Origin of the sequence: Neisseria zalophi (genome assembly GCF_008807015.1) — a bacterium.
Taxonomy (GTDB): domain Bacteria; phylum Pseudomonadota; class Gammaproteobacteria; order Burkholderiales; family Neisseriaceae; genus Neisseria; species Neisseria zalophi.
Window position 1 is genome coordinate 115344 of sequence record NZ_CP031700.1, and the last position, 57671, is coordinate 173014.

At 48.5% G+C, this 57671-nt stretch carries 50 protein-coding genes and 1 pseudogene (2 of these 51 cut by a window edge); 13 read left to right on the forward strand and 38 right to left on the reverse strand.

The genetic code is table 11. The features are described from left to right. Window positions 1–1226 carry the 3' portion of an ammonium transporter gene (locus tag D0T92_RS00465; RefSeq protein ID WP_225315151.1) on the forward strand. It extends 76 nt beyond the left edge of the window, so only the last 1226 of its 1302 coding nucleotides appear in the window; the start codon falls outside the window, past its left edge; the stop codon is at window positions 1224–1226. A 118-nt stretch (window positions 1227–1344) separates the two neighbouring features. Here the strand turns inward: D0T92_RS00465 and D0T92_RS00470 are convergent, their stop codons facing one another. Beyond that, a complete protein-coding gene (locus tag D0T92_RS00470) occupies window positions 1345–2616 on the reverse strand; it encodes a BaiN/RdsA family NAD(P)/FAD-dependent oxidoreductase (protein WP_151049196.1) in 1272 nt (423 codons plus the stop codon). 228 nt (window positions 2617–2844) lie between these two features. On the opposite strand from D0T92_RS00470, the gene D0T92_RS00475 reads away from it, so the two are divergent. Further along, entirely contained in the window at window positions 2845–3282 is a 438-nt protein-coding gene (locus D0T92_RS00475; protein ID WP_151049198.1) for a c-type cytochrome, read from the forward strand. Window positions 3283–3428: 146 nt separating this feature from the next. Further along, window positions 3429–3809 (forward strand): MAPEG family protein, encoded by a 381-nt coding sequence (locus tag D0T92_RS00480; protein WP_151049200.1) that lies wholly within the window; start codon window positions 3429–3431, stop codon window positions 3807–3809. Window positions 3810–3890: 81 nt separating this feature from the next. On the opposite strand, the gene metE is transcribed toward D0T92_RS00480, so the two are convergent. Continuing rightward, a complete protein-coding gene (gene metE, locus D0T92_RS00485; RefSeq protein ID WP_151049201.1) occupies window positions 3891–6167 on the reverse strand; it encodes a 5-methyltetrahydropteroyltriglutamate--homocysteine S-methyltransferase in 2277 nt (758 codons plus the stop codon). Between the two features lie 378 nt (window positions 6168–6545). Here metE and D0T92_RS00490 point away from each other — a divergent pair, with 378 nt between their 5' ends. From D0T92_RS00490 to D0T92_RS00510, 6 genes and pseudogenes are all read left to right on the forward strand, one after another. After that, the gene (locus tag D0T92_RS00490) at window positions 6546–7457 is read left to right on the forward strand and encodes an AAA family ATPase (protein WP_151052920.1); all 912 of its coding nucleotides are present in this window, start codon (window positions 6546–6548) and stop codon (window positions 7455–7457) included. Beyond that, window positions 7441–8388, forward strand: coding sequence for a DUF58 domain-containing protein (locus tag D0T92_RS00495; RefSeq protein WP_151049203.1), 948 nt, complete (start codon window positions 7441–7443; stop codon window positions 8386–8388). Before D0T92_RS00490 ends, D0T92_RS00495 begins: the two co-directional genes overlap by 17 nt. Next, complete coding sequence (locus D0T92_RS11665) at window positions 8382–8504, forward strand: hypothetical protein (protein ID WP_263641688.1); 123 nt, start codon at window positions 8382–8384, stop codon at window positions 8502–8504. The genes D0T92_RS00495 and D0T92_RS11665 overlap by 7 nt, the downstream gene beginning before the upstream one ends. Then, window positions 8498–10474, forward strand: coding sequence for a transglutaminase family protein (locus D0T92_RS00500; RefSeq protein WP_151049205.1), 1977 nt, complete (start codon window positions 8498–8500; stop codon window positions 10472–10474). Before D0T92_RS11665 ends, D0T92_RS00500 begins: the two co-directional genes overlap by 7 nt. A gap of 144 nt (window positions 10475–10618) precedes the next feature. Next, window positions 10619–10750 (forward strand): annotated as a pseudogene (locus tag D0T92_RS00505) (CRISPR-associated endonuclease Cas3''); the annotation flags it as partial. Between the two features lie 5 nt (window positions 10751–10755). Further along, window positions 10756–12981, forward strand: coding sequence for an SEC-C metal-binding domain-containing protein (locus D0T92_RS00510; RefSeq protein ID WP_225315118.1), 2226 nt, complete (start codon window positions 10756–10758; stop codon window positions 12979–12981). Window positions 12982–13162: 181 nt separating this feature from the next. Here the strand turns inward: D0T92_RS00510 and D0T92_RS00515 are convergent, their stop codons facing one another. The 7 genes from D0T92_RS00515 to parC all read right to left on the reverse strand — a co-directional run bounded on the left by D0T92_RS00515 (window position 13163) and on the right by parC (window position 23785). Beyond that, entirely contained in the window at window positions 13163–14113 is a 951-nt protein-coding gene (locus D0T92_RS00515; RefSeq protein ID WP_151049207.1) for a TIGR01777 family oxidoreductase, read from the reverse strand. Window positions 14114–14533: 420 nt separating this feature from the next. Then, complete coding sequence (locus tag D0T92_RS00520; protein ID WP_151049208.1) at window positions 14534–15595, reverse strand: metal-dependent hydrolase; 1062 nt, start codon at window positions 15593–15595, stop codon at window positions 14534–14536. A gap of 661 nt (window positions 15596–16256) precedes the next feature. After that, the gene (locus D0T92_RS00525; RefSeq protein WP_151049210.1) at window positions 16257–16982 is read right to left on the reverse strand and encodes an ankyrin repeat domain-containing protein; all 726 of its coding nucleotides are present in this window, start codon (window positions 16980–16982) and stop codon (window positions 16257–16259) included. Window positions 16983–17103: 121 nt separating this feature from the next. Continuing rightward, window positions 17104–17874, reverse strand: a complete 771-nt coding sequence (locus D0T92_RS00530) for a class I SAM-dependent methyltransferase (RefSeq protein WP_151049212.1) — start codon at window positions 17872–17874, stop codon at window positions 17104–17106. Between the two features lie 214 nt (window positions 17875–18088). Further along, on the reverse strand, window positions 18089–19750 hold the full coding sequence (locus tag D0T92_RS00535; RefSeq protein WP_151049214.1) for a sigma-54-dependent transcriptional regulator: 1662 nt from the start codon (window positions 19748–19750) through the stop codon (window positions 18089–18091). Beyond that, window positions 19740–21332 (reverse strand): two-component system sensor histidine kinase NtrB, encoded by a 1593-nt coding sequence (locus D0T92_RS00540; protein WP_151049216.1) that lies wholly within the window; start codon window positions 21330–21332, stop codon window positions 19740–19742. The genes D0T92_RS00535 and D0T92_RS00540 overlap by 11 nt, the downstream gene beginning before the upstream one ends. A gap of 149 nt (window positions 21333–21481) precedes the next feature. Beyond that, window positions 21482–23785 carry a DNA topoisomerase IV subunit A gene (gene parC / locus D0T92_RS00545; RefSeq protein ID WP_151049218.1) on the reverse strand — a complete coding sequence of 768 codons (2304 nt, stop codon included), beginning with the start codon at window positions 23783–23785 and terminating at the stop codon, window positions 21482–21484. Window positions 23786–24061: 276 nt separating this feature from the next. Between parC and D0T92_RS00550 the strand changes: the two genes are divergently transcribed. Beyond that, window positions 24062–24991 carry an NUDIX hydrolase gene (locus D0T92_RS00550; protein WP_151049220.1) on the forward strand — a complete coding sequence of 310 codons (930 nt, stop codon included), beginning with the start codon at window positions 24062–24064 and terminating at the stop codon, window positions 24989–24991. 42 nt (window positions 24992–25033) lie between these two features. After that, a complete protein-coding gene (gene gluQRS / locus D0T92_RS00555) occupies window positions 25034–25930 on the forward strand; it encodes a tRNA glutamyl-Q(34) synthetase GluQRS (RefSeq protein WP_151049222.1) in 897 nt (298 codons plus the stop codon). Between the two features lie 64 nt (window positions 25931–25994). On the opposite strand, the gene D0T92_RS11670 is transcribed toward gluQRS, so the two are convergent. The 4 genes from D0T92_RS11670 to D0T92_RS00565 form a co-directional block, all read right to left on the reverse strand. After that, entirely contained in the window at window positions 25995–26117 is a 123-nt protein-coding gene (locus D0T92_RS11670) for a hypothetical protein (protein WP_263641689.1), read from the reverse strand. A 56-nt stretch (window positions 26118–26173) separates the two neighbouring features. Continuing rightward, on the reverse strand, window positions 26174–27457 hold the full coding sequence (locus tag D0T92_RS00560; protein WP_151049224.1) for a PHB depolymerase family esterase: 1284 nt from the start codon (window positions 27455–27457) through the stop codon (window positions 26174–26176). A gap of 108 nt (window positions 27458–27565) precedes the next feature. After that, window positions 27566–27718, reverse strand: a complete 153-nt coding sequence (locus D0T92_RS11320; protein ID WP_191963649.1) for a hypothetical protein — start codon at window positions 27716–27718, stop codon at window positions 27566–27568. Between the two features lie 72 nt (window positions 27719–27790). Continuing rightward, window positions 27791–28030 carry a TM2 domain-containing protein gene (locus D0T92_RS00565; RefSeq protein ID WP_151049227.1) on the reverse strand — a complete coding sequence of 80 codons (240 nt, stop codon included), beginning with the start codon at window positions 28028–28030 and terminating at the stop codon, window positions 27791–27793. A 220-nt stretch (window positions 28031–28250) separates the two neighbouring features. Between D0T92_RS00565 and apbC the strand changes: the two genes are divergently transcribed. Further along, a complete protein-coding gene (apbC, locus tag D0T92_RS00570; RefSeq protein ID WP_151049229.1) occupies window positions 28251–29330 on the forward strand; it encodes an iron-sulfur cluster carrier protein ApbC in 1080 nt (359 codons plus the stop codon). A gap of 66 nt (window positions 29331–29396) precedes the next feature. On the opposite strand, the gene D0T92_RS00575 is transcribed toward apbC, so the two are convergent. Further along, window positions 29397–29987: an RDD family protein gene (locus D0T92_RS00575; RefSeq protein WP_151049231.1), complete on the reverse strand. Its 591-nt coding sequence runs from the start codon at window positions 29985–29987 to the stop codon at window positions 29397–29399. A 406-nt stretch (window positions 29988–30393) separates the two neighbouring features. On the opposite strand from D0T92_RS00575, the gene pyk reads away from it, so the two are divergent. Further along, on the forward strand, window positions 30394–31866 hold the full coding sequence (pyk, locus tag D0T92_RS00580; protein ID WP_151049232.1) for a pyruvate kinase: 1473 nt from the start codon (window positions 30394–30396) through the stop codon (window positions 31864–31866). 76 nt (window positions 31867–31942) lie between these two features. On the opposite strand, the gene carB is transcribed toward pyk, so the two are convergent. The 24 genes from carB to mraZ form a co-directional block, all read right to left on the reverse strand. Next, entirely contained in the window at window positions 31943–35152 is a 3210-nt protein-coding gene (gene carB, locus D0T92_RS00585; protein ID WP_151049234.1) for a carbamoyl-phosphate synthase large subunit, read from the reverse strand. Between the two features lie 42 nt (window positions 35153–35194). Next, window positions 35195–35884, reverse strand: a complete 690-nt coding sequence (locus D0T92_RS00590) for a DUF4145 domain-containing protein (protein ID WP_151049236.1) — start codon at window positions 35882–35884, stop codon at window positions 35195–35197. A 181-nt stretch (window positions 35885–36065) separates the two neighbouring features. Beyond that, window positions 36066–36428: a hypothetical protein gene (locus D0T92_RS00595; RefSeq protein ID WP_151049238.1), complete on the reverse strand. Its 363-nt coding sequence runs from the start codon at window positions 36426–36428 to the stop codon at window positions 36066–36068. Between the two features lie 520 nt (window positions 36429–36948). Beyond that, window positions 36949–37458, reverse strand: coding sequence for an isoprenylcysteine carboxyl methyltransferase family protein (locus tag D0T92_RS00600; protein WP_151049240.1), 510 nt, complete (start codon window positions 37456–37458; stop codon window positions 36949–36951). A 548-nt stretch (window positions 37459–38006) separates the two neighbouring features. Continuing rightward, window positions 38007–39179, reverse strand: coding sequence for a cell division protein FtsZ (gene ftsZ, locus D0T92_RS00605; protein ID WP_151049243.1), 1173 nt, complete (start codon window positions 39177–39179; stop codon window positions 38007–38009). A 127-nt stretch (window positions 39180–39306) separates the two neighbouring features. Then, window positions 39307–40542 carry a cell division protein FtsA gene (gene ftsA, locus D0T92_RS00610; protein WP_151049245.1) on the reverse strand — a complete coding sequence of 412 codons (1236 nt, stop codon included), beginning with the start codon at window positions 40540–40542 and terminating at the stop codon, window positions 39307–39309. A gap of 23 nt (window positions 40543–40565) precedes the next feature. Beyond that, window positions 40566–41327: a cell division protein FtsQ/DivIB gene (locus D0T92_RS00615; protein ID WP_151049247.1), complete on the reverse strand. Its 762-nt coding sequence runs from the start codon at window positions 41325–41327 to the stop codon at window positions 40566–40568. Continuing rightward, window positions 41317–42228: a D-alanine--D-alanine ligase gene (locus tag D0T92_RS00620; RefSeq protein ID WP_151049249.1), complete on the reverse strand. Its 912-nt coding sequence runs from the start codon at window positions 42226–42228 to the stop codon at window positions 41317–41319. The genes D0T92_RS00615 and D0T92_RS00620 overlap by 11 nt, the downstream gene beginning before the upstream one ends. 30 nt (window positions 42229–42258) lie before the next feature. Next, on the reverse strand, window positions 42259–43656 hold the full coding sequence (gene murC / locus D0T92_RS00625; protein ID WP_191963650.1) for a UDP-N-acetylmuramate--L-alanine ligase: 1398 nt from the start codon (window positions 43654–43656) through the stop codon (window positions 42259–42261). Between the two features lie 214 nt (window positions 43657–43870). Next, the gene (gene murG / locus D0T92_RS00630; RefSeq protein ID WP_151049251.1) at window positions 43871–44938 is read right to left on the reverse strand and encodes an undecaprenyldiphospho-muramoylpentapeptide beta-N-acetylglucosaminyltransferase; all 1068 of its coding nucleotides are present in this window, start codon (window positions 44936–44938) and stop codon (window positions 43871–43873) included. 7 nt (window positions 44939–44945) lie between these two features. Continuing rightward, window positions 44946–46106: a putative lipid II flippase FtsW gene (gene ftsW, locus D0T92_RS00635; RefSeq protein ID WP_151049253.1), complete on the reverse strand. Its 1161-nt coding sequence runs from the start codon at window positions 46104–46106 to the stop codon at window positions 44946–44948. Between the two features lie 75 nt (window positions 46107–46181). Continuing rightward, on the reverse strand, window positions 46182–47519 hold the full coding sequence (gene murD, locus D0T92_RS00640; protein ID WP_151049255.1) for a UDP-N-acetylmuramoyl-L-alanine--D-glutamate ligase: 1338 nt from the start codon (window positions 47517–47519) through the stop codon (window positions 46182–46184). Between the two features lie 36 nt (window positions 47520–47555). Continuing rightward, window positions 47556–47960, reverse strand: a complete 405-nt coding sequence (locus D0T92_RS00645) for a hypothetical protein (RefSeq protein WP_151049257.1) — start codon at window positions 47958–47960, stop codon at window positions 47556–47558. Between the two features lie 33 nt (window positions 47961–47993). After that, the gene (locus D0T92_RS00650) at window positions 47994–48512 is read right to left on the reverse strand and encodes a hypothetical protein (RefSeq protein WP_151049259.1); all 519 of its coding nucleotides are present in this window, start codon (window positions 48510–48512) and stop codon (window positions 47994–47996) included. 119 nt (window positions 48513–48631) lie between these two features. Continuing rightward, window positions 48632–49714: a phospho-N-acetylmuramoyl-pentapeptide-transferase gene (gene mraY, locus D0T92_RS00655; RefSeq protein ID WP_151049261.1), complete on the reverse strand. Its 1083-nt coding sequence runs from the start codon at window positions 49712–49714 to the stop codon at window positions 48632–48634. Window positions 49715–49790: 76 nt separating this feature from the next. Beyond that, a complete protein-coding gene (locus D0T92_RS00660; protein ID WP_225315119.1) occupies window positions 49791–50189 on the reverse strand; it encodes a hypothetical protein in 399 nt (132 codons plus the stop codon). Further along, window positions 50189–51544 (reverse strand): UDP-N-acetylmuramoyl-tripeptide--D-alanyl-D-alanine ligase, encoded by a 1356-nt coding sequence (locus D0T92_RS00665; RefSeq protein ID WP_151049263.1) that lies wholly within the window; start codon window positions 51542–51544, stop codon window positions 50189–50191. Before D0T92_RS00665 ends, D0T92_RS00660 begins: the two co-directional genes overlap by 1 nt. Window positions 51545–51578: 34 nt before the next feature. After that, window positions 51579–52103, reverse strand: a complete 525-nt coding sequence (locus D0T92_RS00670; protein ID WP_151049265.1) for a M23 family metallopeptidase — start codon at window positions 52101–52103, stop codon at window positions 51579–51581. Between the two features lie 63 nt (window positions 52104–52166). Then, window positions 52167–52979 carry an NYN domain-containing protein gene (locus D0T92_RS00675; protein WP_151049267.1) on the reverse strand — a complete coding sequence of 271 codons (813 nt, stop codon included), beginning with the start codon at window positions 52977–52979 and terminating at the stop codon, window positions 52167–52169. Between the two features lie 95 nt (window positions 52980–53074). Beyond that, window positions 53075–54550, reverse strand: a complete 1476-nt coding sequence (locus tag D0T92_RS00680) for a UDP-N-acetylmuramoyl-L-alanyl-D-glutamate--2,6-diaminopimelate ligase (protein WP_151049269.1) — start codon at window positions 54548–54550, stop codon at window positions 53075–53077. 14 nt (window positions 54551–54564) lie between these two features. Next, complete coding sequence (locus D0T92_RS00685; protein WP_151049271.1) at window positions 54565–56316, reverse strand: peptidoglycan D,D-transpeptidase FtsI family protein; 1752 nt, start codon at window positions 56314–56316, stop codon at window positions 54565–54567. Window positions 56317–56395: 79 nt separating this feature from the next. Next, complete coding sequence (gene ftsL, locus D0T92_RS00690) at window positions 56396–56656, reverse strand: cell division protein FtsL (RefSeq protein ID WP_151049273.1); 261 nt, start codon at window positions 56654–56656, stop codon at window positions 56396–56398. A 50-nt stretch (window positions 56657–56706) separates the two neighbouring features. Beyond that, window positions 56707–57669, reverse strand: a complete 963-nt coding sequence (gene rsmH / locus D0T92_RS00695; protein ID WP_151049275.1) for a 16S rRNA (cytosine(1402)-N(4))-methyltransferase RsmH — start codon at window positions 57667–57669, stop codon at window positions 56707–56709. Beyond that, on the reverse strand, window positions 57666–57671 hold the final stretch of the coding sequence (gene mraZ / locus D0T92_RS00700) for a division/cell wall cluster transcriptional repressor MraZ (protein WP_151052924.1). It continues 450 nt past the right edge of the window; only the last 6 of its 456 coding nucleotides appear in the window; its start codon lies off the right edge, out of view; the stop codon is at window positions 57666–57668. The genes rsmH and mraZ overlap by 4 nt, the downstream gene beginning before the upstream one ends.

Genomic DNA, 57671 nt, shown 5'->3' on the forward strand with positions numbered 1-57671 from the left:
CGGCACTCAATACAGGGGACACCGCATGGGTAATGATATCTGCCGTATTAGTACTATTTATGGCCATTCCCGGCCTGGCCTTGTTTTACGGCGGCATGGTTCGCAAAAAAAACCTGCTTTCCACTATGATGCATAGCTTTTCAGCCGCCGCACTGGTGAGCGTTTTATGGGTCGTGGCCGGCTATTCCCTTGCCTTTACACCGGGCAATATGCTGATTGGCGGCTTTGACCGCCTATTTTTAAACGGTATGAGTATGGATTTGGCTCGGGAAACGGTGACAGTTGCACCCAACGCAGCCAGCATTCCTGAAACCGTATTTATGCTTTTCCAAATGACCTTCGCCATTATTTCAACCTGTATTATTACCGGCGCCTTTGCCGAGAGGATCAAATATTCGGCCATGATGTTATTTTCCGGCTTGTGGGTGATGTTGGTTTATGTGCCGGCCGCCCATTGGGTTTGGGGTGGCGGTTTTATGAGCGAAGGCGGGGTGTTCGACTATGCCGGCGGTACGGTTGTTCATATTACCGCAGGCGTATCGGGCTTGGTGAGCGCCATTGTTTTAGGCCGCCGCGTGGGCTATGGCAAAGAAGCCATGCCGCCGCATAATATGGCCTTCACCCTAACCGGCGCAGCGATGCTGTGGGTGGGTTGGTTCGGTTTTAATGCCGGTTCGGCCGTTGGAGCCAATGCTTCGGCGGGTATGGCCATGGCCGTTACTCAAATATCGGCAGCAGCCGGTGCACTGACTTGGCTGGTGTGTGAAAAACTCGCCAAATACCGCCCTTCCGCGCTCGGTATTGCTTCCGGTGCAGTCGCCGGTTTGGTCGGCATCACCCCTGCCGCCGGCTTTACCGACCCTAAAGGCGCACTGATTATCGGTATTCTCACCACTGTTTGCTGTTATATTTCATCGGTCATTATCAAACACAGAATCGGTTATGATGATTCACTGGATGCTTTCGGCATTCACGGCTTCGGCGGCTTAGTCGGTGCCATTCTGACCGGTATTGTATTCAATAATCAAATATTCGGCGGCAATGCAACCATCGGCAGCCAACTGCTGATTCAACTGAAAGATGCTTTAATCATTGTGGTTTACAGCGGCATTGCCAGCTTCCTCATTTTAAAACTGGTTGCCCTTATCTGCGGCGGCTTGCGTGTCGAGCATGATGTCGAACGCGAAGGCTTGGATTTAAATATCCACGGCGAGCGGGTGGAATAACCTTTCTTCAATCAAGCCAAAGCCCGAAGTTATTCGGGCTTTTTTAATGTTGCGACCAATACGCTATCTTGATAAAGAGGCCGTCTGAAACACACTTATCTTTTCAGACGGCCTTGTCCTATATATGCTCATCCGCCCTTAACGCCTCAGCCGCACATACAGCCGAAGCCCACGCCCATTGGAAGTTATAGCCGCCGAGCCAGCCGGTAACATCCATCACTTCCCCAATAAAATATAGGCCTTCGCATTGTTTACTCTGCATGGTTTTCGGGTTGATTTCTTTCACATCCACACCGCCGCGTGTCACTTCCGCTTTCTTATGGCCGTCTGAACCGGTGGGCAAAACCGTCCAGTGATTCAGGCTTTGGCCGAGCTGCTGCAATAACGCATTGGGAATATCCGCCCACTTTTGCCCCGCTACTGCCTGAAACGGCTCCCTGCCCAACCAAAAATCAATCAGGCGTTCGGGCAATACCGGGCAAAGCTGTTTCAAAGCGGTTTTGAGTTGGATTTTTTTGCCGACTTTATCGCGGCACAATACTTCTGCCAAATCGGTATCGGGCACCAAGTTCACCATAATATGCCTGCCGGGCTGCCAATAGCTTGAAATCTGCAATACCGCCGGGCCGCTTAATCCTTTATGTCTGAACAATAAATCTTCATCAAACACAACCGCCTGCTTACCACTGCCGGTACTAATCCGCACCGGCAGCGCGATACCCGAAAGCGTATCAAAGCCCTGCTCCGCCCATTTTTCAAAGCGCAACGGCACCAAAGCGGCTTCGGGCGGAATAATATGATGGCCGAACTGTTTGGCCACTTCATAGCCAAACGGTGATGCACCCACAGCAGGCACGGCCAAGCCGCCGGTGGCGATGACCAGATTACGGCAATAAAACAGACCCTGATCGGTATTGATACCAAATCGTGCCTGCTCATAGCCTGCCGGCGCGATTGGCAATGCGGTTAGCGATTCGACCGTACACCCCGTATACCATGTTACCGAACCCAAACGGCATTCGTTTTGCAACATCTCGACAACCGCTTGGGCGCTGTCGTCACAAAACATCTGCCCTTTATGCTTTTCATGATAGGCAATGCCGTATTTGTCTAACAAGTGCATAAAATCTTGGGCGGTATAGCGCGATAAGGCATAGCGCACAAAGCGCGGCTGCTGCGAGACATAATAAGGCGAGCCGTCGTGCCCGTTTAAATTGCGATTGGTGAAATTACAGCGCCCACCGCCTGAAATACGGATTTTTTCACCGATTTTCACGGCATGATCCAGCAAAGCCACGCTTTTGCCGCCTTGTCCGGTGCGGGCGGCGCACATCATACCGGCCGCACCGGCGCCGATAATCACGGTATGAAAATATGAAGTCTGGCGCATCGGATTACCTAAACAGAAAAAAATGATGATATACGCTGAACATAAAATAATATAATATTGATTTTTATAAAAATTCAACTTTTAAAAAAGCCTGCCATCATAGCATATGCTACGATTGGCGCAATGGTACCCTATAAGCACCAAACCCTATCAGGCCGTCTGAAACCGTTTTTTCAGACGGCCCCAACCACATAATAATCAATACCCGATAACCACAAGGAACACGCTATGAAAAAATACCTTTGGGCATTGCTATGCCTGCTACCCGCCGCCCTGCCCGCGCACGCCGAAGACAACGACGTCAAAGCCCGCCAGCAATATATGAAAGAATGGCGCGGGCTAACAAAGCAAATGAACAATATGTTGCAAAAACATAATATTTTATCGTTTCCATCCGGCGAGTTTGCCGAATTAACCAAACAGTTAAACGATACGGCAGCCGAACCGTGGCCGCTTTTTCAGACCGACAGCAACGACGGCAATTCCGAAGCCAAAGCCGATATCTGGCAGCAACCGCAGGCATTTCAAGCGGCTATCCGGCGTTTCAACCAAGCGGCCGCCGCATTGAATCAGGCCGCCCGCAGCGGCAATTATGACGCCGTGCAAAAGCCGATGGAAGCATTAAACCAAAGCTGCAAAAGCTGCCATAGCCGCTTTCGGGAATAAGCCCAAAGTTTCAGACGGCCTCATTCTCATGCCTGTGCAGTATAAGCAGAAACTTAATTGATTTATCGGATTCCAAACATTACCCGCTGCGATAGGGCAGTTTGTATTCGGAATGGTTGATGGTTTGGTTTATTTAGGAGAAGACAATGAACTTTATCCACATAATCGGCCTCTGCGCCCTTTTGCAATATCTATTCTTCGGCATCCAAGTCGGACGGGCAAGGGCAAAATACGGCATACAGGCGCCTGCAATGGCAGGAAACGAGCAATTCGAGCGTGCCGTCCGTGTTCATGCCAACACCTTGGAACAATTGGTTGTTTTTCTGCCTGCCTTGGTGATTGCTTCTTCTTATTGGCAAAACGGAATAACCGTTATTATCGGCTTGGTATACCTAATCGGCCGTTTTATCTACTGGCGCGCCTATATGGCTGACCCGTCAACCCGTGCAATCGGCTTTCTGCTCACGGTGATTCCCAGCGGCATATTGATTATTATGGGACTTATCGGTGCCGTTTTTAAAGCATAAGCCTTTTTGATATTTCAATATACAAGGCCGTCTGAAATCATTTCAGACGGCCTTGGTTACATCTTAATCAAACCGACTCAATTATTTATTGGCCAGTTCGGCACGCAGTTTTTTGGTAACATCCATCATCACTTGCAGCTGCTCGATGGTTTCTTTCCAACCGCGGGTTTTCAAACCGCAGTCCGGGTTCACCCACAAACGCTCTACCGGTACCACTTCCATGGCTTTGCGCAACAGATGCTCGATTTCGTCGGCAGTCGGAACGCGCGGGCTGTGAATATCGTACACGCCAGGGCCGATATCGTTGGGGTATTTGAAATCGCCGAAGGCGGTCAGCAATTCCATATCGGAACGTGATGTTTCAATGGTAATCACATCGGCATCCATAGAGGCAATCGCCGGCAGAATATCGTTAAATTCCGAATAACACATATGGGTGTGGATTTGGGTGCTGTCTTCCGCGCCGACAGACGACAGGCGGAACGCTTCGCATGCCCATGCCAGATATTCGTCCCATTGCGCTTTTTTCAGCGGCATGGCTTCGCGGATGGCCGGTTCATCGATTTGAATCACTTTAATACCGGCTTTTTCCAAATCCAATACTTCGTCGTTCAACGCCAGCGCAATTTGTTTGGCCACTTCGCTCAACGGAATATCATCACGCACAAACGACCATTTAAACATGGTAACCGGGCCGGTCAGCATACCTTTCATCGGGCGCTTGGTCAGGCTTTGGGCGTAAGAAGACCAGTAAACCGTCATCGGATTCGGGCGGGAAACGTCGCCGAAAATAATCGGCGGTTTCACGCAGCGGCTGCCGTAGCTTTGCACCCAACCGAATTGGGTAAAGCAATAGCCGGCCAATTGCTCGCCGAAGTATTCGACCATATCGTTACGCTCGGCTTCGCCGTGTACCGGTACGTCCAATTCCAATTTCTCTTGCTCTTCCACGCAGTAGGCGATTTCTTTTTTCATGGCCGCGTCGTAATCGGCTTCGCTCAATTCGCCTTTTTTGAAAGCGGCACGAGCCTGACGGATTTCCGTAGTTTGCGGGAAAGAGCCGATGGTTGTGGTCGGCAATACCGGCAGATTCATCCAAGCCTGTTGGGCTTTAATGCGCTCTGCAAACGGTGAATTGCGCTTGTCGGCACCTTTCACCAATGCGGCCACGCGGGCTTTCACAGCATCGTTGTGAATCAGTTTGTTGGTCGCGCGGTCGGCGGCGGCGGCATCCGAAGCGGCAATTTCTTCTTTTACACTGTCTTTACCATGTGCCAAAGCTTGTTTCACGACACCCAGCTCAACCAATTTTTGGGCGGCAAAGGCCATCCATGATTTGATTTCGCCATCCAATTTTTCTTCGACAGCCAAATCTTGCGGGCTGTGCAACAACGAGCAGCTCGGCGCAATCCATAAGTTGTTGCCCAGTTTGGCTTTAACCGGCTCTAAAGTATCAATCACTTTAGATAAGTTGGCGCGCCATACGTTACGGCCGTCAATCAGGCCGACTGACAATACTTTGTTTTGCGGCCATGCATCGGTAAAGACGCTCAATTGCTCGGGAGCACGCACGCAGTCGATATGCACGCCGTGTACCGGCAATGATTTGAGCAGGTTCAGATGCTCGGCAACCGAAGCGAAATAAGTACCGATAATAATGCGCACACCGGTATGGGCAAATTCTTTATACGCGGTTTCAACGGCTTTAATCCAATTTTCATCGGCATCGGCGGCCAAAATCGGCTCGTCGATCTGAATCCAATCCACGCCTTCGGCAGCCAGTTCGCGCAATAATTGGGCATAAGCTTGCAATAGTTTGGGCAACAGGCTGATGCGTTTGAAATTATCGTCTTTGGCTTTACCCAACCACAACAAGGTAACCGGGCCGACCAAAGTAGGCTTGATATCATGGCCTTGCGCTTTGGCTTCTTTGATTTGGGCAATCAGGTTTTTAGCGTTGACTTTAAATTCGGTATCGGCATGCCATTCCGGAACGATATAGTGATAGTTGGTATCGAACCATTTGGTCATTTCCATTGCAAACTGAGTGGCATTACCGCGCGCCAGTTGGAAATATTCCGGCAGGCTCAGATTGGCGGCATCGAAGCCGAAACGTTTCGGAATCGCACCCAAAGTGCAAAGTAAATCAAGCACATGGTCATAGAAAGAAAAATCGCCGACCGGCAATAAATCGGCACCGGCGGCTTTTTGGGTCGCCCAGTTTAAACGGCGGATTTCCGCAGCGGTTTCCTGTACTTCGGCTTCGGTTTTCGCGCCTTTCCAAAATGCTTCGACGGCGAATTTCAATTCACGCTTCGCGCCGATGCGCGGATAGCCTGACAGATGAAAAGTGTTCATGTATAACTCCTTTATTGTGATCATTAAACCAATGGTAATGGCTGGATTTTGATAAGCTTATCTTGAATGTTTTCCGAACGGATTGCAAACGAGTTATTTGCATAGGAATATGAATATTTTTAATAGTGCTATCGCTTCAGCAAAGCAAAAGAATATCACTTTCCACAATAAGCCGTCTGAAAATTTTCAGACGGCCTGTTATTTGATTATGTAAAAAATAATACACTAAGTTAACAAAATAGCCGCCGTTTAGCGAATATGCAAACCGTTTATGATAAAATCTTAACCAATAGTCGGCGGCATGCCGTCTATGCCGCACCCAACCATTCCATCAACAGGAAAACTGCCGATAAGGCTTTTTTTATTTATATAACAACGATGAACAAAAACATACAAAACGCATTACAACAGCTCAATACGCTGATTTTGGGAAAAGAAAACGTGATGCGGCAATTAATGGCCGCCATTTTAGCCGGCGGGCACATTCTGCTCGAAGACGTACCCGGCGTCGGCAAAACCACGCTGGCGCACGGTGTAGCCGCCGTGCTCGGCTTAGACTACCGCCGCGTACAATTCACCAACGATATGCTGCCCTCCGACCTAATCGGCGTAAACGTTTACCGCCCCAACGAAGGCACTTTCGAATTCCATTCCGGCCCCGTTTTCCATTCCTTTCTATTGGCCGACGAAATCAACCGCGCTTCGCCCAAGCTTCAGTCCGCCCTATTGGAAGCAATGGAAGAGCACCAAGTATCGGTAGAAGGCAAAACCTATACGCTGCCCGAACCGTTTATTGTGGTCGCCACCCAAAACCCGACCGAACAACTCGGCACCTTTCCGCTGCCCGAATCGCAACTCGACCGCTTTATGATGCGCCTCAGCATGGGCTATCCCACCGAAGCGGCCGAAAAACAGCTTTATCAGCAAGGCAGCAGCCGTGCCGCTCTTCCGGCTTTACAAGCCGTTTGCGATGCCGCCACTTTGCGCCAATGGCAGCAACAGGCCGCCCAAGTCAAATGCGCTCCCGCTGCCGCCGATTATATTTACCGCTTGGTTAACGCCACCCGCCAGCCGGGTCGGTTTATATTGGGCTTAAGCCCGCGCGCCGGTTTGGCCGTTTTGGCTGCGGCCAAAGCATGGGCGTTTATGCAGGGCAGAAACCATATTTTGCCCGAAGACATCAAAGCCGTTTGGGTGCCGGTTGCCAACCACCGCCTACAACCGGTGCAGCAAGACCGCCCCAGTGCCCACCTTCTGGCGGATTTACTCAACCATGTCCCCGTCGCCTAAACGCCGCCTGCCGGCGGTAACCGGCCGCTCGCCCGACCTATCGGCTTTATATTGCCGGCCGACCCGCTTAGGGTTGGGGCTGCTGGTAACTATTGCGCTGCTATGGTTGGTCGGGCTGAATTATCAGGTAAACCTTGCCTATGCCGCCGCTTTCTGGCTGGCAGGGTTTGCAGTGGTGGCGGTATTAACCAATCTGCGCCAACTGCTGGCCTTGCAAATCGATATTAAAACGCCGTCGGAAATCTTTGCCGGAAATACCGCCGCGCTAACCCTCAACACCCCGAACAACACCCGCCGCCGCTGGCTGTGGCTCTGCAATGAAGACGACTTTATCAACGCCGAAACCGCCGCCCCGCAGTTGTGGCAGCCGTGGCCCGTCGCCTCGGACGGCCAATCCGTTTATATATGGCAGGTGCCCACTTTAAGGCGCGGCTATTTACGGGTGCCGCCGCTCAGAACGGCTTCCGTCGCCCCATTCGGCATAAGCATGGTGCAATGTGTTTGGCAATGGCCGAGCAACACCATCGTTTACCCCGCACCAATACCGCACGAACACCCCATAAGCCAAAAACAAAGCGACGGCACCGACAAACAATACCGTTCCGTTCAAGGCGGCGATGACCCCGCCTATTTACAACCGCACCAAAACGGCATGCCCTTGCAGCATGTGGCATGGAAAGCTTTTGCCAAAACAGGCGAGATGCTCGACAAACGCTTTGAAGAACAACAACACACCGCAAACCGCAGCATGATTTCCTATTTGGACTACCCCGTCGGCACCCCGACAGACCGCTTGGCCGGATTACTCTGTTTTCGGGTACTCGAAGCCGAACGGCGCGGCCAGCCCTATATATTGGAACTGCCGCAAAAAATAATTGCACCGCAAAAAGGCCAGCGCGAAATCTGCCTGACGGCACTGGCTTTGTGGTAACCCTTTCAGACGGCCTCACCTTAAAGCGGGTATCCAACCCTATCCGCCAAACATCAAAACAGACAGGCCGTCTGAAACCCGATAGCCACCATACACACAACGAACCGCTATGCTGATTGCCAACCCTTCATTCCTCAAGCAAACCCCGCCGCCCGCAGCAGCGGCCACCGTATTGCTTACCTTATTATTAACCGCCCTGCCGCTGGTTACAGCCCTGCCCGTGCCGGTGATGATCACATTCGCCGTTTTATGGCTGTCGCGGCTGGCGATTTTAAAACTGAATACCGCCCGCATCCCCAAAGCCGCCCTGATTGTGGTGATGTTCGCCGCCGGCGCACTGGTGTGGCAGCAACTCGGCACCGTATTCGGCCGTGAGGGCGGCATATCGTTTCTGCTGCTGATGATTATGCTCAAAGCATTCGAAGGCGGTTCGCGCCGCGATTGGCAGGTATTGCTGTTGGCGATGCTGTTTTTAATCGGCTCTTCGGTTTTATTGAATCAAAACCTATTAATCGGCGCATGGCTGCTCACCGCCCTACCCGCCGTGGGCATCTGTTTTGCCGTATTGTGCGGGCTGGGTATTAAAGAATCCGCCAAACACACCTTCCAAGCCCTATTGCTCACCCTGCCGCTGATGGCATTATTGTTCGTAGCCGTGCCGCGCCTGAGCGAACCGCTATGGAGTATTCCTCAAGAAAAAGGCCAAGCTAAAACAGGTTTATCCGACACTATGGAACCCGGCAGCATCAGCAATTTGGTACAAAGCGACGAATGGGTTGCCAATATCACCTTTGCCGACGGCTTTATCCCCCGCCAAAGCGACTTATACTGGCGCGCCGTGATTATGGCCGACTTCGACAGCATCCGCTGGCAGGCTTTAGACGACACCAACATCGACGAAGCCCGCCCCATCGCCGAAGCCGCCGACACCATTTCCTATCAAATAGTCATACAAGATCAAAACCGCGTCCTCCCCGCCTTAGACTACCCTACCGGCGACATGCCCAGAAGATTAACCCGCCGCGCAGGGCAAACCATCCGTGCCTACCGCAGCCGCGAAGGTCTACGCCGCCTCAACCTACAGGCAACCGCAAAAAATACCTTAAACCACAAACTCTACCGCAGCGAATATGCCCGCTATACCCATCTGCCCGAAAACGGCAACCTACAAACGCGGCAACTTGCGCAAACCCTTGCCGAACAATCCGGCAATCCCAGGCAGTTTATCGACAAAGTTTTACACTATTACCGCAGCCGGCCGTTCCGCTACACCCTCCAACCGCCGCGCACCCCGGGGCGAAACGGCATAGACGAATTTATGTTTCGCACGCTGGAAGGCTTTTGCGAACATTACGCCCAAAGTTTTGTGGTGATGATGCGCGCCGCCGGCCTGCCCGCCCGCATCGTAACCGGCTATCTCGGCGCCGAATACAATTCACAAGCCGGCTTCTGGCAGATACGCTCCAAAGACGCACACGCATGGGCGGAAGTCTGGCTGCCCGACGAACAAGTATGGTTGCGCGTCGACCCCACCGCCGCCGTATCCTCAGCCCGCACCGAAAGCGGCATCCGCGAAGCCCTGCCCGAAACCGAACGCAATATGGTTTCAGACGGCCAAAGCACCTTTGCCCGCTGGCAAGACACCAGCCGCTTCTATTGGCAGCAATGGGTTGTCAACTACGACCAAAGCAGACAAAACAACCTGTTTTCCCTACTCGGCTTAGGCGGCTTCAACGCCCAAACCCTATTGCTGGTGTTGCCCGTCGGCTTATTGATTGCCCTATTACCGCTGCTGCGCTGGTGGCATAAAAACCGCCAAAGCGAACGCGACTACCTCAACGAAGGCTTTTCATTGCTCAAAACCGCCCTTATGGGGCCGAACGACGAAACCGCAGCCGCCACAAGCGCAGGCGAACTGCAAACACTATTACGCGAAAACCGCCTCGAAGACAAAAACCTCACCCGCCTGCTGCGGCAATACGAGCAATGGCTATACGCCACCGAACGCCCCGCCAAAAGCACGCAAAAAAGCTGGTATAAAGCCGCCGCCAAAATTGCGCGGCATTATGCCCGAAACCATCATTAAGCTTTAAATCAAGGCCGTCTGAAAAAAGTTTCAGACGGCCTTATTAGTGTATATGTACATAAGAAATCAATATAACTATAATGTGATAAATTTATATAAAAATAATGAATAGAGAAATAATAAGAATCAGTTAGAGAAACTGTTTTGGATACACAAGCCCCGCGTATCTATTACGCCCATTCCGCCGAAAACCGGCCGGAACAAGATTGGCAAACCCTGCAAAGCCACGCCCAGAATGTCGGCGAGATGGCGGCAGCGTTTGCCTCTTTTTTAGGAAAATTATGATGTTATCAGAACAAGAAATTTTTAATCAATTATCAACATTATGTAGTCAAAAAGGATTTATTCATGCTTTAGTGAAGTTGAATTTTGATAATAATTATTATAGGGCAAATAAAAATGGAAATTTTACATCTAATCAAATTGTCAAATCTCATATAAATAAAGAAAAAGTTATTAGGGCTGAGTTGCTAACTCTTTTAGCTTTAGTGATTAAAAATAATCCTTATTTTTTTCAAGATGAAAAACCTATACCGGAGATTTTAGAAAAAAATATTCAAACAATAAAAGAATTACTTAATAATTTACATAATATTTTTACCCAACCTATAGTTAAAAATATGCGGGAAAAAGCAAATGTTATGCACACGCAACAAAATTTTGAGTTATTCAATGAATCAGATGTATTTTTAACAGAAGAATCTATTAGAGAAGCAATTTTTTATGGAGGAGATGGTGTATATTCTTTCCAATATCAAGATTTAGGTTGTTTAAAATATTTAAAAGATAATGACTGGTTTGTTAAAAATAAAGGGTTCTCAATACGTGTAGCATTTTATGTTCTTGAAATTATATTTGATCTACATCATATTAAAATTGATTATGCATTAACGAACAAGAATGAAATTTCTTTAGAAGACTTTATTCTTTCCAAAACAGAAATAATTAATTTTCTAGAAAAAAAGTCAGTTAATAACTTTCCTATAGATGAATTACAATCATTTATTGATGCATTTTGCTTGAAAAATATTGACGATATAAATAATTTCCGACAAATTGATGATTTTAATCCTCTAAGTGCATATCCCTTTATTAATCTATCTGATGATAAGTTTTTAATATTTGATTTATTTACAATATCACAGGCACTTTATGAAACACCATTTTTTTGGATGTTAAATGATAAGCAATATAAAAATATAGCGTTAAAAAATAGAGGGGATTTTACTGAAGATTTCACTTATAAAATTTTATGTAACGTATTTGGTGAAAAAAATGTATGGAAAAATGTAGATTTATATTCTGAACATGATGGAATAAAATCTAAAAACAAATCAGGCGAAATTGATATTCTAGTGAACGTAAGTGGCCATGCTTTAGTCTTTCAAGCAAAAGCAAAAAAACTAACATTAGAATCTCGTAAAGGCAATATTGCGCAAATTTCCAATGATTTCTCAAAAGCTATTCAAGATGCTTATGATCAAGCAGTTAATTGCTCAGAAATATTATTAACTAATCAATATACAGCAAAAGTAAATAATGAAATTATTAGACTACCTAAGATAGAGTTTTGCTATCCTATTTGTATATTGTCGGAATATTTTCCTGCTTTAGTTATGCAAGTTAGGCTTTTATTAGAAGAACATAATATTAATAATATTGCTCATGCATTGGTTCTCGATGTTTTTTTGTTAGATTTAATGTCTAAAACATTACTGACTCCATTAGATTTTTTACACTTTATTTCTTCATTTTCAAAATCAAGATCTATTTTCTTAGCCAATACTCAAATTGAAATTTTATCCTCCCATTTAAAAGCAAATTGGCTATGCTTAGAAGAAGATGTCAATCTAGTTTATTTAGACGATAGTCTCTCATTCAATTTAGATATATATATTTCTAAAATAAGGGGAAAAATGTTAGATGAGCACGATATAAATATTCCCTCTGGCTGGTTAAAATTTAAAGATACCTATTGGTGGGAATTGTTTAATTTTTTATCACCTTTAGATTCTCAAAAGAAATTGAAACTTGGCTTATTAATGATGCAATGTTCCGGAGAGTTAATCGAAAATTATAATTTGGGAATCAATCAATGTATTCGTTCTTTGAACCACAATAAAACTCAAATACTTTCAGATTTTAGTTTATATATTGGAGATAAGTCAGGGCTGACTGTGTATGTTACAGACCATCCAATTACAACAAATGATTTAATAAAAAAAATTAATACCCATGCCATACTAAAAAAATATCATACACATGCAGATTTATGGTTTGCTTTAATTCTTTCCAAACAAGGAAAGGTTAAATATTTTGATGTGTTAGATTTTGAATGGAAGTATAATCAAGAAATTCAGAATATATACCAAAATACACTTGGAAAAAATAATATATTTAAAACTTTGACAAAAGGAAGAGTTATTACTAAAAAAATTGGTAGAAATGAACCATGTCCTTGTAATAGCGGAAAGAAATACAAACATTGCTGCTTAAAAAATAGATAAAATAATTAAGTTAACTATGAAGTCTAACTAAACCTATTTATTCCACTTAGACGCTCATTACCGTATTAAATTTTGGTTAACAACCATCACTTTGCAAAATTTTTGATAATGTCTCAGCCGCCTTCGGGCGGCTGTATATAATAAAAGCAGGCTGAATAAATCCGGCCTACTTCTACTCATCTCACTCCTGTTCTTCCAAAGCCTGCTTTAAATAACTATGCCGAAACTTAAAGCCTTGTTCCAATAAGTTCTTAGGTATCACCTTTTGTCCGTCAAGCAATAAAGTCGACATTTCACCCAATATTAGTTTTAGTATAAAAGCCGGCACGCCCATTAATGTTGGGCGGTGCAAATAGCTGCCTAATGTTTTGGTAAACTCCTGATTATTCAACGGATTTGGGGCGGTTAAGTTATATAGGCTCACCATGCTTTTTGCTTCGGATTTGTTTTGCGCCTGCTGTATTTGTTTGGCCAAATGTTGTTCGATAATAAATCCTGCGGCGTTTACCCAATCCTCTCGGCTAATCCAGCTCATTATTTGCTTGCCATCGCCTAATTTACCGCCGAGCCCTAATTTAAACGGTGTCAGCAAGCGGGCAAGCATGCCGCCTTTGGGGTGGATCACAACGCCGGTGCGCAAGATAACCACTTCAACGCCTGAAGCGGTGGCAAGTTCGGCTTCTTTTTCCCATGCTTCGCATAAATCATGGGCGAAATCGCCGACGAAACCGCTGTTTTCATCTAATGCTTTTTCACCTTGAACGCCATACCATCCAATGGCAGAACCGCTCACGAACAGCTTGGGCGGTGTTTGGGTACGCGCAATAAATGCTAAAACGGCTTGCGTGGGGCGGATTCGGCTGTCGAGCAGGGCTTTTTTCCTTGCTGCGCTCCAACGCTTATCGGCAATGCCCGCTCCGGCAAGATTGATAATGACATCGAAAGTTTCTTCGGTGGTTTGGAAATCTTCATAAGTCATTAAATCGATATAATCGGGGTGAAACTGCCCGCTATCTCTGGTTAGCCATGTGATGCGGGTAGCAGAATTCGGATGATTATCCGACAAATTTTTTAACCGCCGGCTTAAAGACTGGCCTAAAAACCCCGAACCGCCTGTGATTAAGATATTCATCAATCTTTCCTTTTAAACGGATTAAACTTTCAACCGAGCAAATAGTTATTTTCAATATTCTAACAGGTAAACTTTAAAAACGATAACAATAAATATTCATTTTAAATATAGCAAATTACTACTTAATAATATGGTTTTCAGACGGCCTAATTCATTTAATAAATGTAATGCCCTTTTTTATACAATAAAAGTGCTAAATCTATATTTACATTCCGAAAATACCAACATTATCGGGTATTTGCCCAAACCCAAAACCAACAGGCGGATATGCAATTCCCCCTTACATAAAGGCCGTCTGAAAATAAAATCTTCTTTTATTATCATCATCTCAAGCATACGGTAAGGCATAAAAAACAGGCAGATCATTTCTTATCTGCCTGTTGCCCAATCTTTTTTATATCACTTATTAAAACAACAACTTTAATTTTCCTGCACCGCTTCGGGCTCGGCAGATGGCATATTTATCCATTCACTCAACGGTAAAGGCGTACCATGCCACACTCGCGGCCAGATGCGGCTGAGATAAGTAGGCATATCGCGAAGCCCCGTACCGAATCTATACGGCAATACCGGATTCCACTTATTGCCATCATATTCGGCCATCACAAAACGGAAAGACAACGAATTGCCCAAGCCCATACGCAAATCGCTAACTACCAGCCGGTTATCTTCTTGGTTGACACGAATCCAGCCGTCGCTAAACCAATTTAAGCGTTTAAAAAGCACTTCATCGCGTATAGGCTCGGCCAAATCCAACCCTTGCGGCAGCCGCACATATTCCGGCGGCGCATGATCAAGCCAGCCACTGAATGCTTCTATATAATCGCCATTATCCGTTTGCGCCAATACCCGAAAAGCCAAGGTATTAAAAGGCAGAGGTGTTGCCATAATCCGTTTTACAGCAATCCCCTGACCCTGCAAATATGCTTGAACACGCTGTTCATGGTGATACTGCCCATAGCCGCCCCACGCCAGATAAGCCGTGCTCCAAGCCAGCGCCAACACCAACGCCCTGTGCGTACTCTTCTTTATCCCCCGCCACAATACCGCGATAACCGCCAATAAAAGCGGCACGGTATAAATCGGATCGATAATAAAAACTGCCGACCATTGTTGTGGTGTCGGCTCTAGCGGCCAGAATAATTGTGTGCCATATACCGTACAGGCATCCAATAAAGGATGAGTAATCAGACTCGCTGCCGTCGTGTAAAACAAGCGCGACGAACTATAAGGCGAATCGGGCCAACGTTTTTTAATTATCCAAGTCATCACGGCGGCAAGCAGCACCAATACCATTAAACTATGGGAAAAACTACGATGATAAGTCATAGAAGAAATCGGATCATCGTAATGGATAAACACATCCAAATCAGGCAGCGTGCCAAGCAATGCGCCGTAAAAAATCGCCTTACGCCCCTGATACTTGCCTAAGCCCGCCCCCTGCACCGCCGCACCCAATACGGCCTGAGTCAAAGAGTCCATATTCAATTATTCTCCGATGATGATGTTCAAATATTTTACAAATTAATCAAGCCATATTGTTATAAATTATCTATAGTTTATAGCTTTAAATAGCTTTATCAAACCCAATGTTTAACATAAAATCAAACAAGTTTATAACATATAAATAAACAATCCCGAAAGCCATAAAATTATTGCCCGCTAATATATAGCGCCCGTTAAAATACGGTGAGATTGGCGATCATAAAAACTCTTTAACAATGAAGATATTATGAATATAGGTATAACCCAAACGGCTGTGTTATACTTTTTTCAGACCCTTGACGATACTTTAGCGAATTAAAGCTTTCAAGGCTTTGATTGGTGTAAGTTTCCCAAGAGGCTTCAGCCGCCTTTGCGCGGCTGTGTGTTGAAACAGGCGGCCTTGTTGTTAAGCAAGGCAGCGCGCCCGTCAGCCGCCTTTGCGCGGCTGTGTGTTGAAACAAGAAAAGAACAGCAAAGCTCGGTTGTAAAATATCCGATCAGCCGCCTTTGCGCGGCTGTGTGTTGAAACAGTCATAATGTTAGTACCTTGCAAGCGGTCTAAAGTCAGCCGCCTTTGCGCGGCTATACATTAATTTATATTCATTATTGGCACTAAAAAACGACTATTTAAAAATAGTCGTTTTTTCTCTATTAACTATCAGCAACTCGGTTTTCCAGTACGGTGATTAATCGCACCATGGCTAATCAATAATTTTTGCATCTCGGGATAGTTCCGCACGCAGGCATAAGAAAGTGCGCTTTGATTATATGAAGCAGCATTACGGTTGGTCTGCGTGGTAACCAAATTAGGATTGGCTCCTTGAGACAGCAGATATTTTGCAGTTTCCAAGCGGTTATTGCTGGCCGCAATCATAATCAATGTTTCCCCGTCGTTTTCTACGGTTTGGTCGTTCAAATCGGTTTCGGCGCGCAACAGGTTATGCAGTTTTTTCACAATGGCGGTATTTTTGCCGAGCACGGCGGATTTCAATGCGTTATAAACATCGCCGCGATCGGTGGCGTGTAAATCGGCACCCTGCCCGATTAAATAATCCACTATATCTTCATAACCAATAAACGCGGCCCAACCGAGCGCGGTTTGACCGAGGCTTCCCGTGTCTTTGGCTTCTATACTCTGCCCTGCCGCAACCATGGCTTTCACTTTGTCGAGTTTGCCCTGCTTCACGGCATCAAACCAAGCGGCATTGGGGCCGGTAGAGGGGCGGGTATAAAAAATGCGGTGGGAAAGTTTATTGGGGTTGGCAATATCCTGCATTTCTGCCAAAGGGTAGCGAAAATCGGAAAGATTGACATCGGCGGCATAGGCCGGCAGCACACAGGTTGCCGCCAATAAAAAGGCTGTTCGGCGTAAAAAGGTTTTCATACGGGCACTCCTTAAAATCAAAAACGGCAAAAATATTTTATAATGGTTTGTTTAAAAAGGCTATATTTTCATACTGCACTCAATTTGCCTCTATACGAATCATAATTTTTACTAATATGGGCTAGGCTTTAATGCTTGTCGGTAATGCTTCCGGTTCGGGTAGGTAAACATCAAAGCGGGTACTTTTGCCGGTGTATTGATATGCGGGTGCTTCGCCGTTGAGAAACTGCCCTAAGCGGGGGCGTTTGACCACAATCCGCTTTTTTGCGGTTTTTCTTGCCGCGGCAAGTAGGCCGGCTTCATTTTGCGGCGTATCAATCAAATCATGAAAATAGGCCATTTCTTTTTTCACGGCGGCCGATTTTTGCCGTTCGGGGTACATGGGGTCGAGATAAACCACATCGGGGCGGCCGTGTTCGGCGGACAATTGCGGCAATAGCATGCCGGTATCGCCGAAATATAAATGAATGCGCGCGGCAATGGCGGCAATTTCCCCGCCTGATTCTGCGGCACGCCTTAGGCCGTCTGAAAGCAGGCAGGCAACCGCCGGATTTTGCTCAATCACTTTTATTTCTAAACCGAGTGATGCCAATACAAAAGCATCCCGCCCTAGTCCGCCGGTGCCGTCCCATACGGTGGGTTGGGTAGTGTGGTTAACGGCTTTGGCGATTAATTCGCCGCCGCCTTTGGTGCGCCGGTATTGCGCCGCACCGCCTACGAAATCAACACGCACCCGGCCTTTTTCACCGACACGGCAAAGAGATATGCCGTCTGAATCGGCTTGCAAATAGCTGCCCTGTTCGGGCGGCACGGCAGATTCGGCCATGCCGAAACGGCGGATAATATCGCGGACGGGTTGTTCGGCGGATTCGGTAAGATAAACTATGGTCATTTTTTCAGACGGCCTTATGAATACGATAAGAATCGGTAAAGGGCAAAAGTGTTTGAATAATAAAATATTATATGCAATTAGACAGCTATTTAAAAAAGGCCGTCTGAAAGATAAAGTTTCAGACGGCCTTTTCCATAAAACCGATATTTCATACCTAATAGGCTTGTATCCGTAGATAGGCCGTCTGAAACCTTACGGCCTGTGCACTATCGGATTAATGAATATCCAAGCGTTCCATACGGTAGCGCATAGAACGGAAACTGATGCCAAGCAGTTTGGCGGCCTGCGTGCGGTTATAGCGGGTTTGCTTTAAAGCCTGCTCGATGATTTCGCGCTCGATTTTATCCAGATAATCCTGAATCTGCATTTGCCCGGGCACAAATTCGGGCAACAAGCCGCCGGGGCTTAATCCGACCGGCGGGGCTTCGATAATTTCATCGAAAGCATCTTTTTTCTCACGCTCAGCCGTTTGGCTAGGAAACAAACCAGTGTTGATTTGCAGGTCGTCCAACTGGATAACCTGCCCTACCGTAAGGGCGACGGCGCGTTCGAGAATATTTTCCAATTCACGGAAATTGCCGGGATAGCTGTAATGCAATAAGGCTTCTTGCGCTTTGGGGCTGAGTTTGTAGCTTTCGCTGCTGGTACGGTGTTTATACAGCAGGTGCACAATCAACCCGCCCAAATCTTCACGCATTTCACGCAAAGGCGGCATATTTAAAGAAACCACATTCAGGCGATAATATAAATCCTGACGGAATGCACCGCTTTCAACCAAAGCTTCCAAATTTTTATGGGTGGCGCACACAATGCGGACATCCACATAAGTTTCACGCGCATCACCGATACGGCGCACGGCTTTTTCCTGAATGGCGCGTAATAGCTTCACCTGCATGGATAATGGTAAATCGGCTACTTCGTCAAGAAACAGTGTGCCGCCGTCGGCATGTTGGAAAAAGCCCGAACGATCAGCATCGGCACCGGTAAAGCTGCCTTTTTTATAACCGAAAAATTCGCTTTCCATCAGGTTTTCGGGAATCGCGCCGCAGTTGACGGCGATAAAGGGTTTGTCGGCACGTTCGGAAAGCTCGTGAATGGTTCGTGCCGCCTGTTCTTTACCCGTACCCGATTCGCCTGAAATATAAACCGGTACATTGCTTTGCGCCAAACGGCGGATAAGATGGCGCACTTCTACCATTTGCGGCGAAATGCCCAACAAGCGCGGCATATCATTTTCACCACCGATTTCACCATGTTCCGGCAATAAGCGCGCCGTAAGCTCGCCACTGGAAAAACGTTCTTTCAGCGAGCGCAGGCTTTCGGGAATACCGGCCGAACGATTGAGCGGGGAACCACTTTTTGGTGCCTGTATCGGCTGTTTGACAGGATAAGATATAGAAGCCGGGCGGAAAGGCATGGCCGGTTTCGGCGGCGTTGGCGTAGGCTCGGCTTTCGGTGGTGGGGCTTCTGTTTTGGTGGCTGCCACACTTTCAGACGGCTCGTTGATTTTTACTGCCGACTTTACCAAAGAGCGTAGTTGCGACAGGGTAATCGGTTTTTGCAGGTAATCGAAAGCACCTGCCCGCAAAGCTTCCACGGCCTGATCGGCATTGCCGAAAGCAGTAATCACAGCAACAGGAGTATCCAATGCCAACTCGTCGATATATTGCACCACTTCTAAGCCGGAGCCGTCGGGCATACGCATATCGGTTAACACCAACGAATAATCGTTGTTGTCGAGCTTGTCTTTGGCATCGTCAACACCAACCGCCGTCTGTACCCGCAACCCCATTTTCATCAGGGTCATTTCCATCAAATCGCGGATATCGGCTTCATCATCGACCACCAATACGGGGTCTTGCAAGTTATTGCTCATCGCTTTCCCTTGGTAAAATCAGTTCGAACCCGTTCATCTCGGGATGATAGTGTAACTGACCCAAATTCGCATGGGCAAGCTCGCGGGCAACATACAGCCCCAATCCCGTGCCTTGTTTATCAGTGGTAAAAAACGGTTCGAACAAATGATTGCGCACTTCAGGCGGCACACCAGTGCCATTATCGGCCACTACTATCGAAATATGGATGCGGCCGCTAGGCTTGATTAATACGGTAATCGCGTGTTGGTCTTTGCGACTGTGCCGCCATGCGTTATTACACAAATTCCACATAATCTGCTGCAAATGCATAGCATCAACCAATACGCTCAGATTGTTGCCATCCATATTCATGCGCAGGCAGCCGATAGCATCGGGATTGCTTAAGGTAAATTCCTGTTTGAACGCCAGCCAAAATTTCATCAGGTTAACCGGTTGACGGCTGACGCTGTCGCGGCGGTTAATCAGAGAAACATCTTCCAGCATTTTATCAATACGCTGAATATTGGCATCGATAATATGGTGCAACTTGGCTTTGCTCGGATCATTTTCATCTTCATCGTTCAACAAATCGCTGGCATGGCGGATAGCCGACATGGGGTTGCGGATTTCATGAGCAAGATTAGCGGTAAGCTGCCCCAATGAAGCCAATTTAGTAGCCAATGCTTCGGCCGCCACTTCGCGCAGTGAACGTACAAACAACATCAGCAGCTCAGTTTTTTCCTGAATCAGCGGCACGGCACGCACATGCATGGAATGCTGAAAAATATGGATATCGGTTTCAAAGTTTTTATCGGGCTGAAACCGCCAACGGGAAACCAGTTCATTAAACACAGTTTCCTGTTTATCCACTTCCAGATTCGGAAAATAAGTTTTGGCCTGCCGGTTAAACAACCACACGCGCTGCGAGGCATCTATCACAATCACTGCTTCCTGAACGCGGTTGAGTACCAATCTGTTCAATCCGCTAACCCGGCGGTAAGCCAGTTGATGGCGGGTAGCAGATTCGGTAGCCGCTTGCAGATAAGAGGCGGAAAAGGCCGTTAGCGCCGCTACTAAAAAACAGGCACCGGTTAGCAATGAAGCGGTAATCGCGGCATGGCTGTCCCATTCAAAAGGATTGAAGCGGATTTGCCCGGCAAAAAACATATTCAATACTATCAGCATGGTTGCATAACCGGCATACAGCATGGGATGACGGCCGTGACTGAGCAAGCAGGAAGTGGCAATAAAAGGCAGCACCAAAATACCGAAGCCCGACCCTATACCACCGGAAATATAAGTCAATACCATAATCATGGTGATATCGCTGACCGCACCGGCATTGGGCAAATCGGATGATTGCAACTGCCATTCCGGTTTAAACAGGCTAAATAAGATTAAAACAGCATAAACCGCCACCCAGCTGTAAAACTCCAGCGGGGAAAACATATTTTTTTGCGTTTCACCATCGGTATAGACACCTGAAAGATGAAATACCAGCAACGACAATACAATGGCTATCCGGGCGATATTAATCAGCCCCGGAATCCGCTCGTTTAGCGCTTCCCAATCCTGTTTGACAAATAATCTGTTTACATTCATGCCACGTCGTTCTATAGCTTTATTATTGTATATGGTTTATCAATAGCCGGCCTTCCGGTTTCCTTATGCTTACCACCGCATTCATTTAGCATGCGGTAATCTCTTTCAATATAATTGCTTTAGTAAAATTGGATATTATGTGATTATACCTAATCTGTGCCGTATAGGGCTTTCAGACGGCCTGAAATATCCAATAGTTTGCCTTTTCTACCCCGTTTGTTGTTTATATCTTGCATTCTGAGGCGTTCTTTGTGTTCTGCCCCGCGCTTACCGACACTTTCCACAATAAATTCGGGCGAAGTGCTGACGGTAAGATGTTCGAGGCGGACGCCGTCTGAAAGGCTGATCATTTGCAGGCCGCGCCCTTTTTCGCGGACTTCCAGCTCGCCAATCGAAAACGCCAGTAAACGGTGGTCATCGGTTGCCAGCAATACTTTGCAATCGGGATTAATCAGCGATACCGCATAAACCGGCACCGGCGGCAGGGTTTTCTCACCCGCTTTTAAGGTCATCACGTTTTTACCGGCTTTGATGCGGCTGTTCATATCGCCCAATTTGGCAATAAAGCCATAACCGCCGCTGTTGCCCAACAGATAATGCTGATCGGGCAGGCCGGTCATCATCGCAGTGACTTCGGCACCGTTTTGCAATTCGATGAGCGACGACACCGGCACGCCGTCGCCGCGCCCGCCCGGAATTTCCGCCGCATCAAGCGTATAGGTACGCCCGTGCGAATCGAGTATGACCACCGGCCACACGGTGCGCCCTTCCAATACCTGTTTCAGGCCGTCGCCCTCTTTAAACGTGGTTTGGCTTAAATCGAGATGATGGCCGGCGCGGCTGCGTATCCAGCCTTTTTCAGAAAGAATCAGGGTAACCGGCTCGTCGGCCGTGGTTTGGGTGAGCGTGGCCCGCTCGGCGGCTTCGACCAAAGTACGGCGCTCATCGCCATACTGTTTCATATCGGCCTGCATTTCTTTAATGATGAGTTTTTTCTTTTCATTCTCATCACCCAATAAAACTTTCAGACGGCCTTCTTCTTCTTTTAAATCGTTTAATTCTTTTTCGAGCTTGAAGCCTTCCAATCTGGCCAACTGGCGCAGGCGGATTTCTAAAATATCTTCCGCCTGAATGTCGGTTAGCCCGAATGCCGCCATCAAATCGCTTTTGGGTTCGTCCGACTCGCGAATTACTTTAATCACTTCGTCGATATGCAAAAAGGCGATCATGCGGCCTTCGAGAATATGAATACGCTTTTCGACTTGGCTTAAACGGTATTGCAGGCGGCGGGTAACGGTTTCGGTGCGGAACGACAGCCATTCCTGCAAAATGGTTTTCAGGTTTTTCTGTGCCGGACGGTTATCCGTGCCCATCATCACCAGATTCATCGACACATTGCCCTCTAACGAAGTTTGCGCCATCAGGGTGTTGATAAAATTTTCAGTGTCGATACGGCTGGATTTCGGTTCGAACACCAAGCGCACGGGCGATTCGCCGTCGCTTTCATCACGTACTTTTTCCAGCAACGACAACATTAACGCTTTGGTGTTTTGCTGGTCTTGCGTTAGGTTTTTTTTGCCTGTTTTCGGTTTGGGATTGGTTTGATCTTCGATTTCGGCCAAGATTTTTTGGGCGCTGGTGTTCGGCGGCAATTCGGTCACAATCACCCGCCATTGGCCGCGCGCCAGTTTTTCGACTTCATAACGCGCCCGCACGCGCACACTGCCTTTTCCGGTTTCGTAAATGTGCTGTAAATCTTCCGCGGAAGTAATAATCTGACCGCCGCCGGCAAAATCGGGGGCGGGAATATACTGCATCAGGTCGGCTGTAGTCAGGCTTGGTTTTTTCAGTAGCGCAATAGCAGCCTGTGTGACTTCGTTCAGATTATGGGAAGGAATTTCGGTTGCCAAACCCACGGCAATGCCCGATGCGCCGTTTAGCAACACCATCGGCAGGCGGGCGGGCAGGTGTACCGGCTCATCAAAAGCACCGTCGTAGTTCGGCACAAAATCTACCGTGCCCATATTGATTTCGGAAAGCAGCAAATCGGCAATCGGTGTGAGCCGCGCTTCGGTATAGCGCATGGCCGCCGCCCCGTCGCCGTCGCGCGAGCCGAAGTTGCCGATACCGTCGATTAAGGGATAGCGCAGGGTAAAATCTTGTGCCATCCGCACCATCGCATCGTAAGCGGAAGCATCGCCGTGCGGATGGTATTTACCGAGAATCTCACCCACCACCCGCGCAGATTTAACAGGCTTGGCACCGTGCACCAAGCCCATATCGCGCATAGCATAGAGAATCCGCCGCTGCACCGGTTTCTGGCCGTCTGAAACTTCGGGCAGCGCACGGCCTTTCACCACGCTCATCGCATATTCAAGATAAGCACGCTCGGCATATTGGCCGAGCAGCAGATAATCGTCGCCCACAACGGGCAAGGCAGGTTTTTCATCCATAACGCTATATAAATACTTTATTTGAATACATTAAAGGCGTGTATTGTAAAACAAATTAAACTTATCCGCTTGTAGGATAGCCTGAACGGTCAACAATTTTTTCTTCATTGACATCAAAAACCAAACGAAAATTTGTGTTACCGCAATATTTTTGAACTATCCGCGCAAAGTAAAATCAAAATCAGATATGTTATGACTTATAAAACCCTATAAAAACAACTATACAAACCACATTGCTACATACTACCTTAATCACAGATCACGCAGGAAAAACTCATGACACGCATACCCTATTTCACCCATTGCCTCAACGCCAACCAACAAAACCGGCTGCAAAGCCTGCTGACCGATTATTTCGATTCCGATTCATGGCAGATATTATGGCTGAACGGTTTAAAACTAGGCCGTCTGAACAGGCAATGGCGCGCACGCATCATAGAAGACTGGCCGGCGCCGATAGAAATCAAACCACAAGGCATCCACCTGCACACCGCCAACTGGCATGAGATGGGCGAAGCTCTGCAAACCATGGCGCAAAATTGGCATCGGCAAGGCTATCTACGCGGCTGGCGTGATGAAAAATTCGATGTTCACAACGCAAACGGCGAACCCTTATTCGAGCTGGAGCGTTCCGCTTTCCGTCCGCTGGGTTTGTTAAGCCATGCCGTCCATATCAACGGGTTAACACAACACAACGGCGAATGGGTATTTTGGATAGGCCGCCGCGCAGCTCATAAAGCCGTCGATCCCAATAAACTCGACAATATTGTCGGCGGCGGCATTGCCAGCGGCGAAAGCATTCAAGAGGCGATGTTGCGAGAGGCAGAAGAAGAAGCCGGACTAAGCAGAAACTTACTCGAATCATTATGCTGTCAAAGTGTACGCCACAGCCGCCGCCCCGTATCGCGCGGGCTGCACAACGAATTTCTGCATATTTTCGATGCCATACTGCCGCCCGATACCCGGCCAGAAAACCAAGACGGCGAAGTGGCCGGATTCACCAAAATGACCGTTCCCGAACTAACCGACGCCATGTGCAGCGGCTTATTGATGAACGATGCCATGCTGGTGACTTTAGATGCCTTCGCCCGTTACGGCTTATTAGACAAAAACCACAAATTATTCCAACGGCTGGCCGAGACTATCGTACCCCCGGTTGCTACCCGCAAGCCGGCCTATGCGCAAACGGTTGCGATGGGGAAATAATTGGGTTATATAATCCGGCGTGTTTAACCACCCTAACCCGCCATGACCTATACAGGACGCTTCGCCCCCAGCCCGACCGGCCTACTCCATATCGGATCACTACTGACCGCACTAGCTTCTTATGCCGACGCCAAAGCACACGGCGGCCGCTGGCTGGTGCGTATGGAAGACCTCGACCCGCCGCGCGAAATGGCCGGCGCGGCAGACGATATTTTGCGCACTCTCGAAGCATTCGGATTTCAATGGGACGGCGAAGTGGTTTACCAAAGCCGCCGCCACCCGCTTTATCAGGCCGCATTAGGCCGTCTGAAAAAACAAGGGCTGATATATCCGTGTTATTGCAGCCGCAAAGACTGGCAGGCACGGGCGCGTATCGGCATCGACGGCCCTATATACGACGGCCAATGCGGCCGCCCCGATTACAGGCCGTCTGAAAACGACCTTCACAAAACCCCCGCATGGCGGCTGCGCGCGCAAGACGAAACCATCGGCTTCGACGACCGCATTGTCGGCCATTACGCCCACAACCCCGCCCGCGATATCGGCGATTTCGTTTTATTGCGGGCAGACGGCTTTTGGGCTTACCAACTGGCCGTTGTGGCAGACGATGCCGATCAGGGCATCACCCATATTGTGCGCGGGCAAGACTTGCTGGTATCCACCCCACGTCAAATCGGCTTACAGCGCTATCTCGGTATGCCGACCCCGCATTATGCCCACTTGCCGTTATTGCTCAACAAACAACATCAAAAATGGTCGAAACAAACACTCGCCCCCGCGCTTGACCTCAAACAGCGCGAACAACTATTGCGCCAAGTCATGGCCTATCTCAATCTGCCGCCCGCGCCCGAAACCGACAGGCCGTCTGAATTATTAGACTGGGCCGTGCAACATTGGCAGATAGATAATGTGCCGAAAACAGGCATTTGCACCGAGTAATCCCCAAATATCCATTTAAAAACCGTAGGGGCGGATTGCATATCCGCCCGCTGTTTGCACGACCTCAACCATGAACCATACCGATATTGCCGAAACCGAAACGGGTTTTCGCCCCCAACATTATCAAACCGCCGACACGGGCGGATATATAATCCGCCCCTACATGAACAACATTAAACCATTTCAAAACCAAAGGCCGTCTGAAACGCTTTTCAGACGGCCTTTTATCATTAAAATCAACGGTTACTTATGCTGCGCCAGCAACCAATCGCGAATGCTGTCAATCGTATAGGCAATCCGCCATGTATTGCGCTGATTGGCGCGGCTGCTTTCCGTTTTTCCGGACGGCACCACCGTGCCTTTTTGCAAAACGGTATAGTAAACATCGGCCTGCTGGTTGCGCATGGCTTCGGATGCACGGTCGAACTCTTCCGGCGAAGCCAGCCCGCTCCACATATCGCGCACCACTCTGGTGCCTTGTTTTGCCCATGCATCGGTTGCTTTATTCATGCCTGCAAACGCTTTTTCATCACCTTCGGCCGCTACAATCCACATTTTGCCCTGAACCGGTGGCACGGCTTGAGTGCCGTTCCACGGGGCGGCAACAATATACGAAGCGGCAAACAAATCGGGATAGCCGGCATTCATCGCAATGGCCATATCACCGCCTTCACCCTGTCCGGTCACATAAATGCGGGCGGGGTCGACGTTATATTGGGCTTGCAGCGACTGAATCAGGCGGACAACGGCATCGGCCTCACTTTTGCCCGCATAAGGCTGCGCGGCGGAATAGTCGAATTGCGGCGCCAATACCAAAACCTCCTGCTTGGCTTGCGACTCGGGCGATGCCCACACGACCGCACCCAAGCCCTGTTGCAGGGTATTTTGCACATCCGCACCGCTCACGGCGGCATCATGCAGGAACAACACCAGCGGATATTGTTTGTCGGCACGATGGTTTTCGGGCACAAACAGATTGTATGCAACCGCCGTACCGGTTTGCGGATCGGTAAACTCCGCCTGTTTGAAGCCGTCCACAACCAAATTTACCGTTTGCGTACTCTGCCGCTCTATGCTGCTGGGGGCAATAACTTGGCCGGAAACATCGCTGATATCGCCGGTTTGGGTGATTTTCAATTCGGGGCGGCGGCGGATAATGTCGCGGCCGTCCACACCGAATGCTACGGCGTCTTCATCATTGTCGGAAAGCTCGACAATCACATAATTGCCATCTTTACCCTGCCCGCCTTTCACCGGCCGGTCGTTGCTATACACTTGGGTGATGGTGCGGCGGTTAACGGCAAAATCTTCCGGGTTTAACGAATCATTGAGCACCGGCTCATTATAATGAAGCACGGCGGCGGTGATTTTTTGGCCGTCGCCCGATACTTCGGTAACGGCAGTGATGCTATCCACCGGATCGGCTATGGTATTGACTACCTGATCTTGCGCGGGAAAAAGTGTTTGGCAGCCGGATAGAACCGCAGCACATCCTAGTGCGGTTAAAGCAGTTGTGATTTTTTTCATATAACAGGCTTTCGAAATTCAGGCAGGTTATCCCTGAAAACAATCGTTGTTCGGCAACCGTTTCTATTCGCTATCCGAAACGGCTTCGTATCCATCTCAAACGACCCGTCAGGCAGACAACCCGTCTGCCGCTATCGGCCGGTCGGCATCACTATACCCAACGGCAAACGGCTTGTGTCCGACAACATGCGGAACGGCTGATTTATGGTATAAGCGTTGATTTATATAGACAGGCGGCAGGTAGAAAACCGAGAAAATCATATCAGGCCGTCTGAAAAAGCAATAAAAAACCGCCCGCAACAATACGGACGGCGTATTCGATATTTAATGAATTTACACTACAATTGCACCCAGCGAATCGGTTGTTTTAAAGGCCGCCAATATGCCTTCAATAATACCGACAACTGTCGGGATAAAAGTCCAACTAAACAGCAAATACAAAATACCCATCCACACACGGCCGGCACAGAATTTATGTATGCCCAAACCGCCAAATAGCAGAGCCATCGCCACATATAAGGCTTTATTACAGGTATGGGGATACATAGCGGCATAAGAAACAGGAACATTCATTTTACGTTTTCCTTTTTATCATCAAATATGAGTTTAAATACAAGCTATAAATAGTAGGCATTGATATCAATTAAAAGACGGATTTCGTAAAGATACGCAAATATATACTGCTTTTCAAGTATTCCACCCTTTCAGACGGCCTCAAGCTATGAAAACCCATACCCTGCTATGAACAAGCCGTTCTGTTAAAATAACGGCACACATCACACAGAGACACATCATGAATATTCAAAATATCCAAACCGCACTCGAACAGTTGCCCATACCGCAAAGTATGCGCACACTCGGTAGCGAAAAGGCCATAGATTCAGTAGCAGAACGTTCAGACGGCCTCTATATCAAACTGCAATTCGGCTTCCCTGTTAACCATATCCGCCAAGCCTTGACCGAACAGATTCAGACGGCCTTAAACCCGCTCACAAACGGCGCCCCCCTGCATATCGATATCGGCCTATCCGTTGCCACCCATAAAGTGCAGCCGGGTGTAAACACCATAAAAGGCGTGAAAAACATTATCGCTATTGCCTCGGGCAAAGGCGGCGTGGGCAAATCCACCACCACCGCCAACCTTGCCGTGGCAATGGCCAATATGGGCGCGCGCGTCGGCGTTTTGGATGCCGACCTCTACGGCCCCAGCCAACCGACCATGCTCGGCGTTGCCCAAAGCAAGCCCGAACAACAAGACAAAAAACTGATTCCGATTATTGCCGAAGGCGGTATACAGGTAATGTCTATCGGCTTTTTGGTCGATACCGAACAAGCCGTTGTCTGGCGCGGCCCGATGTTGAGCCAAGCCTTGCAACAATTATTGTTTCAAAGCCAATGGGATGACGTCGATTATCTCTTTATCGACCTGCCGCCCGGCACCGGCGATATTCAACTGACGCTGTCGCAAAAAGTGCCGGTTACCGGCTCGGTAGTGGTGACCACGCCGCAAGATATTGCCTTAATTGATGCCCGCAAAGCCGTGGATATGTTTCAAAAAGTGAATATTCCGATTTTCGGCGTTTTGGAAAATATGTCGGTACATATTTGCAGCCAATGCGGCCATGCCGAAGCCATATTCGGCAGCGACGGCGGTAAAAATCTGGCCGAAAATCTCGGCGTGCCCCTGCTTGGCCAACTGCCCCTAAGCCTGCCCGTACGCGAAGCGATGGACAACGGCTCGGCCGTGCAAATGCAGGCAAGCCAACCCGCCGTTGCCGAAATCTATACACAGGCGGCATGGCAGATTGCCCAAGCGATTGCCGACAAAGGCAAAGACTTTAGCAGCCGCTTCCCCAAAATCGTGGTCGAATAAGCTTGCCCTAGCGGTATATTGAATCAGGCCGTCTGAAATAATCTTTCAGACGGCCTGATGTTTAAATCAAACCCAATATGATTGGTTGTCCGGTAATTTAACTACTATTGTTTTCGCAAAATAATCTTGTAATGTTCTACGGTTTTTTGAACGATTGAACAGCATAATCACGCATACTAAAAATGTAATCTGTAAGAATACTTGGGAGATAGTAGTGGCTCCATCTACATACCATGTACCAAACACCAAACCGCTAATTAGATCGAAAATAGTATTAAGAGTAAGTATAAAACCAAATTCACGTATTAACACTGCACGAATAAATCCGGGGTTGGTGCCATCTGTTTTCAACAAACGGATTTTCATCACTTTTTTACCTAAAGACTGTCCGCTTGCACTTATCATAACAATTTGTACAAAGACATAGAAAAGCGGGATGAATAAGCTCAAAAGCCATGCCCACTCGGCTAACTCTTCGGTAAATTCTTTCGTATGTTCAAAAGAATAAACTATAGTGACGTAAAATGGAAGAATGGTAATAATCGTAAAGAAGCAATTTAAAAAACAAGCAGTGATACGACGTACTGCTGATGCAGGTTCCATAACAATTTCTGTTTCAGGCGATTGTTGTATTGTATTGTTTGTATATTCATTCATTAACAACGTAAGCCTTTTAAATATATGATTTTATTTATTATGATAATATCGGATTCTATGAAACCCTTTATTTCAACCAAGAATAATTAAATTTGTATTCTACCTTATAAGTGAATAGTTTAGTTGTTTTGAATATCCAATATATTGGCAGCAGCTTTGGTTATGGTACTAATTAAAAATATTTAGGCAGTTAAATCAATATAATCACGCCACCTGAAAGATTATTTCAGACGGCCTGTTATTTAATCTTCTTACCAACATACACACCCCCTTAATTACATGACTTTTCTACCACCATATACTTGTTTAAACCATAAAAACCTGTAATTTTCCAACATAATAAAATATTTCAGGTTAAAATCACAAACAATACACAAACCCACCTTCATCCTAAGGAAATTTTGATATGAGTACCGCCAACCGCAATCTCACCCGCATCCGCCACAACACCAAAATCGTGGCGACTCTCGGCCCGGCCAGTAATAACGTAACCCTACTGGAAGACATGATACGCGTTGGCGGCTTAAATATTGTCCGCTTCAATTTCAGCCACGGCAGCACCGAGTTTCACCAGGAAAACGCCCGCATCGTTCGGGAAGCCTCTCAAAAAGCCGGTCGCGAAGTGGCGATTATGGCCGATTTGCAAGGGCCTAAAATCCGGGTCGGCAAACTGGCAGGCGGCGGTATCCAACTCGAAGCCGGTGAAAAACTGCTATTGGATGCCGCATTGGAAGGAGAAGGCACCCGCGAACGGGTCGGCCTGGATTACCGCGACCTGCCCCAAGATGTTGCCGCGGGCGACACCTTGCTATTGGATGACGGCCTGCTCACTTTGGTTATCGACAGTGTAAACGGCAGCGAAATCCATACCACCGTACAAAACAGCCATTTCCTAAAAAGTAATAAAGGTATTAATAAACGGGGTGGCGGCCTTTCCGCCGGCGCCTTAACCGAAAAAGATTTTCAGGATTTAAAAACGGCCATCAGTATCGGTTGCGATTATCTGGCCATCAGCTTTGTGAAATCGTCCGAAGATTTAAACATTGCCCGTGCCTTAATCGAGCAGGAAATGCAGGGCAGTAACGCCGTGCGCCCGGGCTTGGTTGCCAAAATCGAGCGGGCGGAAGCGATTGCCAACTTAGATGAAATCATTCAAGCTGCCGACGGCATTATGGTTGCCCGTGGTGACTTAGCAGTCGAAGTCGGCAATGCCGCCGTGCCCGCCCTGCAAAAACGCATGATCCGCCGCGCCCGCGAACTGCGCCGTTTCAGCATCACTGCCACACAGATGATGGAAAGCATGATTACCAACCCCGTGCCGACCCGCGCCGAAGTCAGCGACGTGGCCAATGCGGTGTTAGACGGCACCGATGCGGTCATGTGTTCGGCAGAAACCGCCATCGGCGCTTATCCTTTTGAAACCGTGCGCCAAATGGCAGTCATCTGTGCGGCAGCGGAAGCCGAACAAGATTCGCTCAACGGCGTAGAAGAGGAATACAGCGAAGAAGCAGTCAGCACTTATCTGGCTATTGCCGACGGCGCGGTTCACGTTGCCCGCGCGGTTAACGCCCAAGCCATTGTTGCGCTTACCGAAAGCGGCTCGACAGCGTTTGAAATCAGCCGCCACAGCATCCAACTGCCGATTTACGCCCTCACGCCCAGCATTGCCGCCCAACGCCGCATGGCGATGTATCGCGGCGTGCGTCCGCTCAAAATCACCACCAGCACCGACCACGACACCGCCTTAAACGAAGTAGAAAAAATGTTGTTTGAACGCGATGTATTAAAAAACGGCGACCAATACATTATCACCAGCGGCTCGCGTATGCGTGAAACCGGTTCGACCAATATGCTGCAAGTGTTTACTGTGAATCGTTAAATCATCCGAATAATCAACAAATAAGGCCGTCTGAAAACTTTTCAGACGGCCTATTGATTAACAGCTTCTTAAATGTTTATTTTTTTAATCTACCGTGTAATTCCTGTACGCTGTAAACACCCAGCGTATTCATACTTTTTACGCCCTCGCTCATGGCTTCGCCGCCGGCAACCGTTGTATATTGCGGCACGCGTTGGGTAAGCGACGTGCGGCGGATACTATGGCTGTCGGACACCGATTGGGCATCGCTGCCCACCGTGTTCACCACCAAGGCAATCTCACCGTTTTTAATCGCATCGACAATATGCGGGCGGCCTTCCAACACTTTATTAATCACCTCAACCTCAACACCCTGCCCTTTCAAATAGGCAGCTGTGCCGCGGGTGGCTACCACTTCATAGCCCAAGCTGATGAAGTTTTTCGCCGTTTTCACCACCAGCGGCTTATCTTCATCGCGCACGGCAATAAATACTTTACCGGTAGCCGGCATACGCTCGCCTGCACCCAATTGGGCTTTCAGATAAGCTTCGCCGAAGGTCGCCCCCACGCCCATCACCTCGCCGGTAGAGCGCATTTCCGGGCCAAGAATAGTATCCACACCAGGGAATTTGATAAACGGGAACACGGCTTCTTTTACCGCATAGAAATCCGGTACCACTTCTTTTTCTACACCCTGTTCTTTCAAGCTGATGCCCGCCATTGCCCGTGCACCGACTTTCGCCAACGGCACGCTGGTGGCTTTCGATACAAACGGCACGGTACGCGACGCACGCGGGTTTACTTCCAATACAAACACCACGCCGTCTTGTACGGCAAATTGTACGTTCATCAGGCCGACCACATTCAGCGCATAAGCCATCGCTTTGGTTTGGCGGCGGATTTCATCTTGAATCTCTTCGCTCAACGAATAAGGCGGCAGCGAACAGCCCGAGTCACCCGAGTGGATACCGGCCTGCTCGACGTGCTGCATAATGCCGCCGATTACCACATCTTTGCCGTCTGAAACGCAATCCACATCCACTTCGATGGCATTGTTCAGGAAGAAATCCAATAATACAGGGCTGTCTTCCGATACCTGAACGGCTTCGCGCATATAGGTTTTCAGCTGCTCTTGCGAATGCACCACCTGCATGGCGCGGCCGCCCAATACATACGACGGGCGCACCACCAGCGGATAGCCGATTTCTTCGGCCAATACCAAGGCTTCTTCTTCATTGCGGGCGGTACGGTTCGGCGGTTGGCGCAAGCCCAAATCGTTCAATACTTTTTGGAAACGCTCGCGGTCTTCGGCCGCATCAATCGAATCGGCGGAAGTACCGATAATATTCACACCGTTAGCCACCAATTCATTGGCCAGCTTCAGCGGCGTTTGGCCGCCGTAATGCACAATCACACCCCACGGGTTTTCGGTGCGCACGATTTCCAATACGTCTTCCAAAGTGAGCGGTTCGAAATACAGGCGGTCGGAGGTATCGAAGTCGGTAGAAACCGTTTCGGGGTTGCAGTTCACCATAATGGTTTCAAAGCCCGATTCGCGCAGCGATAAGGCCGCATGTACGCAGCAATAGTCAAACTCGATACCTTGGCCGATACGGTTGGGGCCGCCGCCGAGAATCATCACTTTTTTGTTTTCAGACGGCCGCGCCTCGCATTCTTCTTCATAAGTCGAATACAGATAAGCGGTGTCGGATTGGAACTCGGCCGCGCAGGTATCCACGCGTTTGTAAACCGGATGCAGGTTGAGGCCGTAGCGGTGTTCGCGCACTTCTTTTTCGGAAACATTCAGCAATTGCGCCAAACGTTTGTCGGAAAAGCCTTTGCGTTTCAAGCGGCGCAAGGTGGCGTAATCCAAATCGTTCAGATGGCCTGCGGCGACTTTTTGCTCTTCCTGAATCACATCTTCAATCTGCGCTAAAAACCACGGATCAATCGCGCAGATTTCATGAATTTCTTCTTTGCTGAAGCCGGCGCGGAAGGCATCGGCCACATACAAAATACGCTCGGGGCCGGGATTGGCCAATTCGCGGCGGATAACCGCTTTGTCCTCGGTGCGCGGATTAAAGCCGCTCAAGCCCGTTTCCAAGCCGCGCAAAGCTTTTTGCATCGATTCCTGAATGGTGCGCCCCATCGCCATCACTTCGCCCACCGATTTCATTTGCGTAGTCAGGCGGTCATCGGCAGCCGGGAATTTTTCAAAGGCAAAACGCGGGATTTTGGTGACCACATAGTCGATAGACGGCTCGAACGAAGCAGGCGTACGACCGCCGGTAATATCGTTGCGCAATTCATCCAGCGTAAAGCCGACCGCCAGTTTCGCCGCTACTTTGGCAATCGGGAAACCGGTGGCTTTCGATGCCAGCGCGGAAGAGCGGCTCACGCGCGGGTTCATCTCAATCACAATCATTTCGCCGTTTTCCGGATTGATGGCAAACTGCACGTTCGAGCCGCCGGTATCCACGCCGATTTCGCGCAACACCGCCAAGCTGGCATTACGCATGATTTGGTATTCTTTATCGGTAAGCGTTTGCGCGGGAGCCACGGTAATCGAGTCGCCGGTATGCACGCCCATCGGGTCGAAGTTTTCAATCGAACAGATAATAATGCAGTTGTCGTTTTTATCGCGCACCACTTCCATTTCGTACTCTTTCCAGCCGAGTACCGATTGCTCGATCAGCAATTCATGCGTGGGCGATGCATCAAAACCGCGCTCGCAAATCGCTAAAAATTCGTCTTTATTGTAGGCAATACCGCCGCCCGAACCGCCCATAGTAAACGACGGACGGATCAGCGTTGGAAAACCCACCTGATCTTGCGCGGCCAAAGCTTCGTTCATGGTGTGGCAAACAAATGATTTCGGGCAGTGCAAGCCGATTTTTTCCATGGCTTCTTTAAAGCGGCCGCGGTCTTCGGCTTTATCAATCGCATCTTCCGTAGCGCCGATTAATTCGACATTGTATTTCGCCAACACACCGTTGCGCGCCAAATCCAAAGCGCAATTTAACGCCGTTTGTCCGCCCATGGTCGGCAGCACCGCATCGGGGCGCTCTTTGGCAATAATCTTTTCCACCGTCTGCCACATAATCGGCTCGATATAGGTAATATCGGCCATTTCGGGGTCGGTCATAATCGTGGCGGGGTTGGAATTGACCAGAATGACTTTATAGCCCTCCTCGCGCAAAGCCTTACACGCCTGCGCGCCGGAATAGTCAAATTCGCAAGCCTGGCCGATTACAATCGGGCCGGCGCCGATAATAAGGATGGATTTTAGGTCGGTACGTTTAGGCATGGTGGGTCTTTCTTTAGAATTACTATGAATTTAAATTATTTATTAACTATTATCTCGCTTTTCTACCGCTTTTCTAGCCCCTTCAGGCATCATATTATAAATTTCCTCTAATTCCTTTGGTTTGGTAATACATTCCTTCACAATCCAATTGATTAAATAAAATAGTTTTTCGGCAATCTTATCAAAATCTTCATCTGCAAGCTGACCGGGATGAACTGCATTATTACCTGTAATGCGTACTATATCGGCCATTTGGGTTACTTTGTGTGACAAAATACCTTGCGATGCTAACTTTTTAATATCCTTATTAATATTGTCACCGCTTGCGCCCAAATGTATACATAATTTCTGAAACCCTAATCTTAGTAATGCAGCGGCTCCCCGAGGGGATTTAGCAAAAATTCCTGCTGCTTCCTCATAATCTTGCTTTACATCATCAGGCATATCAGGCTCAGGTAAGGGGCAAAGCCCAATATCTGGGTATACCATTTTCGCCACTGTTTCTGGTGTAATTTGTCTTCGTTGCTCATAGCTTAAAAATTCAGGGGTGATATCTAACACTTTCCAAAAATTGAATTTACGACAATGATCGCATAAAGCAGCTTTATAACTAATAACACTATTCTCTTCATACTCCAATTGTAAAAAGTTCCAGTCCATATGAGAGTAAACTCCACAATGAGGACAATGAAACGCACGCTTATCAAATTCTGGTGAAATATAATTTTGCATTCAATACCTTTTCTTATTCTTATTAATTTATATATAAATACTGATTCAGCTACATTATTTTAAAGGTATCATCAGTAATCAAAACAGATGATGAAGAGGTGCATATTTTTAAAATACCCTCCAATCCAGCCTGCGTGCCTACGGCACACTCTACACGCTTTTCAGACGGCCTAATCTAACTTTATTTTTCTTTTGTATTCTCAAACTCTTGTTCTGTTGGCGGGAAAATACCATACCAATCAAATTGGTAAACCTGCTCTCGCACCTTATTCAAATCTTCCTCAACGGGAATGCCGACACCCGGCAAACCGGTTTCTTTATTCACGACAATAGCCGTTAAAGGGGGAAGCTCATTTTGATTACAATACACGGCAATATATTCTAAAATGCTGCCCAACGTTGCTGCTATATCACGCCCATACATTTTGATAGATAAGTCTTTATACGTCATGGTTTGGCGGCTCATCGCAGCACTTTGCAAAATAGGCCATGCTTGCATAGCACGGGTGACACGATTTGAATGCTCTTCAAAATATTTAACCATTTTCCCTCCTAGTATTGAATCTAAATAAAATTATTAAAAAACAATCTGCTTCAAATACACCAAACCGCGTGCACCTAAGGCACAACCCTTTATACGCTTTTCAGACGGCCTATATCCGCTCGATATACAATGCCGTAGCAAAACAGCTTTGCCCATCAGATAAAAGCCTTGATTGAAAATATAATCCGTATCGGTTTTAATGCTGATTATACCTATCAATATTTCAAGCAAATTCGTGAGATTATACGATATTTCCAGCCCTTATGCGGGATTCGCCACAATGATTTATGTGATTTTTTAAACCCGTTTCTATTGCGGCAAGACCGTTTATCGGCTCTTGCTTCGGCGGTTGGAAAACGGTTTTAAACCAAGTCGGTTTTTAATATACCAAAGCGGGCGGATAATTCATCCGCCCGCTGATTCATAGCTTAAACCCGCAGTGTTTACAGGTTTAATACACATAAAGCCTACCTGTATTAAAAAGGAATAATCCGATATTTTCAGACGGCTTAATTGAAAATCAACATTGCCACAAATGCCGCATAGCCTCTTGCTCTTGGCGAATACGGACAGCAAGTATCACCAGATAAACCGGCAGCCCGATTATCATCGTTGCCCATGCGTGGCAAAGCAGGCCGATGCCGATAAGCTCGGGGATAATATTAAGAAAATAATTGGGATGGCGAATATGGCGGAACAACCATGAGCGGTTGAGGGTATGCTGCGGTCGGATATACACTTTCAGCGTCCAAACTTCTCCCAACTCGTGAATCACATAAAACAATACAATTAAGGCAAAAGCCGTGATGGCCGTGCCGATTGCAGATGCCGTATCAAAAGCAATACCGCGGATATGCGATTCAGCCAACGCAGCAAAATAATAGGCAATATGGGCAGCGGCCAGTAATTTTGAATTTTTCTCACCAAATTGTTTTGCCCCTTCCGCAATCAGGCGTTTTTCATTTCGGCGGGAAATAGCCAGCGAAATCAACCTAATGGCAAAAAATAAAATAAAAACAACCGTAATCATTAATTATTTTCCTCATATATCTATACAATCAATAAAAAGCCGCATGCATACGGCTAATAAATATCGGCTTCATGTAAAGACTGCAAAAGGCTTGAGCTATTTTTTCAGACGGCCTTATTCATAAAATACTGGCAAATCATTAATTACATATTGTTTACTTTTTATTTAAACCACAACAGCAAAACAATATGGCTTGAATTTAGCAATACCCTGCCTCCAAAACGCTTTAGACATAACCGATGCTATTATCAGACGGTTGAAACAGGCTTTTCTTACACCTCTTTATCAATATGATGAAAATTCATTAATTATCTAATGTTTCATAAAATACAAAACCGCAGCAGATAAAATCAGACTGCGGTCGAAACACTGTTGATACACCAATATACGATACTGACGCCAAATAAAACAATCTTATTGTTTTCAAAATATTTTCAGACGGCTTCTATTGATATAAATGATAAAGCATAAAAAGCAAAAGGCCGTCTGAAATATTCAGTCGGCCTTGTTTTATCGCAGTTGACGATAAACGATAGAAACAAATGGTTTTAGTCGGCTTGGCGGCGCAAGATGGCCGGAATTTCAAAGTCGTCTAAAACGGATTGGTTAGAGAAATCGGAAGCGGTCAGGTTCATGCTGCGGGTGCTGCGGCCTGAACGGATTAAACCGTCGATATTCGGGAACGCATCTTCAGTACCGGTTGCCTGTTGGGTTTTCACCATACGCAGGTTGCTGCCCGCAGAAGCACCGTTGTTTTCTTTCAAGCCGGTAGCGATAATGGTCACGCGGATAGCGTCTTCTTCCATGTTTTCATCTTCGGCAGTACCGTATTTACGTTCTGCATCGGGATGGGCATATTGATCCACCACTTGCATGATTTCGCGGTATTCAGACATTTTCAAACAGCCCGGGGCGGTAGTGATGTTTACCAATACGCCGCGTGCGCCGTCTAACGTTACATCGTCCAACAGCGGGCTGGAAATGGCTTGCTCGGTAGCCAGGCGGGCACGGTCGATACCTTGTGCAAAGCCGGAACCCATCATGGCCATACCCATAATGCTCATCACGTTTTTCACGTCGGCAAAGTCCAAGTTAATGAAGCCGGGACGGGTAACCACTTCAGAAATACCGGCTACGGCATCGCGCAACACATTATCGGCAGCACGGAATGCTTCGCGGACGGTAACGTCTTCACCCAAAGCGGTCATTAATTTGTCGTTCGGAATCACAATCAAAGAATCAACTTGGCTTTTCAGATGATCCAAACCTTCTTGGGCAATGCTCACGCGTTTGCCTTCGTGACCGAAAGGACGGGTAACCACGGCAACGGTTAAAATGCCTAATTCTTTGGCAATTTCAGCCACAACAGGTGCGGCACCTGTGCCGGTACCGCCACCCATACCGGTGGTGATAAAGAGCATATTGGCACCGCGGATAGAGTCAGCGATGGCTTCGCGGTCTTCTTGGGCGGCCGCACGGCCGATTTCAGGGTTGGCGCCTGCACCCAAACCGCGGGTTAGGTTGGTACCCAATTGGATACGTTTGGTGGCATTGCTTTTGCCCAAAGATTGGGCATCTGTATTGGCACTGATGAATTCAACACCTTGAACAGTGTTTAAAATCATATTGTTGATGGCATTACAACCACCGCCGCCAATACCGATAACTTTAATAACCGCAGGGCTCGCGGCGGATTCTACTACGTCGTAAACCAATTCCATTTATATGCTCCTTTGCGCCCTGCGTCAGGACGGGTAAAAAAAGATTGTAAGTGCTATATATTATATAAGAAGCATGATGCGCATGGCAAAAGGCTTATTATATTTTTATGATAATTTTACGTTTGTCTTAAAAATTATTTTTCAGCCAATCGCGGAATCTCACCCACAGGCTGTCTTTAGATTCGCGGATGGCAACCGCACCGCTTACCGGTGCGCCGTAAACTTCGCCTCTGGCCGCCTGAAGTAAACCAATGGCTGTGGCATAACGCGGGTTACGGATACGTTCGGATACCCCGCCCATTTCATGCGGCACACCGATGCGGGCGGGCAGGTTAAATACGTCTTCGGCCAGATCGACAATGCCGGTCAGCAACGATGCCCCGCCGGTTAAGACGATGCCCGAAGTCAGCACTTCTTCAGGGAAACCGCTACGGCGCAATTCATTTAGAGTCAACTCCAAAATTTCTTCGACACGCGGGCCGATAACGCTGGCCAATACGCGGCGGGAAATCTGGCGCGGCTGGCGGTCGCCGACGCTTGGCACTTCGATCATTTCATCTAATCCGTCCATGGTGGCAATAGCAACGCCGTGGTGGATTTTGATGTATTCGGCGGCATTGTGCGGCGTACGCAGTGCTTGCGCCAAATCTTTGGTAATCAGATCACCGGCCACGGGAATGACAGCAGTGTGGCGGATGGCGCCGTTGGTATAAACCGCAATATCGGTGGTGCCGCCGCCGATATCAATCACGCACACACCCAAGTCTTTTTCATCTTCGGTTAACACGGCCTGCCCGCTGGCCAATGGTTGCAACATGATTTGATCCATGTGCAGCCCGCAACGGTTTACGCATTTTTGAATATTTTGCAGTGCGGTAATGGCGCCGGTGATAATGTGTACGCGGGTATCCAACCGCACCCCGCTCATGCCGATGGGTTCTTTCACGCCGGGTTGGTTGTCGATAATATATTCTTGTACCACGGTGTGCAGGATATTGTGATCGGGCGGAATATTTACGGCTTTGGCGGTTTCAATCGCACGGTCGATATCGGCCTGCGTTACTTCGCCGTCTTTGATTTTTACCACGCCTTGCGAATTGAGGCTGCGGATATGGTTACCCGCAATACCGGTGGTGACGCTGTCTACTTTGCAGTCGGCCATCAGCTCGGCTTCGTTCATGGCCTGTTTAATGGCTTGGGCAGTAGCATCGATATTGGTCACCATGCCGGCTTTCAAGCCGCGCGACGGTGCCTGCCCCAAACCGATAATGTGGATTTCGTTGTCTTCCTGAACTTCGCCAATCAACGCAATCACTTTAGAAGTGCCGATATCCAATGCACTGATATATTTGCCTTTTACCATAATATCCCATTCATTTTTTATGTTTACTGTCGGTTTGGTGTTTCAGCCGCCAAATCCTGTTCTTCAGACGGCTCGTCTTCTTCTTGCGGTTTTTCGCGGTAGCGCACGGCAAAGCCGTCTTTATAGCGCATATCTATATATTCCAGATATTTTTCCTGCTCTTTCAAAATACTCGGCCACATATCGGCGAAACGCTGCATGCGGTCAATTTCGTTTTCACGCCCCAAGCGCACGACAATGCCGTTATCCAATTCTGCCGACCATGCCGAACGCGCCGTATATTCGAGTTTGACGATATGTAGATCCAGCGGCCTGATAATGCCGGTGAAGCGATTATAGTGGTTCACCATGTCTCTGGCTGTTCCGGGCTGCCCTTCAAACTCTGGAAAGGTTTCATCGGTGGCGGCTTTAAATAAGTTGCCTTCGCTATCCACCAGTGCGGAATCTTTCCAACGGGCAACCGGTATTCTTTCTACCAAGCGGATTTCCACGGTATCGGGCAAGCGGCGGCGGATGGTGACTTTGCCAATCCACGGCAATTTCGCAAATGCTTCTTGCGCGCCGTTTAAATCGGCTTTCAAAATGTTGCCGCGTATATATTTTTGCGCCACGGTTTGCAATTGCTTGTTGCCGGTACGCTGTATCTCGCCTTCGATACGGACTTGTTTCACCGGGAAATAAGGTGAATTGTAAATCCAAACACCGAATGCTCCCAGTAATATCACAATCACCAGAAGCATCAGCCAACGAGTTATGCGCTTAAGCGCGCCTGCATTATCCCACATGAGCGGTTTTCAAAATTTCAACACATAAATCGGCGAAGCTCAAGCCGGTTTCGGCGGCAGACTTCGGTACTAAACTATGACTTGTCATACCCGGCAGGGTATTGATTTCAAGCAAATATAATTTGCCGTCGGTATCTTTTAAGAAGTCCACGCGTGACACACCGGCCGCACCGACGGCTTCGGCACCCTGCACGGCCAACAGCCGCATTTGCTGCTCGTCTGCTTCGTTAAGGTCGGACGGGCATTGATAAACGGTATCGTTGCGGTTGTATTTGGCTTCGTAGTCATAAAACTCGGTGGTCGGGATAATTCGGATGCTGGGATAACCCTCCCCATTAATCACCGGACAGGAATATTCGCCACCGCCGATAAAGCGCTCGGCAATAATCTCGCCGTGAAAATGCTTCAGCTCTTCATAAACAGCTTTCAGACGGCCTGCTTCTTTTACTTTCACTACGCCAACACTACTGCCTTCGGCTGCCGGTTTCACAAACATAGGCAGGCCGAGCCGACGCTCGACTTCATCAAAATCACTATATTCCCGCAGCACGGCAAATTCGGGAACAGGCAATCCCACTGCCTGCCAAATCAGTTTGCAGCGGTATTTATCCATGCCGACGGCAGAAGCCATCACACCGCTGCCGGTATAGGGGATACCCAATAGTTCTAAGGCGCCCTGTATCGTTCCGTCTTCGCCGTATGTACCGTGCAGGATATTAAAGGCCGTCTGAAAACCTTGGGCTTTTAATTGTTCCAGCGGGGTTTCTTTCGGGTCAAACGGGTGGGCATCTATACCTTTGCTTTTCAGTGCGGCAACAATGGCGGCACCACTATCAAGCGATACTTCGCGCTCGCTGGAAAACCCACCCATTAAAACGGCAACTTTGCCAAATGCTTGCATATTTATTCGCTTCTTTCTTTTCTTTCTTTTTCAGACGGCCTGCCCTGCCAATACTGCCGGCACTTTATTGATACTGCCCGCGCCCATGGTGAGCACCACATCGCCGTCTTTCAATACATTCAATAAGGTTTGCGGCAACTCGCCGACTTCTTCGCAATAAATCGGCTCCAGCTTGCCCAATACGCGCACGGCTCTGGCCAAAGCACGGGAATCGGCCGCCACAATAGGCTCTTCGCCGGCGGCATATACTTCGGTTAACACCAATACATCAACGGCACTGAGTACGCCGACAAAATCTTCAAACAAATCACGGGTGCGGGTATAGCGGTGCGGCTGGAAAGCCAATACCAAGCGTTTATCGGGATAAGCTCCACGCGCGGCGGCTAAAGTGGCCGCCATTTCTACAGGATGATGGCCGTAATCATCAATCAATACGGCATGGCCGCCTTCGGGCAGACTAATTTCACCATAGCTTTGGAAGCGTCGTCCGACACCGGCAAAACCGAGCAGCCCTTGTTGAATCGCTTCCACCGAAGCGCCGACTTCCAACGCCACCCCGATTGCCGCCAACGCGTTCAACACATTATGATGGCCCGGCATATTCAATACAACTTCAAAAGGCTCGATATCATGTTGTTTCACATGCACGGTAAACCGCATCTGCGTGCCGTCGGCTTGTATATCGCTGGCATAAATATCGGCTTCTTCATCTAATCCGTAAGTCGCGAAAGGTTTGCTGATATGCGGAATAATGGCACGCACATGCTCGCTGTCGATACACAAAAATGCTTTACCGTAAAAAGGCATACGGTGGATAAAGCTGACAAACGCCTGATGCAGTTTTTCGACGCTGTGATCATAAGTATCCATATGATCGGTGTCGATATTGGTGATCACTGACATAATCGGCGTTAAATGCAGAAACGATGCATCGGATTCGTCGGCTTCCGCTACGATATATTCGCCCCGCCCCAAACGGGCATTGGTTCCTGCCGCCGTTAATTTACCACCGATCACAAAGGTCGGATCCATACCCGCTGCAGCCAAAACAGATGCCGTTAAACTCGTGGTAGTGGTTTTACCGTGCGTACCGGCAATGGCGATACCGTCACGGAAACGCATTAATTCCGCCAACATCAACGCACGGGGAATCACGGGGATTTTCCGCTCTTGTGCGGCAACCACTTCCGGATTATCGGCCTTTACGGCAGTGGATGTTACTACCACATCGGCATCGGCAACGTGTTCGGCGGTATGGCCGGGATAAACACGCACCCCCAAGCTGCTCAAATGCTCGGTAACCGAACTTTGCGCCTGATCCGAGCCGGACACATGAAAACCCAAATTATGCAAAACTTCGGCAATCCCGCACATACCGGAACCGCCGATGCCGACAAAATGAATATTGCTGACTCTGTTTTTCATCATATTTTTGGATTTCCTGAATTTTTTACCGTTTCAGACGGCCTATCCGCAACGGCGACACTTAAAAGGCATTATTTTAAAGAGCTACGGCTATATAAGCTATGCTTTTAATGTAAAAAGGTGTTTACGCTGCGTTTCAGACGGCCTGATTCGAATGAAACAGCATATTTTCTAACCATCCCGCCTTTTATTCTGCCTATAACCGCAACCCTTATGCTTACATTGTCGTGGCGATTGCCGCCAAGGCCACATCGTCGGCACTTTGCGGCATCGCCAATGTACGGGCGTTTTCCGCCCACTCCAAACAACGCTCACGATCCAGCGCCCACAGCACTTCCGATAGTTTTTCAGCCGTCAGTTGCGATTGCGGCAGCAATAGCCCGGCATCCGTCTGCACCATAAAGCGGGCATTAGCGGTTTGATGATCGTCTACCGCATACGGATACGGCACCAACAATGCGCCGACACCGGCAGCGGTCAATTCGGCAATGGTCAGCGCACCGGCGCGGCAAATCACCACATCGGCATCGCGGTAGGCGGCAACCATATCATCGATAAATTCCACACATTCGGCATCGACATTGAGCACTTCGTAATCGGTTTTCAATGTGCCGAGTTTGCCGCGCCCGGCCTGATGATATATTCGGGGGCGTTCGTTTTCGGTGAGCAACGCCAGTGCGCGCGGAACGGTTTGGTTCAATACATCCGCGCCAAGGCTGCCGCCCATCACCAATACTTTCAGACGGCCTTTGCGCCCTGCAAACCGCTCGGCCGGAGCGGGCAGATTGGCAATATCGGCACGCACGGGGTTGCCGACCAAACCGTCGGGGTTATCAAATGTTTTCGGAAAGGCATACATCACACGCCGCGCCCAGCGGGAAAGCTGTTTATTAGACAATCCCGCCACCGCATTTTGTTCGTGAATCACAATCGGAATGCCCGCCAATTTCGCCGCCACCCCGCCGGGGAAAGTAACAAAACCGCCAAAACCGATAACACAATCTACGCGGTGTTTACGGATAATTTTCAAAGCTGCCTGTATGGTCTTGAACAGGGTAAACGGCAGCATCAATTTACGCTTCCAACCATTGCCGCGCACACCTTTGATGGCCAACGTTTCCAAGCGGATATCATGCTGCGGCACAATGCGCTCTTCCATAGAATCTTTACTGCCCAGCCAAATCACATGGTGCCCGCGTGCACGCAATGATTCCGCTACGGCCAACGCGGGGAAAATATGCCCGCCGGTGCCGCCTGCCATCAACATAAAAGTCTTACCGACCATAATCTATTTATCCTTCAACTTTATAACCGCGCATTTTCAAACGGTTTTCGTAATCAATCCTCAGCAACAACGCCATACATACCAACATCACTATCACGGCGGAACCGCCGTATGACATGAGCGGCAGCGTCAGCCCTTTCGTAGGCAGCAGGCCGATATTCACACCGATATTAAAGAAACTTTGAATGCCCAACCAAATACCGATACCTTTGGCCACATAGGCACCAAAATACAATTCCAAATCCCGCGCCTGTTTGCCGATAGAAAACGCCCGCCATACCAGCCATGCATAGCAGAGAATCAGCATCAAAATGCCGACGAACCCGAATTCTTCGCCGATAACGGCCAAAATAAAGTCGGTATGCGCCTCAGGCAGGTAAAAACGCTTTTCCAAGCTAGCGCCCAGGCCGACGCCGAACCATTCACCACGGGCAATCGCCATCAGAGAATGGGTAAGCTGATAACCTTTGCCCAACGGGTCTTCCCACGGGTTTAGAAATGCGGCTACCCGTGCCATACGGTATGGTGCTACGGCAATCAATGCCACCATACTGCCCAAACCGATGCCGACCATCATCATAAACCAGCGCCACGGCAGCCCGGCCAGAAACAGCAGTCCCATAGCCACGGCAGCCACCACCACAAACGAACCGAAGTCGGGCTCCAACATAATCAAGCCCAAACCGAACCCCACCGGTACGGCGGAAAAACCGACTTTTTTAAACTGCTTCAAAATCTCGGCTTTGCGGGTGAAAAAGCTCGACAAATACAAAATAATTGCAAGCTTGAAAATTTCGGTCGGTTGCAGGTTAATCGGCCCGATGTGTATCCAACGTTTGGCCCCGTTGATTTCTCGCCCGACACCCAACACGGCCACCAACAATACCAAACTAAACAACAAAATATACGGGGTCGCCCTCTTCCAAGTCGCTATCTTGATTTTGGTGACCGCCCAACCGATCACCCCGCCCGCAGCTAAAAACATTGCTTGGCGGCTAAGGTAGAACCACTTATCGCCGCCGTCGTTCGCCGCATACGGAATGGAAGCGGAATAAATCATCAATAGGCTGAACGACACCATCAACACCACCATCCACAATAGCGAATAGTCGATTTTATGGCCGCTGCGAAGTATTTTGCGGTCTAATATTTTGGATTCTGTAATCATATTGCTTTTTTTAAAATGTGTGATTTCAAATGGTTCAGACGGCCTGATAAACATCTGAACGTCATGTTTTTAACCTTATAACTGCTGAAAAGCATCAATAAATACCTGCGCCCGATGTGCATAACCCTGAAACATATCGAAGCTGGCACAAGCAGGGCTGAGTAAAACGATATCGCCCGACTGCGCCAGTTGATAGGCCGTCTGAACGGCTTCGGGCAGCGTTGCGCAATCTATTGTTTCAGGCACGCAACCGGCCAAATCGTGGCGGATTTTCGATGCATCCTCGCCAATCAGCAATACGGCGCGGGCTTTATCCTGCAAGACAGCACGCAACGGCGTGAAATCCTGCCCTTTTCCCTGCCCGCCCGCAATCAATACGATAGGCGCCTGCAAACCGGCAATTGCGGCGGCAGTCGCACCGACATTGGTGCCTTTGCTGTCGTCGATAAAGGTAATACCGTTTTTCTCACCAACTTTTTCCACACGGTGCGGCAGCCCTTTAAAGGTTTGAACATATTGCAGTAATTCGGTTCGCGGCAAACCGATGGCTTCACACAAAGCCAAAGCCGCCAATACATTCGCGCTATTATGCAAACCTTGCAGCGGAATATCGGCCATAGCCGCCAAATCCTGCCCGTCGGCTTTCAGACGGCCTGCTTGCGTATCCGCCCAATAATCCGTCCGGTGCTCAAGTGAAAACCATTTCACGCTGCGCCCTGCGCGTTTCATGACACGGCAAAACACATCATCGGCATTCAATACCTGCACACCCTGCCCCCGAAAAATTTTGGCTTTGGCATGGGCGTAGTCCAATAAATCGTCGTAGCGGTTGAGATGGTCTTCGGAAATATTCAAAACGGTAGCCGCATCGGCATTTAAATGTTCGGTATTTTCAAGCTGAAAACTGGAAAGCTCCAACACCCATACGTCTGCCGGCTTTCCATCACGCTGCATATATGCGTCCAGAACGGGGGTGCCGATATTACCGGCAATGATGGTATCCAACCCGCATTGTTGGCATAGATAACCAACCAAACTGGTTACCGTGGTTTTGCCGTTGCTGCCGGTAATCGCGATAATTTTGTCGCTTTTGCCTTGCAATGTTTGCGCTAGAATTTCAATATCGCCCAACACTATGCCGCCGTTTTGCTTGAATTCGGCAATATCGTGCATACGCTCGCTGATACCGGGGCTGATGGCTAAGATATCGAAACCGTGCGCCAAAACTTCTTTCAGACGGCCTGTATAACAAATTAGATTATCAAAACGCTGCTTCAACGAAGCTTCACGTTCTGTTTTCAAGTCGGCATCATAAGCGGCCACTTGCGCGCCCTGCTGCCGCAAAAAAGCAATCATGGAAACACCCGTAGCGCCCAATCCTGCTACCAAAATTCGTTTATTTTGCCAGTTCATATTGATGTATCTTTTTTCCGTTTACACACACGAAACTCAAACATTGGCAGGACAAACCTGCTGATCGGCAAACAGCGCCTCTATTTTTTCCACGGTAACCGCGCCGTCATAGTCGGCCGGAAATCCTTCCGTTGCCTTCACCGGCTTGCCTACCACCAAACGCGCCAATACCGGCTGATAGGGCTGCTGCTTTTTATCCATCCATGCCGTGCTGGCCGCTATCAATGGCTGCATCACATTTTCGGCACCACTCATCCACCATGCAAACGACTGCCCGCAAGGCTCGAAAACCGATACTTCATGCCCGTAGGTATATAAACCGAGTACGCTTTTCGGATACGTTGCCGTATCCGACTCGGCAGACGATGCCGTGTTCATATCTTGCGCACAACCAAACAGCCATACGCAGCAGCATGCCGCCAATATATTTTTAAAATTCATCACAAGCTCCTCGGCTTAAACCAAGCCGGTTATTTAATTAGCCATACCGCCGGCAGATGTTTTAGCCACTTTGGTGCACTGCATTTCTTCTCCGCCCTCTAAAACCATTTCGTCACCATTGAAGCTGAGAATACGGGCTTGGGCAATGGCAGGTTTTTTTCTCTTCACTTCCTGCTGCATACTACCGAACCACCGCTTATCCAAATCTCTGATATTTTTATTTTTCAGCGATGCCCGCCGATGCCCCCGTTTCACTTCGAACGGGTTTTCTTCGCGTATCAACGTTTGTTGTTCGAGATGCCAGCGGCCTTGCGATTGGATTCGGTAATCCAAGGTGTCGCCCTCGACAAAAAAGTGCCAATGCATTTGGGTTTGCGACTTACCGTCGGCTTGCAAATTCAGCCGCGTGTTCATTTCCGCCCAATGCTCACCCGAACGCTCCTCAAACACACATTGCCACGTTCCGGCTAATGTTTCAGTCGAAAGTCCCGATGCCGCCCAAGCAGATACCGGCGAAACTGCCGCGCATACTGCCAAAATCCAACCGCTCATCCTCATGGTCATACTCCTTCAAAATTTTTCAAGCTGCCAAAAGGAAAACGACTGAACGGCCAACCCGCCCGAGCCACCGCTTCCCATGCGGAAACTTACTTATTGGTTTTCAGACGGCCTTAACGTACTTTCAAGGTACTCAAGCCCACCAATACCAACACAATCGTAATAATCCAAAAACGCACCACAACCTGCGTTTCTTTCCAACCTTTCTGCTCATAATGATGGTGAATCGGCGCCATCAGAAAAATCCGTTTTTTCGTGCGTTTATACCAACTCACCTGCAACATTACCGACAAGGCTTCCACCACAAACAGGCCGCCCATAATCACCAATACAAACTCTTGGCGGACAATCACGGCGACCGTGCCCAAGGCCGCGCCCAAGGCCAACGCGCCCACGTCGCCCATAAACACCTGCGCCGGATAAGCGTTAAACCACAAAAAGCCCAAACATGCGCCACACATCGCCGTACAAAAAATCACCACTTCGTTGGCACCGGTCACAAACGGCAGTTGCAGATAAGCCGAGAATTCGGCATGGCCGGTTGCATAGGCGAATACCGCCAAACCACCCGCCACCAACACCACGGGGAACGCCGCCAAGCCGTCTAAACCGTCGGTCAGGTTCACCGCGTTAGACGTGCCGACAATAGTCAGATAAGCCAACCCGACAAAACCGACCACGCCCAACGGCAGCGCAACCTGCTTAAAAAACGGCACAATCAGAATATTATTGGCCGAATTGCGTGCAGCATAAAAAAGCAGCAGACCGGCAGCCAAAGCGACTGCCGACTGCCACACCATTTTAAATTTTGCCGATACCCCGTTCGGGTCTTTATAAACCACTTTGCGCCAGTCGTCGTAAAAGCCCAAAGCGCCTGTTGCCAACAACACCAAAATCAAAATCCAAATATACGGGTTGGCCAAATTGCCCCACAATAGGGTAGATACTGTAATGGCGGTTAGAATCAACGAACCGCCCATCGTCGGCGTACCGGTTTTGACCAAATGAGTTTGCGGCCCGTCGTGGCGGACAGCCTGCCCCACTTTTAATGCAGTCAGCTTGCGGATGGTCCACGGCCCTAGCAGCAGCGAAAACGCCAATGCGGTCAATGCCGCCATCACGGCGCGGAAAGTGGTGTATTGAAAAACGTTCAACGCGGTAAACCATTCGCTGAAGCGGGCTAACCATAAAAGCATGAGGTTAATTCCTTTTTGTTTGATTTATATTTATCGACCTTATAGAGGCCGTCTGAAACCGTTTCAGACGGCCTGCTCAGTGATGGATGGGTTTGAAGGCTTCTTCCTCGATAATCAGCCCTTCAAGTCCGTTTTCACAACGGATTTCCACAAATCTGTCGGTTTTTCCGTATTGTTCCCTACCTAAAAAACAAAGACTATCCTTTGGAATGACAAAATCCACATGACTGTAAGAAGCATCCTTGCTGCTATATGCAGCAACGTTTTTTAATGCTTTCACTTTTACTTCATGCTGATGACACGCGTAGAGAAACAACAAAGCCATGCAAAAATATTTCTTCATTGTTTTAGAAAAATCCTTCGCTTCACCATTCTGAAGGATTTGTTTAAACCGCTTATTATATCCGAAGGGAGGCTCACGCTTAAATATCGGCAATACCGAATCTATTTGCCACAGCATAAAAGCGGCGGTCATTAATCACACAGCGCCGCTACCACTTCTTCCATCTTCATAAAGCGCGACCCTTTCACCAATACATGCACATTTTGCGGCAGGTCGTGCACCAATACCTGAATCAGCGGATCCTTATCGGCAAACCATAGGCCGTCGGCACCAAACGATTCGGCGGCCGACACGCTTTCATTGCCGACAAAATAAGCCGCTTCAATGCCCTTTTCGCGGGCATACGCCCCTACTTCGGCATGCATGGCGGCGGTTTCGTCTTCACCGAGTTCGCCCATATCGCCCATCACAAATACGCGCGGCGCAGGCAGCCCGGCCAAAACATCAAGCGCGGCTTTCATACTGTCGGGATTGGCGTTATAGGTATCGTCCAACACGGTTGCACCTTTAATGCCTTTTTTAATTTGCAAACGGCCTTTGATATTGGCAAAGTCCGACAGGCCGTCTGAAATCTCAGATAAAGTTAATCCGGCCGCCTGCGCCAAAGCCGCTGCCGCAACGGCATTATGAATATTGTGTTTGCCGGGCACGGGCAGTTGTACGGCGGCACGATCGTTACCGGACACCAGCACAAAAGCACACGATAAAGGATTCAACTCAATTTCTTCGGCATGAATATCGCCCTGCCCTACGCCAAACGTATGCTGTTTGAACGCATGGGCAGCCGTCTGAAACACGGCGGCATTCTCATCTTCACTAGGAATCAGCGCCAAACCGTTCGGGCGCAGCCCTTGATAAATCTCACTTTTGGCTTTGGCAATATCGCCGACACCGTCGAATCCGCAACCGACATGCGCGCGCAAAGCATTATTCACCAATGCCGCATCGGGCTTGGCAATCTGCGTTAACAACGCCAGCTCGCCGAAATGATTCATACCCATTTCAATCACCGCATAACGGTGTTGCGGCGTGAGCTTCAGCAAAGTTAGCGGCAGGCCGATATGGTTATTCAGATTGCCTGCCGTCGCCAATACCGCATCCGCACCAAAACGGCGGCGCAATACGGCGGCCAACATTTCTTTCACCGTGGTTTTACCTGAAGAGCCGGTAATCCCGAAAACAAACGGCTGCACATTCTCACGCCATGCCGCCGCTAAAGTTTGCAGAGCCGATAGGGTGTCATCCACCTTCAACGCACCTGCCAGCCCTGCACAATCATCACGCGACACTATGGCCGCCACCGCCCCTTTTGCCAACACATCGGCGACAAAATCATGCGCATCAAAATGCTCGCCTGCCAAAGCAAAAAAAACATCGCCGTCTTGAATATCGCGGCTGTCGGTCACAATGCGCCCGACCGGCCGGTTTTCAGACGGCATCGGTAGGTTTAAGGTTTGGCAGATAAAGTTTAAATCTAAAGGTTTCATATTGTTGTTTGGTTTCTCTATTTTTTCAGACGGCCTATTTGTTCGGATTAATCAGCGGATAAGGATTGATTGCGCCTTTGGGCAGATAAACGCCGTAATGCAGGTGAGAAGGTGTATTTTTGGCATTGCCGCTGTTGCCGACATAACCGATCACCGTACCGGCTTTCACCCGTTGGTATCGTTTGATATTGGCGAATTTGCTTAAATGGGCGTAATAGTGCCACGCACCCGGCCCTTGAATACCGACCACCTTGCCGCCCAAACGATTGTTTCCGATACGGGTCACAATGCCGTCGGTCGTACTGCGTACCGGCGTGCCTTTTTTGGCAAAAATATCCACGCCCTCATGCCTGCGGCCATGACTGCGCGCCGCACCCCATGTATCGGTAAAGCGATGACCTTTCACTGGGTTAATCAAACTGCCGGCCGTCGGCGCCGGTTGCGCCCGCAATGCTGCCAAATCACTGCCCGGTCGCGAGTAATTTTGGGTTTGACAACCTGCCACAACAGCCAATACGGCGCCTATACACAAAGCTTGTTTCAAGGTTTGGTTTATCATGTGTATTTGCCTCCGTTTAATATAAAAAATATTAAATTTTTATGAATATACATCTCAAAATTGTTAAATTTTTAATTTAACATACATATGTTCATGAGTACCTTCTGTATTTTTTCGCATTTCGTATTCAAAAATATCAGGATATTTTCTAATTAAATCTGTAAATTTTTTACACCCATAGGTACGTGGGTCAATATCAACTTGTAGTAATTTCCATTGTGCCGCTAAAGTACCAATTTCTAACCATTCATTATCTGACGAATCAAATACTTTTCTAAGAATGTCTTTTTGTAATTCTGCTTTAGGTAAAACTTCTTGAGTGACTTCTTTTTGAACCGATGGTGATAATTTATTTTTTACAGTCTGTGCATCAGAAGTCATTACTTCTTTTTCAGACTCATTTTTTGATTCAGGTAATAAATTTTCTACATAAATAAATTGACTACAAGCATTTAAAAAAGCTTTTGGCGTCTGCATCTTACCAAAACCATATACAGTAGCTCCTTGCTCTTTCAAGCGAATAGCTAATGCAGTAAAATCACTATCACTTGATACAATACAAAAACCATCGAAACGATTTGTATATAACAAATCCATTGCATCAATAATCATATATCCATCAGTTGCATTTTTACCTGTTGTAAAGGCAAATTGCTGCATAGGTTTAATAGCATGTTCATTGATAACTTGTTTCCATTGACCATTCCCTGAAACAAAATTCCCATATATTCTTTTAACAATTGCTTCACCAAATTTAGCTACCTCTTCTAAAATAGCTTTTACTTCTTTAGCAGAGGCATTGTCTGCATCAATTAAAACAGCTAATCGTGCAGATTTTTCCTCTACAACATTAAAACTTGTTTTTATTTTTGACATAAGTTTTCCTTGGTAAAATGTGCCTAAAACAAATATTGCTATTATTTTTGTACAAAAAATTAATTTAATAAAAAATTCTAAAAGTATATTTAGATTTAGCGTTTCGCCAACGCCGCTTCGGCCACTTCAAAATCAGAAAAATGGTGCTTCTGCCCCTGTATATCCTGATAGGTTTCATGGCCCTTGCCGGCAATCAAAATAATATCGTTTACAGCAGCATTTTTAACGGCATATTCAATCGCCAAGCGGCGGTCGACTTCGGTATATTCCGGAAAGCATACGGCTGGCAGGATATCGTTGATAATGGCCTGCGGTTCTTCCATGCGCGGGTTGTCGCTGGTAACCACCACCTTATCCGCACCGGCCACCGCCGCCGCGCCCATTAGCGGGCGTTTGCCTTTGTCTCGGTTGCCGCCGCAGCCGAATACGCACCATAAACTGGCGCCTTCGGGTTTGATTTCCTGCAAAGTGCATAGCGCTTTTTCAAGGGCGTCGGGCGTGTGGGCGTAGTCCACCACAACCAAAGGATGGTTATCGCCCATAATGCAATCCATACGGCCGGTTGCTGGTCGGATACGGGCAAGGGTATCCAATACTTTTTCCAAAGGGTGTCCGTCGGCACACAAAACGCCAACGCACGATGCCAGATTTTGGGCGTTGAAACGGCCGAGCAGGCGGCTTTTTACTTCGCCAATCCCCCACGGGGTTTCGAACTCAACTGTCATGCCATCCGAAGCGGCTTGGAAACGGGTAATGCGGATATCGGCCTGTTCGGAGAATCCGTATCCGTAAACGGTTAATTCCGGCCTGTCGGCTTTCAGACGGCCTGCCAATTCGACACCGAAATCGTCGTCCATATTAATCACGGCATGTTTTAGCGGGTATTGGTAAAACAGGCGGCTCTTGCTGGCACCATAAGTTTCCATGCTGCCGTGATAATCAAGATGGTCGCGGGTGAGGTTGGTAAACACGGCCGTCTGAAATGCAACGCCGTTCACACGGGCTTGGTCGAGGCCGTGGCTGGATACTTCCATGGCTACGGCTTTCGCACCTTGCTGTTTGAAGCGGTAGAGTAATGTTTGTACCGATACGGGGTCGGGCGTGGTGTGGGTTGTTTCTTCCAATGCACCCCAAAAGCCGTTGCCGACCGTGCCGATAATGGCGCATTTTTCATTCAAAATATCGGCCGCCTGCGCCAACCACTGGCTAATGGAAGTTTTGCCGTTGGTACCGGTAACGCCCCATACTTTCAGGCCGTCTGAAACATTGCCGTACACTTTGGCAGCCACGATGCCGGCCCGTTTTTTTAAATTTTTAATCCCTTGGTTGGGAATATGCCATTCCTGACGCCAAGTAAATGTGCCGTCGTCGTCCCAAAAAACAAAAGCCGCACCATTATCAATGGCGGCGGGAATATAGGCACGCCCGTCTGTGTACTCGCCTTGGCAGGCAATAAACACATCACCCGGCCGGATTTTACGGCTGTCCGAATGCAACAAACGCCCTGCTGCGTTTTCACACAGCAAGGGCGGCAAGTCGGTTTCAGCCGATACATCTGATTCGCTGAACATATTTAAGATACTCTTTAGTTTTTAAAGGCCGTCTGAACCGGTACGTTTTTCAAAGGTTTGGTTGGGGAAACGCCGAGAATATTCAGACTGCCGCCCATAATGTTTTTAAATACGGGGCCGGCAACCACACCACCGTAGTAACCGTTGGCAGTCGGTTCGTCTACGGTAACCGCCACAATCACACGCGGTTTGTCGGCAGGAGCGAAACCGATAAAGGTGGCAACGTGTTTGTCGCTGGCATAACGGCCGTTCACCAATTTGCGTGCCGTACCGGTTTTAGCGCCGACATCAAATCCGTCTACCGCACCCATCGTACCGGTACCGCCTTTTTCGGTAACGGCAACCATAATTTCACGCACGGCACGGGCGGTTTCGGGTTTCATTACCCGCTGACCTTTAGGAGCGGCCACTTGTTTTTCAAAGCTCACCGGCAATATTTCACCGTCGTTGGTTAATGACGTATAGGCACGCGCCAATTGCAACAGGCTCAGCTGTAAGCCGTAACCAAACGACATGGTTGCCTGCTCAATGGGTTTCCAATTCTGCCATTTACGCAATAAACCCGGTGTTTCGCCGGGGAAGCCGGAATGCATACGCTGGCCAACCCCCAAGCTCTGATAAAAATCATACATCTCTTTAGGCTGGAACATGGCCGATAATTTGCTGGTACCGACGTTGGAAGATTTCTGCATAATACCGCGTACGTCTAACGAAGGATAAACATGGGTATCGCGCACGGTAGCCGGGCCGATTTTATAGGGATGGGTATTCAGGCGGGTATGGACATTGACTTTGCCCGAATCCAGCGCTTTGGCAATGGCAAAAGGTTTCATGGCCGAACCCGGTTCGATCATATCGGTTACGGCACGGTTGCGGCGCTGCTGGCTATCGGCTTTGCCCGGTTCATTCGGATCATAAGCCGGGCTGTTTACCAAAGCCAGAATTTCACCGGTTTGGGCATCCAATACAATAGCTGTACCTGATTTGGCTCGGTGATAATCAACGGCTTTATTCAACTCGTCATAAGCCAGTGTTTGAATACGCTGATCCAAAGACATCACCATATCGTGCCCGTTTTTCGGATCACGGTTACGCGGCGAATCCAAGCTGTCGACAATATTGCCCTTATTGTCGCGCAACACAACTTTGGCACCATTTTCACCACTCAAATCGTCTTCCAGCGCCAACTCCAACCCTTCTTGGCCTTTGCCGTCGATATTGGTGAACCCGATTACATGCGCAAACAGATTGCCCATCGGATAATGCCGTTTGGATTCTTGTTGGAATGCTAAGCCTTTAATGCCCAAGGCAGCCACTTTATCGGCGGTTTCTTTGCTTAACTGGCGTTTCAGATAGATAAAATCTTTTTCTTTGCGTGCCAAACGTTTCTCTATGGTTTCGACGGATACGCCGATAAGCGCGGAAAGCTGTTCCAATTGCTCGCCGGTAGGCTGAACGTCCATACCGGAAGGCACGGCATACAATGATTCGGTAGGCGCACTCAGAGCCAACGTGGCGCCGTTGCGGTCGGTAATCGTGCCGCGGGAAGCAGGCAGGGTAATCGTGCGCACAAAGCGCTGATCACCCTGATTTTTCAAAAATTCATGCTGCGTGGTTTGCAGGTAAACACCTCTGCATACCAATGCGGTAAATGCCAAGGCCAAACCGCCCAACACCAATGCAATCCGCCCGTTGGTCGAAACGGGCTTTTTAGCCTTGGGCTGTTTGGGTAACATTCGGGGCTTATATTCGTTTTTAATCAACATAGCAACTTCTCGTTTTTATTTTATATTTATCCGGCGTTTACGAAAGGTAGAACCCATCGTGCCATTCCATTTCATTATGTTATTGTGTTTCAATCATGCGCGTATCCGAAGCGCCCGGCGGATGTAATTGCTGCCGCTCCGCCGCTTGTCTAATCAGTTTGTGATTCGACAACTTGGCCTGCTCGAGCTTCAAACGTGCATAATCGTGCTCAAGTTGGATTTCCTGCTTTTCAGCCTTATCCAGTGAAATATAGTATTGGCGCGACTGGTCTTGCACGGTCACAACCGCCAAACCCGACAACAATGCCAATACCAACAAAAGAACATTCAATTTATTCATATTTTTTTCAGACGGCCCGTCAGACTGCATTTATGCTTTCAGACGGCCTGTTATGCTTCAACTTCAAAACGGCCTTGGGTACGTTCGGCCACCCGCAACACTGCAGAACGTGCGCGCGGATTGGCAGCGGTTTCTTCGGCACTCGGCTTCACGGCTTTGCCTATCTGCTTTAAAGGCGGCTGCGGTAAATCGGCTTCTTTCACCACCGCCCAACGGGGCAATGGCGGATGCTGCGAATGCTGCTTGATAAACTGTTTAACAATGCGGTCTTCCAAAGAATGGAAAGCAATAACCGCTAATCTGCCACCCGCTTTCAGACGGCCTGTTACCTGCGGCAATACGGCCTTTACTTCTTCAAGCTCACGGTTGATGAAAATCCGAACGGCTTGGAACGTCCGGGTTGCGGGGTCTTGTCCGCGCTCACGAGTACGGACGTTTTGCGCCACGAGCTGCGCCAGCTTGCGGGTTGTATCGATGGGTGCCGTTTCGCGTTGCGAAACAATGGCGCGCGCAATCTGGCGACTAAACCGCTCTTCACCATAATTTTTTATTACCTCGTGTAATTGCTGTTCGTCTGCCGTGGCAATCCATTCCGCCGCCGACACCCCGCGGGTCGTATCCATACGCATATCCAACGGCGCATCAAAACGGAAACTAAACCCCCGCTCTGCCTCATCTATCTGCGGTGAGGAAATACCCAAATCAAACAATGCACCGTCGATTTCACCGATACCCAGTTCGTTTAAGGCCGTCTGAAAAGATGCAAAGCCGTCGTGTACAACCTGCACACGCTTGTCTTGTGCCGCCAATTCATTGGCTACCGCAATGGCCTGCGGATCTTTATCAAACACCACCAAGCGGCCTTGAACGCCCAACTTCGACAAAATCAAGCGGGAGTGCCCTCCCCTGCCGAACGTACCGTCTACATAAATGCCGTCGGTACGGATATTTAATGTATCTACAGCCTCATGCAGCAATACGGTGATATGTTTCAAAGGTTCGGCCGTACTCACAA

Coding starts and splice junctions, on each gene's coding strand:
- D0T92_RS00565 (WP_151049227.1), bottom strand. CDS start 28,030: ATGAATGTTCCTGTTTCTTATGCCGCTATGTATCCCCATACCTGTAAT.
- D0T92_RS00575 (WP_151049231.1), bottom strand. CDS start 29,987: ATGAATGAATATACAAACAATACAATACAACAATCGCCTGAAACAGAA.
- metE (WP_151049201.1), bottom strand. CDS start 6,167: ATGAACACTTTTCATCTGTCAGGCTATCCGCGCATCGGCGCGAAGCGT.
- D0T92_RS00515 (WP_151049207.1), bottom strand. CDS start 14,113: ATGAATATCTTAATCACAGGCGGTTCGGGGTTTTTAGGCCAGTCTTTA.
- D0T92_RS00550 (WP_151049220.1), top strand. CDS start 24,062: ATGACACGCATACCCTATTTCACCCATTGCCTCAACGCCAACCAACAA.
- D0T92_RS00540 (WP_151049216.1), bottom strand. CDS start 21,332: ATGAATGTAAACAGATTATTTGTCAAACAGGATTGGGAAGCGCTAAAC.
- D0T92_RS00590 (WP_151049236.1), bottom strand. CDS start 35,884: ATGCAAAATTATATTTCACCAGAATTTGATAAGCGTGCGTTTCATTGT.
- ftsW (WP_151049253.1), bottom strand. CDS start 46,106: ATGATTACAGAATCCAAAATATTAGACCGCAAAATACTTCGCAGCGGC.
- D0T92_RS00500 (WP_151049205.1), top strand. CDS start 8,498: ATGCTGATTGCCAACCCTTCATTCCTCAAGCAAACCCCGCCGCCCGCA.
- D0T92_RS00490 (WP_151052920.1), top strand. CDS start 6,546: ATGAACAAAAACATACAAAACGCATTACAACAGCTCAATACGCTGATT.
- murC (WP_191963650.1), bottom strand. CDS start 43,656: ATGATGAAAAACAGAGTCAGCAATATTCATTTTGTCGGCATCGGCGGT.
- D0T92_RS00675 (WP_151049267.1), bottom strand. CDS start 52,979: ATGTCAAAAATAAAAACAAGTTTTAATGTTGTAGAGGAAAAATCTGCA.
- D0T92_RS00660 (WP_225315119.1), bottom strand. CDS start 50,189: ATGACCGCCGCTTTTATGCTGTGGCAAATAGATTCGGTATTGCCGATA.
- carB (WP_151049234.1), bottom strand. CDS start 35,152: ATGCCTAAACGTACCGACCTAAAATCCATCCTTATTATCGGCGCCGGC.
- parC (WP_151049218.1), bottom strand. CDS start 23,785: ATGGATGAAAAACCTGCCTTGCCCGTTGTGGGCGACGATTATCTGCTG.
- D0T92_RS00470 (WP_151049196.1), bottom strand. CDS start 2,616: ATGCGCCAGACTTCATATTTTCATACCGTGATTATCGGCGCCGGTGCG.
- pyk (WP_151049232.1), top strand. CDS start 30,394: ATGAGTACCGCCAACCGCAATCTCACCCGCATCCGCCACAACACCAAA.
- apbC (WP_151049229.1), top strand. CDS start 28,251: ATGAATATTCAAAATATCCAAACCGCACTCGAACAGTTGCCCATACCG.
- D0T92_RS00595 (WP_151049238.1), bottom strand. CDS start 36,428: ATGGTTAAATATTTTGAAGAGCATTCAAATCGTGTCACCCGTGCTATG.
- D0T92_RS00520 (WP_151049208.1), bottom strand. CDS start 15,595: ATGGACTCTTTGACTCAGGCCGTATTGGGTGCGGCGGTGCAGGGGGCG.
- gluQRS (WP_151049222.1), top strand. CDS start 25,034: ATGACCTATACAGGACGCTTCGCCCCCAGCCCGACCGGCCTACTCCAT.
- D0T92_RS00525 (WP_151049210.1), bottom strand. CDS start 16,982: ATGAAAACCTTTTTACGCCGAACAGCCTTTTTATTGGCGGCAACCTGT.
- mraY (WP_151049261.1), bottom strand. CDS start 49,714: ATGCTTTTATGGTTAGCCCGCTTCAGCGAATGGTTTACCGCGTTGAAC.
- D0T92_RS00535 (WP_151049214.1), bottom strand. CDS start 19,750: ATGAGCAATAACTTGCAAGACCCCGTATTGGTGGTCGATGATGAAGCC.
- D0T92_RS00615 (WP_151049247.1), bottom strand. CDS start 41,327: ATGTGGGATAATGCAGGCGCGCTTAAGCGCATAACTCGTTGGCTGATG.
- D0T92_RS11320 (WP_191963649.1), bottom strand. CDS start 27,718: ATGATTTTCTCGGTTTTCTACCTGCCGCCTGTCTATATAAATCAACGC.
- D0T92_RS00480 (WP_151049200.1), top strand. CDS start 3,429: ATGAACTTTATCCACATAATCGGCCTCTGCGCCCTTTTGCAATATCTA.
- D0T92_RS00645 (WP_151049257.1), bottom strand. CDS start 47,960: ATGAATTTTAAAAATATATTGGCGGCATGCTGCTGCGTATGGCTGTTT.
- ftsL (WP_151049273.1), bottom strand. CDS start 56,656: ATGAATAAATTGAATGTTCTTTTGTTGGTATTGGCATTGTTGTCGGGT.
- murD (WP_151049255.1), bottom strand. CDS start 47,519: ATGAACTGGCAAAATAAACGAATTTTGGTAGCAGGATTGGGCGCTACG.
- D0T92_RS00620 (WP_151049249.1), bottom strand. CDS start 42,228: ATGCAAGCATTTGGCAAAGTTGCCGTTTTAATGGGTGGGTTTTCCAGC.
- murG (WP_151049251.1), bottom strand. CDS start 44,938: ATGGTCGGTAAGACTTTTATGTTGATGGCAGGCGGCACCGGCGGGCAT.
- D0T92_RS00670 (WP_151049265.1), bottom strand. CDS start 52,103: ATGATAAACCAAACCTTGAAACAAGCTTTGTGTATAGGCGCCGTATTG.
- D0T92_RS00530 (WP_151049212.1), bottom strand. CDS start 17,874: ATGACCATAGTTTATCTTACCGAATCCGCCGAACAACCCGTCCGCGAT.
- D0T92_RS00475 (WP_151049198.1), top strand. CDS start 2,845: ATGAAAAAATACCTTTGGGCATTGCTATGCCTGCTACCCGCCGCCCTG.
- D0T92_RS00665 (WP_151049263.1), bottom strand. CDS start 51,544: ATGAAACCTTTAGATTTAAACTTTATCTGCCAAACCTTAAACCTACCG.
- ftsA (WP_151049245.1), bottom strand. CDS start 40,542: ATGGTAAAAGGCAAATATATCAGTGCATTGGATATCGGCACTTCTAAA.
- D0T92_RS00560 (WP_151049224.1), bottom strand. CDS start 27,457: ATGAAAAAAATCACAACTGCTTTAACCGCACTAGGATGTGCTGCGGTT.
- ftsZ (WP_151049243.1), bottom strand. CDS start 39,179: ATGGAATTGGTTTACGACGTAGTAGAATCCGCCGCGAGCCCTGCGGTT.
- D0T92_RS00495 (WP_151049203.1), top strand. CDS start 7,441: ATGTCCCCGTCGCCTAAACGCCGCCTGCCGGCGGTAACCGGCCGCTCG.
- D0T92_RS00600 (WP_151049240.1), bottom strand. CDS start 37,458: ATGATTACGGTTGTTTTTATTTTATTTTTTGCCATTAGGTTGATTTCG.
- D0T92_RS00685 (WP_151049271.1), bottom strand. CDS start 56,316: ATGTTGATTAAAAACGAATATAAGCCCCGAATGTTACCCAAACAGCCC.
- D0T92_RS00680 (WP_151049269.1), bottom strand. CDS start 54,550: ATGTTCAGCGAATCAGATGTATCGGCTGAAACCGACTTGCCGCCCTTG.
- D0T92_RS00510 (WP_225315118.1), top strand. CDS start 10,756: ATGATGTTATCAGAACAAGAAATTTTTAATCAATTATCAACATTATGT.
- D0T92_RS00650 (WP_151049259.1), bottom strand. CDS start 48,512: ATGAGCGGTTGGATTTTGGCAGTATGCGCGGCAGTTTCGCCGGTATCT.